Origin of the sequence: Nostoc sp. (genome assembly GCF_036917755.1) — a bacterium.
Taxonomy (GTDB): domain Bacteria; phylum Cyanobacteriota; class Cyanobacteriia; order Cyanobacteriales; family Nostocaceae; genus Nostoc.
This window is the reverse complement of sequence record NZ_JBALFC010000012.1, coordinates 1-57,671: the sequence shown is the minus strand read 5'-3', so window position 1 is coordinate 57,671 and position 57,671 is coordinate 1. Positions and strand designations below refer to the sequence as shown.

The window sequence follows — 57,671 nt, the reverse complement described above, 5'->3', positions numbered from 1 at the left end:
AAGTATCCATAAACTCACTTAATTTCATTCTCCGCATCAATTTGTCGATAATGTTCCTCCATTTTTGCGTCAAGTTCACGGCGGTCAGCTTCTATATATTCCAGCATTTCATCAAATTGCGGATCATCCTTGAACATACCCGCAAATTTCAACCAAGGATTTTCTACTTTGGGCGCTTCAATTTCTAAAGTCACAATTTTGGCTGTTTTTAACCGAGTTTGCAAACTTTGACTGAGTTTCTCTATTGCTTCCGTTTCCGTATTTCCTAAACCTTCACAGTCTGGTAAACCTAATAATATTGCTTTGACTGTCCCATCTTGTTGATTTTCAATCAGCACATCATAAGTTAACTTTGGTGCGGTTATTGGAAAGGTAGTTTTTACAGCTAAATTCATAATATTTTTATCTTTCAAGTTTTATATGGATTATAACATTAGTCAATAACTAAGTGCTGACTGAAAGGATAAGTTATCTTTATCTAATATCCACACAATACTCACCTTGTCTCATTCTCCAAGTCAATTTGACGGCGATCAGCTTTAGAAAGCTACTACGAAGACACCACGCACGTAGGTGTTGGCGTAGCCTCTCCAAGAGTTGCCCGTCGTAGACATCGCACTCTGAATTCCCCAAGCTTGTAAATGGGAAGTCGCTGTATGTCTAAATCTGTGGTTTCATTTGAAGGATATCAAATTTTGCAAGATATCTACTTATGATCATGAACGTTGCACCCGCCATTATAGTATTAGGTCAAAATAGCGTCGTAGTAGCACGCAAAATAATCAGTGTCCTACCAGGGGCAACGCTATACGGTCTAGCAGGTCGCACATCTGAAGTTGATGTCAGCTTTACTAATTTTGGCGAGACGTTGCGCGAGTTATTTGTCCAGGGAACGCCGTTGATTGGCATTTGTGCCGCCGGAATTTTAATTAGGACGTTAGCTCCCATGCTCGCAGATAAACGACAGGAACCACCAGTGCTAGCTGTGGCTGAAGATGGTAGCGCTGTTGTCCCACTCTTGGGTGGACTTGCTGGGGTAAACGATTTGGCACGTCGGATTGCTGAAGCCCTTGATGTCAAACCGGCAATTACCACCACAGGCGATTTACGTTTGGGCACAACACTGTTGTCTCCTCCCCCTGGATACCATTTAGCAAACCCAGACGATGCGAAGAAATTTATCTCAGATTTGCTAGCTGGGGCGCAAGTTAAGCTAGAAGGCACAGCACCTTGGTTGAGCGATCGCAAACTACCCATAAATCCAAAGGGAGATTTGACTATCCAAGTTACCGAACATTTGGTGACTCCTACAGCAAACTGCCTTGTCTACCACCCAGCAACGATCGCGATCGCAATTAGTGGCATGATTGATGATGCAGCAGCTTTAGTACAGCAGCTATTAGCTGATGCCAAACTAGAAAAAGCATCAGTCGCCGGGATATTTGCACCCATCACCGCCGCAGCCGATCCCGCAATCCATGCCGTAGCTAGCGCCTTGGGAGTGCCTGCCCGCTTTTTCACCCCAAATCAGCTAGAAAGTCTACTTTCACAAGGTTATAGCCCTGCCCAAGCCGCAGCGATCGCCGCCACAGGCACATCTCCCATTACTCCTTCATCTTCCCAGATTGCGATCGCCATTGCCCCTCAACCAATCGACCCCAACATCACAGGTCAGCCACGCGGACGGTTAGCGATTATTGGTACAGGGCCTGGTGGATCACAGTGGATGTCTCCCGAAGTGAAGGAAATACTCAAGTCGGCAACTGATTTAGTGGGTTACAAAACTTATTTAGATTTAGTCGGTTCTCTGGCTGATGGCAAGCAACGGCATGAGTCCGACAACCGCGAAGAAGAAGCACGGGCAAAAATGGCTCTTGATTTGGCTGCATCTGGGCGATATGTCGCTGTAGTTTCATCTGGTGATCCCGGTATATATGCAATGGCAACAGCAGTTTTTGAAGTGTGCGATCGCTATGCCAAACCCGAATGGGACAGTATCGACATTCATGTAGCCCCAGGCATCTCCGCTATGCAGGCAGCAGCAGCAGCGATTGGTGCCCCCCTTGGACATGACTTCTGTGCTATTTCCCTATCTGACATCTTGAAACCTTGGTCTGCGATCGCACAACGAATTACTGCTGCTGCTGAAGCTGATTTCGTCATTGCTTTCTACAATCCTGTTTCCAAAGAGCGTACCTGGCAACTAGCAGAAGCAAGAAATATTTTGCTGCGACATAGAACACCAGATACACCAGTAGTGTTAGCCCGGAATCTCGGCAGACCAGGACAGACGGTGAAAGCGATCGCACTTGATGAGTTAGCACCAGCAAACGCTGATATGCGAACAATTATTCTCGTTGGTTCCACAAAAACCCGAACCATCAAGCGCCGCGATGGTAATATATGGGTTTATACGCCGCGTCGGTATACTGAATCCCCAGAGAGAATCATCAAAAACGGGAGATGAATGTATAACTAAATGCCAGCTAGTGGGTAATATAAGCTTGCATCTATTGGTTTGACCGAAATGAAAAAACTGGCAACACTAGTAATTGCAAGCGCACTATTGACGGGGTGTACTCCTTCAATAGACTCAAGTTCTTTCACAGGATCAGACAACTATGAAGTTCAGTGGACTGGAGTTAATGGAAGCAAGCTATTTGGTAGCTACGTTATTGCTTCCAAAAGTCCCAGCACTCCATCGAGAGTAGAAAAAGTTGTAACAACACTTCCTTATAAAGTAAGTTTCTCTGCTCCAAAAAATACCTTGATTTCGGCGGCAGGAGGAACGCTAAATCAAGGTACGGTAGAAATAAAAATTTTCAGGAATGGTTCAGAATGTGGAAAGGTGACGATGGTTGGAAGTGGAGCTATGGCTAATCAAGTTTGCCAGTAAGTCAATTTCCATAACCCTAGAATTTATTCCCCTACTCCCCACTCCCCACTCCCCATTCCCCACTATTTCTAATTCCCTTGCAACGGGGCGTTTAAGACTTTCTCGATGCGATCGCGCGTTTCTAATAAGTGCGCTTTGGTATATTCATCCTCGGAATTAACCTGCTTGAGTTGATCATCCAATTGTTTGAGTTTATACCATGCCATCGTGCGAGCATCTTCTGGAACATATTGTTTCCGTAACACCATAGCCGTCAAAATCTTCAGGTATTCACGCTGCAAGCCTCGCCGTAAACTGGAAATTTTCGTTAATTTACCTTTTGGTTTAATTACTTCCGTCCAGATATCTGACTGCAAAGTGTCAAATAATTCTGGAAGAGTCAGTGCTTTTCCGGCTGGAGTTTTGAGTTCGATATCCTTGAGGCGAGAGAGGCGATCGCCTGAGAGTAAATCCCGCAACACAGAACCCTGCATGAGTAGCACCAAATCATGAATTGGATAATCCAAACGGCCAACTTGCGGATCACTACCCCAATGTCGCCAACGGGAAGGTGCTAATTTATTCAGTAGTTCTGGTGAAAAACTCAGGGCATCTTCGGCAAACACATACTTTTGCAGCGTCTGTAAAGCTTGCCGTTGTTGTTCAACTGGTACTGGTTCAAATGGTAATCGGTGTTGGCGGACTCCAGAGACTTTATCGGCAGGTATCTCACTAGGGTGAATGCGATAGAAAGACTGTCCCCCAATGTATTTTGTGGTATAGTATATTTGCTGAAAATAATTACCCAATACTGTGCTAAAACGTTCGCTCACATCAGTGTAACTATCACCAGCCAGTGGGTAACGCTTATCCAGACGTGTCCACATCACCCGTGAATTATTCAACTGCCACTGAGAATAAAGCAGCACATTGCTGCTGTTATCCCAAGCATCGGCTGTGGGGTCAAGGTCATACACATCTTCATCTGTGGAATAACTCAACTCTGGCTTGTAGGATTGTGCAGCAATTTCTGACAAAATTGGCTTTTCCGCTATGGGAGTTGATGTCTGAATTGGCATGTAGCCGTACTTAATCGCCCATTCATCATAAGGCCCCACCATGCTGGGAAAATAATCTCCCTGCTTTGTACCTTGAGGAGCGATATTTGGGGGAATGTAATCCATCACGGAAGTTGTTAGACCTTTAGTTTTGGTAATTTCCGTATTATTCATCTCGTCTGGTGGTAGCAGTGTACTACCACGGAAGTTATGGCGTAAACCAAGAGTATGTCCAACTTCGTGAGCGATGATTAAACGTATATATTGATTGATATATTTTTTCATCTGATCGGGAGTGGCCATAGTATCAGGCAGCAGTGACATCGCCAATGAACCAAAGGCAAACTGGTTAGCAGCTTCCATCCCATAGCATAAATCGTACTCGCCTGCCATTTTCGATAAACGACTCAACAACCCCTGTTGTTCCTGCATCTGCTGAGGGATGCCATTGTTTTTTGCATCTAAACCATTGGCGCAAAGTAGACGATTTTGCATCAAAGCTGATAAAGTAGTGCGATTTTCTATTTGACTGGGTTGAACGATTTTGCGATAATCATTCTTGAGTGCCCGCACAAAGCTAGCATCCACGAGAATGTCTGCATCCAAAATTTCCCCAGTCAATGGGTTAACGCGGGATGGTCCCATTGCAAAATAACCATCGACTGTGTTAATCCAGCGAATCGTGTTGTAACGAATATCTGCTGGGTCCCAGGTGGCGTCATCGGGCATTTGGCGGACTTCAATTGCATCTTTGAATCCCGCTTTCAGAAAGGCTTTATTCCACATTAGGACACCTTCTTTGATCGGATCGCGGTACTCTAAGGGCACAGCGTTATCAATCCAGAAGACAATCGGTTTTTTGGGACGAGAAATTACTGCTTTCGGGTCTTGTTTTTCCAAATGCCAGCGATTGATGTAGCGGACAAAAGAATCGCCACTATCGTCTTTAGATAAATCTTGGTAGGCGGTGATAAAATAGCCGATGCGATCGTCAGCAAGGCGCGGTCGATAATCTTGATTGGGTAGTTGGGAGAGACTATAGTGGACGCGCAGCGTAAAACCACGGTTGTCAGCTAGCGACGCCAAGTTTGGTATTTGATTCTCCTGGCCAGCGCCGCCAGAGAAGTTTAAAACTGACTCAATTTCTAAGTTTTGGGGAAAAGCTTTCGCAGTACCAAAATAGGACTGGTCTGTGCTTCCTGGTACTCCTAAACTTACAGATAATCCGGCTAAGTCTGTCAGCAACAAATCACCTAAGTCGATCAGAAGAGTTTTGCGTTGTGGATGAATGCTTTTAATCGAAATGGTGTAGAGAACAGAGTCACTAAAAGATCGGGCTACCGATCGCACCTGGGGATCTCCCTCACGAGTGCGAAAATTCACATTGCGAATCACAAAGTTTAGTTTATCATCCACCCGTTGGAAATAAAATAAAAAATCTTGCAAAGGCATACCACTATAAATACCCCGTTCGCCAATGCCCGATTCCAAGGTTGTTGTAGCTAAATAATTTTTATTAAGTTGCTCTGGCTTAATTTCTAGATAAATTTTATTCTTTTCTTTATTGCGATAAAGGGTGAATAATCCCCCTGACTTTTGGGTGTCTTTGGTTACTTCGTCAAAGGACGCTAAAACATCCTTTGCTGGTGGTTTTGCACTAGGATTAGGCTTTGCATTCGGTTTTACTGGTGGTTTTATAGCTTGCAAAAATGGTTGCAGTCCTGCTTTTTTCAGGTCTTTTACTACCCAAATAAACGGTTGAGGCTGTACCTGTTTATTTTGATTAACTACCCAAACTTGCCCTGACGCTAGCCTCTGTTTCGGGGGAATATTCATACCCTTTGCCGATAACGCTAAGATTTTAATTGCAGAAGTTTCTGTAGTTAACTGACTAGAGGATTTTTCTCTACTTCTTTTCGTAACCACAGCTTCTACAACCCGTACAGCCTGATGCTTGGCTGACAAATCTGTATCAATGTTAACAGATGGTGACTTGGCACTAGCCGTTGCTATTCCTAAAAACAAACTATGTAACAAAATCATATAAAAGGTTAATCTGTTCTTCATCCCATCTATACCCGATAATTATCCTGTAGTTAATTTTTAACTTTTGCAAACCTATATAGCCTGCTTTTGCCGATTCTCTTAGCTGCTTTAGATTAAACAGCAAACTTTAGACTTCAATTTTAGTTGCCATTTTTCAGCTTTATCAGAAATTAAAGGGTTTAAGACCGAACACACCTAGCTCTGAGAGGATGTTTGAAAAGTCCTCTTCAGTAAATCGCAAACTTTCGGAAACCTACGCAAAAACGAGGGTTTCAGCCCTGCCAAAAAAGAAATTTAATGCTGATGTGGTAAGGCTTCTAAAAAACTTTGCGATTTACTGAATGTATTTTCATAGTTACCACTTTTGTTTTCTAAGTATTGTAATTGTCATAATTATTACATAAGATAATGGAGAATAATGTATGTTTGTTAAAGATTTTAAAGAATTAATTTCAATCGATTGTCAAACAGACGAAAGCGGGAATAGTCCCGTAGTTCTTGAACTAAAGAATAAAAAATTATGGCTCACCTATATGTGGGTGGGTGGGGTTCTCACTAAGAAACAAATACAGTGGGACGAAGAGGGAGAATGGCATTTCGCTACAACCCTCGGCAGGCTCAAAGAAGCCATTGGGAAAAATAGCAGAAATGCTGCCCAAATAACCATTGCCGTCGCCGATGATCAGACTTTGGCAATAAAGACTCTGATTAAGACAGAAAAAGGCGATCGCAAATCCGATCATCAAGTGATGTCTTGGGGTGTAAAACCCCAATTAGATTTGGACACCTTTGAGGCAGACAGCCAAAGCCTAGTTTTGGACATGGAAGCCTGGGCGGAAATTCGCCAAGCTGGAAATGTCATCGTCCGCGATTTGGTCAAAAATGAGAAAGAATCGCGGGAGATTCTTTCCAGTTATGTCCGCTTGGACATTTGGGCAAAAACGGGTTTTGCCACGGGCTATTCTCCAGGGATGATTTCATACAGGCAATTTGCCTGTACGGAAAATTTCACGAAAGCAAGGGTGTATTTAGTGCCGGTCACATTGATCGCATTAATTGGCACTCTAAAACTGGAGATTCCAGTAGTTACGTTGCGCCTAAGCGCTGATAAAAAGCAACTGTTAACTACAGTTGACGATCAATTCTTCCTCACAAACATTCCATCGGAGGACAAATATCCGATTCTGGATGGAGTGTTACAGGAATCTGCTCAAAACTCCCTCGTAGCGATTGACGACAAAACCAGCCTCCAAGCAGCATTACAAGCTGCAAAGGATGCGGGGGTGAAAAACATCACCCTCAGTTTCAGCGATCAAGAGGTGACGGTAGACGCAGGGAAAAAGCTTCCCAAGATCAGCATTCCCGTTGACTCAAGAAATAAGTTTACCTCAACCGTCAAGTTGAGCGTAAATTTGATATTGGATGCCCTCAATTCAATCAATGTCACCAAAATATTGTTGCTATTTCCAGCATTAGCAGGGAAAGCATTAATAATCGAAACCCTAACAGGGGTCGTATATCTTATCTTGGCTATTACCAAGGTTACGGCTCACATCATTGAGTCAATCAAAGATACACCACCTGCTGAAAACAACTCGAAACCCAAACCCAGAACAAAGCAGTTGGAGATTGGGAAAACTCATGATGGAAAAGCCTTTGCCCTTGTTGCGGTGGAAGACAACCCACTGGCTCCGCTCAAAGGAGAAACCCCTGAACAGAGGCTACTTGAAGCTCAGTCTCAGGGTGATGAGATTCTAGCTAAATTGAAGAAAAACCAGGAAGAAATAATCCTGGAGGACGCATTAATAGACGCAACACTGGCAAATCTGGAGGCTAATCTTAGAGAAGCTCTCCAAGAGAGTCAGAAACCAGTCCTTTCTGACTCTGAAGAATACCGTTTTCAGGAGTTGGAGGCAATGTCTCTTAAGCTCTACTGGACGGGAGGAAGAATTTTAAACATCCTCCTGCATAAAGACCCTGAGTGGAAGTTGGAAATCAGAATGATTAATCCCACTTCTAAATAAGCAAAAAACTGAGATTAATAATTTTATTAATCTCAGTTTTTTATTCCGCCCACCACCTCATGCAATTGTTGTTCGGAGAGTTTTTTAAGGAGGCGTTTAAATCCCCGAATTAAAAACTTCGTTGTCAACTGTCAACTGTCAACTGTCAACTGTTAACTGTTTACAAGGCTTTTTACACTCATTGAGATGCTCTCTAGCCCATCGTAGACATCACCAACGGATGATATTTTTCGTGTAGTATTTATTGATACTATTAATTTTTGACAGTGAGAAGCAAACTAACATAGAAAAATTTTAATTCAGGATTATCAAAAAAACAATTAAAATGTAACAACGGACACAGAAATGTCAACATATTTATCTCAAGTCTGGCTGCTGCTGAGAAATTATGTGAAAGGTACAAGGTTGCAAGAGATGCCAAAGACCACATCGCCAGAAACCGAAGCAGTTTTAGCTCTAGGAAAAAGTATTAAAGCAAACAAAAGTGTTAAATTTGCTCAAGATAATTTGCAGGAAGATTTATGCTCTCTAAGACTGCAAGAAAGCTTAGAAAAATGGACAATATCAAAGAGCGGTTTGACTTCTAAGATAGACGATCGCACATTGAACATTCTCCCTGAAGGGTTTTGTTTTAGAGTGTGCGATCGCCAGATGCATGAAGAGATTTATGATTTACTGGGCAATGGCGCTCTGAAACCAGAAATAGTCAACCAACTAATGGAATTGGTTGTAACTGGTAAAAAAAATCACCTAGAACTGCTTTTCTGGCGGCTAGAAGATTTTTATCGTCGGTGGTGTCAGGGAGAATTTATCGATGGGACACCAGATGATAACCTACCTCAGCAAACAAAGTTAAAGCTAGCGGCAGAAAATATTACTCTTGGGCTAAGACAGGTAGACATATATACAGGGCTGAACGTACTGATTTTACTCTTAGAGTTACACCGCTACGCCCAAGAGCGAGATGAACTAAAACAAAAAATCATCTTCTATCCATCTTCTCAACCGGACACAGATAATTTTTTCACATCCCAACTGCTGCGGATCATCAACTATAGCGATGCCCTGGAAATTGGCAACTTTAGCAGTATAGTCGGGCAATTCCTCAAAGGCGGCAACTTTCGGAGTGCTTACCTGGGCGATGCCAACCTCACCGGGGCAAACTTTAGCGGTGCCGACCTCAGCCGTGCTTACCTCGGCGATGCCAACTTAACTGGCGTAAACTTTAGCGGTGCCAACCTTAGCGGTGCCAACCTCGGCGATGCCAACCTCAGTGGTGCCAACCTCAGTGGTGCCAACCTCAGTGGTGCCGACCTCAGCAGCACCAACCTCATCGGTGCTAACCTCATTGGTGCCAACCTTAGCCGCGCCGACCTCAACCGCGCCGACCTTAGTAGTGCCGACCTCAACCGCGCCGACCTTAGTAGTGCCGACCTCAACCGCGCCGACCTCAGCAACACCAACCTTAGCCATGCTGACCTTAGCAATGCCATCCTTTTCGGTGCGAATCTAAGTGAAGCCAACCTCCGCAGCGTCAGCCTTAGCCATGCCGACCTCTGCCGCGCCGACCTCAGTGGTGCTGATTTGAGTCACTCTATCCTCAATGGTACTAATCTCAGTGACACAATTCTTTTCAGTACCAACCTCAGTGATGCTATCCTGATTGCCGCAGACCTCAGCTACGCCAAACTTAACGGTGCTAAACTTAACAATGCCAGACTTAACGGCGCAATGTTCTTAGGTGCCGACCTCAGCGGCGTAGACCTGAGTCGGGTGATTCTCAACGAAGCCGACCTCAGTGGGGTGATTCTTAGCGAAGCCGACCTCAGTGGTGCCGACATCACCGACGCTATCCTGTTCGGTACAGACCTCAGCTATGCCAACCTTAATAGTGCTAACCTCAGTGGCAGTAACCTCAGTGGTGCTATCTTCAATGGCGCGGATCTCAGTCACAGTAATCTCAGCTATGCCATTCTGGGTGGTGCTGACCTCAGCGACGCCAATATGGAAAAAATGACTTGGGGTAAAAAGCAGCAGTGGGAAGATGTGCGGGGATTAGAGACAGCAGTTAATGTGCCGGAGGGGTTGAAGGAAGAACTGGGATTGAATTAGGGACTGACAAATAAAAAAATACTCAACCACTTCTTGTGGGGTGGGTGACACGAGAACCCGTATACAAAGGCGGGCAAGATGCCCACCCCATAAGATTGGGTAATTTATTTATTAGACATAGGAGTGAAAATGAATGTAGAGACGTAGCAGTGCTACGTCTCTACAAGGGTTCTGGGTAACGCATATTTAATTTCACCAGATGTCTATTGGAAGTCCCTTAAGAAGACAGGGAGGTGACATTTTTACCTTTGCGTCCTTTGCGCCCTTTGCGGTTCGTTATTCTTATACACCATCTTCCGAGTTTCAATCTCAAAAGTTCGACCTCGATTAAACACCCAAATTAACTTTGATAGGGGCGTGGCAGTTGGCGCAATTGATGAGCAGTATCCAATTCACTATTGTTTTTTCTGCCATACCCCCAACCTAAGATGCGACGATATTCACCCATGATGCCACTTTCTATTAAATCATCCTCATTGACTGCAACATTGGTATGAGATTCAGGCGCAACATACAGCGCATCCGCAGGACAATATGCCTCACACATGAAACAAGTTTGACAGTCTTCCTTTCGGGCGATCGCGGGTGGTTGGTTGGGTACGGACTCAAAGACATTGGTAGGACAAACTTGGACGCACACATTGCAATTGATACAGAGTTTATGGCTGACAAGCTCGATCATAATACTGCTCCTGCTACAACTTTGATAATTAGGGTGTGGTTTGAGTGGTTAGTAGTGGTGGTGTAGCGATGGCGTTCCGCTCACCAGAGGCAATCTCTACGAGAGGCTGCGCCAACGCATTTGTTATCCAATCACGCCTCACCCAAAGCTTTTCTAAGCCGCCTGTGGCTTGATAATAATGCTGATTTGGATCGGTTTCGGGATAGTCCACGCGAATATGTTCGCTACGCGTTTCCGTGCGATGTAAAGCGCTAAAATATGCCCATCGCGCTACAGCCGTCAGAGAAGCCGCTCGACGAGAAAATTCCAGATCGCGCACTGTATCTTGTTTCGTCTGTGCTTGTACCTGCTGCCACAGCGTTTCTAATTTGGCAAGGGAATCCAGAAGTCCCTGCTCAGAGCGCAAGTAATTCTTCTCTAAGGGGAACATCTCTGCTTGTACACCGCGCACGATCGCTTCGCTATCGAATGTTTCCGAAGCGGGAGACTGCGATGAGCTACGCCCCGCCCCAGGCGATCGCAATCCGGCTTGACCCGCAGGACGCGCAACCCGTTTATTTGCATGATCGCCGAGACTACGTGCAAAAGCTGCTGCCCCAACTCCAGCCCATTGACCTGTGGAAATCGCCCAGGCTGCATTGGGACCACCACCACCTGAAGCTAAACCTGCTAGGAATTCACGCGAGGCTGCATCCCCTGCGGCATAGAGTCCGGGTACTTTCGTACCGCAACTATCATCGGTCAAACGGATTCCACCTGTACCACGGACTGTACCTTCTAAAACCAGCGTGATCGGTACTCGTTCTGTATAGGGATCGATATCAGCTTTTTTATAAGGTAGATAAGCGATGAAATGGGACTTCTCAATCACTGCTTTCACTTCAGGTGTAGCTCGATCCAAACGGGCATAAACAGGCCCTTTCAAGAGTGCATTGGGAAGGAAGGATGGATCGCGACGACCATTGACATAACCACCAAGATCATTACCCGCTTCATCGGTAAAGCTAGCCCAGCCAAAGGGAACACCCCGTGTCACTGTGGCATTGAAAGCGGTCGAGATCGCATAGTGATTAGAAGCTTCCATACTAGAGAGTTCGCCGCCAGCTTCCACTGCCATCAGCAGTCCATCACCTGTATTGGTATTGCAACCTAATGCTTTACTCAAGAATGCACAACCGCCATTCGCCAGGACTACTGCACCAGCACGAACGGTATAGGTACAATGATTTTGCCGTTGCACACCTCTTGCTCCGGCCACTGAGCCGTCGTCAGCCAATAAAAGCTCTAGAGCCGGACTTTGGTCGAGAATCTTCACACCAACACGCAAGAGGTTTTTGCGAAGTACCCGCATATATTCAGGGCCATAATAACTCTGGCGCACGGATTCCCCATTTTCTTTGGGGAAACGATAGCCCCAATCTTCTACTAGGGGCAAACTCAGCCAAGTTTTTTCGATCACACGCTCTATCCAACGTAAGTTAGCGAGGTTTTTTCCTAAGCGATAACGCTCCGATAAAACTTTGTCCCAATTCTCTGGAGAAGGAGCCATGATGCCATTGCCACTGGCAGCAGCTGCACCGCTCGTACCCAGAAAACCTTTATCAACAATGATTACTTTGACGCCTTGGGATGCGGCTGCCCATGCTGCCCATGCGGCGGCAGGACCACCACCAATTACCAGAACGTCAGCCGTTAATTGTAGTTCATTTTCGCTATCGGCTCTTAGCAATTCCTTGTCCTCCTTTTTGGCAGTCAATTTCATACTTTGCGACTGTGAGCGGCTTCTACAGACAAAAATCCATCCACCTGCATTAGACACAACCTATAGTAAGCACCACGTTTTGCTAGTAATTCGTCATCAATGCCGTCTTCGACAATGTGACCTTTCTCAAACACTTACAAAGAATGTGTACGGCAAATGACAGTTAACATGGTAATCTAATTATTAGTGTTTCAAACATTTATTGCAAATTAATTTCTGATCCGTTTGGAGGGAGCATTAGCTAGAGTGGCGGCGAAAGTAATTTAATGGGCAGTCAAGCGATCGCTTGTCATTTGTGCTAATCAACACATTTCACCATCCGATCACAAACCAACTCCACATATCACGATCACCGAAGTAGATAAGCTGGCGGCACGCACTGCATTCCTAAGCAAAAGACGGATATGGCGATCGCACTTTCACAGATAGAAGCGCTATAAACTTCCCGTTATTCCAGCAGTCTAAAAATATAGTCACTTTATACTACTGTAAATCGATAGACTTAGTGTATGATACTAGCAACTATGATCGCTTCCTTTGAAATATTGCTTCCACTTGATAGCAAAATTCCAAAAGAAACGGACAAGTGCGAACACCACCCTATGAATCAAACTCTGGAGAATCTACATGGGCTACAAACATATCGAAGTCAAACAAGTAGCTGGTTTCATCGGTGCCGAAATCGGTAACGTAGACCTTTCCCGTCCTCTGAATGATGATCAAGTCAAAGAAATTCGGAAAGCACTATTGAAGTGGAAAGTCGTGTTCTTTCGTGGACAGAACATCGATCATGCTGCCCAGGTTGAATTCACATCTCGTTTCGGCGAAGTGACTTTCGCGCATCCACTCGGAGAGCCTGAACCAGTTCCGGGATTTCCGCAGATCAAACCCGTAGACCGTAGTCTCTATGAAAAGCAATACGGCTTTCGCACTGGAGGTCCCTGGCACACAGATGTAACAGCAGCTATTAACCCGCCAGCAGCGTCTATTTTACGTGCGGTTAATGTCCCTAGCTTCGGCGGTGACACCCAGTGGAGTAATTTAGTTGCAGCTTATGAGGGTCTATCAGCACCTCTGCGATCGCTTGCAGATACATTGAAAGCTGAACATCGCTTCAATGGTGGTGGGTATCAGCCCCGCAGCAGCAAGTTCGCCGAGCGCATCGCTGTCAATCCACTAGTCTCAATCCACCCAGTAGTCAGGGTTCATCCTGAGACTGGTGAGCGTGCGTTGTTCGTTAATCCTGGCTTCACCTCGCACATTGTTGATGTGTCACGAGAAGAAAGCAAGCTGCTGCTTGAGTTGTTCTTCAACCAAATCACCAAGCCTGCTTACACCACCCGTTTCCGTTGGAACAATGGTGATATCGCGTTCTGGGATAACCGCGCCACTGTGCATTTAGCTCCTCAAGATTTAGATCATTTGGATGTCGAGCGTCTCTTATATCGCACCACGATCACTGGCGATGTTCCAGTTGGGGTTGATGGTTTCCGCTCAGAAGTAGTTCAAGGTGAGGCGTTTAGCGCAGAAGTACCAACCGTCTTCAAGCAGAAAGCTGAGTCTAAAGAAGCACAACCAGTGCTTTCGTAAGCTACAAAGTGCAAGGAGAAATTTTTATGACATTTACTGCAACACGAATTGAGATTACGCCTACTGAAGCAGCTTTAGGAGCAGTTGTTACTGGTGTTGATGCCAGTCTTGCAGCACAACCAGAAGTAATTCTACAACTCAAGCAGGCATGGCGTGATCGCCACATCCTCATCTTCAAAAATCAACAATTGACTGACGATCAATTATTAGCGTTTGCGAATTACTTTGGCGACATTCTCCAACAGCCTGCCTATATCCGTAAAGGAGAAACCGAGCCGTACCTGCCGCCCCTTGTCCTGACTCTTGCAAATGCTGCCTCCGAAGAAAGTTCCGTCAATGTTGCACCCAACTATCGTGAACTTTTACCCCATATTGATCATGACTGGTTGCCTACACCATCTAGCGGTTCATTTTTATATGGGGTAGAACTGCCTGAGAATGGCCCTGATACCTATTGGGTGAATTTGATTCAGGCTTACGAAGAGCTAGATGATGCTACCAAGCGGCAGATTGCTGGCTTGCAGGTGCGCCATTTTAATTTCTATGGCAAGTATCGGGATGATTATCCTGAGCCTGCCTACGCAGCCGGTCGTTCCGTTGAACCCGGTGAACGAGTTGCTACCCATCCTTTGGTTCGCACTCACCCGGATACTGGCAAGAAAGTTCTCTTCCTAAATGCCGCTAGCGAGGTAGATATTGTTGATTACGACCCAGTGGAAGGAGCAAAGCTAATTGAGCGGTTGCGGCAACACATTAAGCAACCCCACTTTGTTTATCAACACCACTGGAGCAAGGGCGACCTGCTTTATTGGGACAACCAGGCAACGGCTCACTATCGCCCCGAATTTAATTCCAACGCAACCCGGATTTTGAAGCGAGTTAGCATTCGAGGAAGCCGTCCTTTCTAAAGTTCAGCTAGCGGGACTTAAACATTTTTTCGGGATAAACAAGCCTCAAACCCATGCAGGGTAAGGGAAATACACCAAATGCTCAAAAACGGCTCAAACCCAGATATATCAATCAACCAAGCAAAACGATGTCAAAGTCTCTCTGTATATAGATTTGAGGCTTTTTTATGGGTGTTTTTTGTCTAAGTTCCACTAGCTAAAGGTTGTGAATTCTTTCAGATAGAAAACTTTACTCCCCCTTTCCTTCTCGAGTTTAGAGAGCAGAGGGGGTTAAGTGAACTACTCCGCCGTAAGACGGACGTAGCTCTCCCAATTCATCGGGAATAGCCTCCAGAACTCGGTAGTACTAGAAAGTCTGACATTCCCTCCAGGGGCAGGAGTCCTGGTTCCCAAGACCCAAATCTTTCTCTTGCAACATATACCTATTAGCTTGGTTTTCGCTTGTGGCATTGATGGTCAAGACTTTAACTATCTTACCAGAAAATACTGGCGATTCGTCATACATCTGCAATCCTCACCCCCCGCTCCCTATCCCCACCTTCAATCTACTCATAAGGTGGGGACTTCCGCGACACGTTAACAGAAAAGCTAGTTTTGACACCAAACCGAATGCGATTTGATCTAGCCTTCTTGTCAAGGATAGAACCCTCTAATCGATTCGGTGAGCTTGCAGAGATTTTGCTCCCACGGTATCAGCGTCAACATGAGGTAGAAAGCTATGGTCAGACCGCAAATTGGAAAGTACTCAATATCCAGGCGTGATTTACTTTACACTTTTTATGGGTTAATGTCTTTTTCTGCCTTAGTCAGTTGTGGAACAAACAACGGCAGCACAGGCAATAACAGCAGCACAACTTTGAGTGCTAATGCCACTAGTAACAATAAAGGCAGTACCAAGCTCGTTCGACTTGGCTACCAAGTTTCCGGGGATCTAACCCACGAAAAAGGCGCGATTGAAAAACGGTTGGCTCCTCAAGGAATAAGTGTTACTTGGTCTCAATTTGTGTCTGGGCCTCCGCTCTTGGAAGCCTTAAATGTGGGTAGCATTGACCTTGGGCCGGCTGGCGAAACGCCACCCATTTTTGCTCAGGCAGCTGGTACCAATCTGATTTATGTAGTTAATACCCCGCCAGGTACTGGAGAAGGTTCAGCAATTGTTGTGCTAAAGGATTCTCCAATCCAAACATTGGCAGGTCTTAAAGGTAAAAAAGTTGCTTATTCTAGAGGGACGGCTCAGACCTTTTTTGTGGTGAAAGCGTTGGAAGAGGCAGGGCTGAAAATCAGTGATGTTGAATCAGTGAATCTGACCATTGCAGATGGAAGAGCAGCGTTTTTGAGCAAGACGGTTGATGCCTTTGTAGAAGGTGATCCTAGTCTGATCAAGCTGCAACGGGAAGGCAGTATTCGGGTCTTACGAGACGCCCAAGGAATTAAGACGCCAGGAGGTTATTACCTAGCTTCACGAGATTTTGCAATTAATAATCCTGAACTCTTGAAAGCAATTTTGTCAGAGTACTACCAAGTTGGGGAGTGGGCAAACAAAAACAGGCGGGCTGCTGCCGAAATCCTCGCACCGAAGGTCAAGACTGATGTCGATACTATGGAGTTGACGCTGACGAGAAGAAAATATGACATGAGACCAATTACTGAGGAAGTAATTAGCGCTCAACAAAAGGTTGCGGATCTTCTGTATGAACTGAAGGTTGTACCAAAACAAGTCGATGTTAAAGGAGCAACCTTAACTGCTCAGCAGTATGCAATGATTACACCGGATGCCGTTAGGAATAAGGCTTAACCTTTGAATCAGCAAACTGGCGACAAAACCAGATGCGATGCCTGCGGCGGTAAACTACGCGATTATCCGATAATTGTTAGTTAACCTAATTGTTAGTAGAGCATACTAGAACTCCCTTGATGAAAATTTGGAACGGACAACTAGGCGATCGCGTAAGTAATATCATTTACCAGTATTTACCGGCCTTTCGCTGGCGTAATTTTCGCCTATTTTTTGGGGGACAGTTACTATCAATGTCTGGGACATTTATGACCCAGCAGTTAACGATTCCTTGGCTGGTATACGATTTGACTAAATCGGCTTGGTTATTGGGAGTTGCAGGCTTTGTGCAATTTTTACCTACGTTATTAGTAATTCCCTTTTCGGGCGTCTTGTCCGATCGCTGGAGTCGTCGTGACTTGTTAATGGTGGTGCAGATATTGGGAATTAGCGTTTCCCTGGCTTTAACGATTCTTACCTTTAGAAATTCGATTACGTTTCCCATCTTATTAGTACTGAGTGTTCTCAATGGTTTTCTCAAGGGATTAGATATGCCCGTGCGTCATACAATCGTCACCGAAACCGTAGACGATCGCGCCGATTGGGGCAATGCGATCGCTTTGAATTCAGTAATGTTAAGTTCCTCTCTGGTATTGGGACCGGCTATGGGCGGGATTTTGATTGCGACGCTAGGGGTGAAATATTGTTTTCTCTACGATACCCTCAGCTATATCCCTGCCATCTTTACCCTGCTAGCGATGCGGCTGAAAGTCAGATCCACACAGATTCTTACGAGCCTTAGCGATACTTTGCAGAAATTGCGGGAGGGCTTTGAATATGTCTCCAAATTCCAGCCGATTAGAGCAATTTTATTAATACTGGCGTTACAAGGTTTAGTCGGGATGTCTCATATCGCGCTCATGCCCGTCTTCGCGGCTAAGATTTTAAATGGGGATGCAACTACGATGGCTCACCTCAGCATCTCAGCACCGATTGGATCGTTGCTTGCTTGTTTGTATCTGAGTGTCAGGCGAGGGATTGCGGGCTTAGAGCGTTTGATTGTAGTCGCTCAAGTCTTGATCGGGATAAGTCTGATCTGCTTCTCACTATCGCGTCAAGTTGGATTATCCATAATCATACTAGTGTTTACAGGCTGCTTTTCCATCCTCCAGATTACCAGTAGTAATATGATTATCCAAACCCTAGTTGCCGAGGATAAGCGCGGACGGGTGATGAGTTTTTATGCCCTAGCAATGGTGGGTATGATGCCCTTTGGAAATCTGTTAGCTGGAACTTTGGCACATAATTTTGGTGCGACTAATGCCTTGATTGTCTGTGGCAATCTGAGTATCTTAGGTGCGCTATGGTTCTCTGCACAATTGCCAGCAGTGAGCCGTTGGATTGACCGCTAAACAAGTTGTTTCTCTTTAGAGAAGTGGGATCTTTGCACCTACCTACTGGTAAGTGCAAAGGCACAAAACAAAAAGATATTTATGCAACAAACGCCATGAATTAAGTTGATAACGAAGTATAAAAATACCTCTTACCTATTCTCTACTCCTCTTTGGCATCAGGCGCGGGTAAACCAGGTATGTATTTGACTTGCTCGATCGCACCAGTGTATTTAAAGACCCCATATTTTTTGTAGAGATTCCATGACACAGGGCTACGGGCATCTTTACCAATGTCCAATCCTTCATAGGGAAAGCCACTAAACGTTAGCCCCAGCTTACCTGCCGCGACTTGCTGTCCGTTGACGGAGAGTGTTCCAGACCCCTGGCGCTTGCCCAGTGCATCGTAATTCAAATCGATGTTAAGTTGACCTGGCTGTAGCGGGACTGCGGGAAACTTAATTGGCTGACCATAGTTATTGTGTTCGTAGAACAGCTTGCCATCCTCAATATAGAAGATATAACCAACTTCCTGTCCACCGTGGGCAAGAATCACCCCGCGATCGCCTGCTTTATACTGAGCCTTCACCTGGATGGTATAATCGCGATCGCTCACCAATGGCAAAATGTCCGGTTCCAGTACCAAGTCACCTACATGGAATGTCTTCGGTTTCACTTTATCCTTGATATAAGGCGGCACTCCTCCATCTTGCGTGGATTCTAACAGGGGATAAACTTGATACTTGAATGCCGCAGCATCAAAGGCTGCTGCCAGTTCTTTGACTTTCTCTGGATACTGGTTCGCCACATTGTTGGTTTCGGAGTAATCTTTGTTCAGGTTGTACAACTGCCACTCGGAGTCACTAAATGGTTTCCCGATCTGATGTTCGGTGACAGCATACCAACCATTTTTGTAATACCCTCTATTGCCTGAATTCTCATAGTATTGTTCAGTTCTTTGAGAGGGCGTATTGGCATTATTCAAGAGATAGGCAAAGCTGATACCTTCTAGAGGTTTCGTGGGTTTACCATTAAAACTGTCGGGATGCTTGATACCCGTCAATTCCAGGAGGGTAGGTGTAATGTCTGTGATGTGCGTAAATTGTGTCCGGGTAGCACCCAAATCTTTGATTTTTGCTGGATAGGAAACAATCAATGGATTCCGTCTACCGCCCCCAAGGGTAAGGGACTTGTAACGCTTTAGGGGTGTATTGGAAACGGTTGCCCAGCCAATGGGATAGTGAGGCGCAGTTTGAGGACTACCTATCAACTCGAACCGACTGATATCCAGGGCTTTATCGTCTGGTAAACCGGAGTAATGTCGAGCTACATTCGTCGTGCCATTTGGCCCACCTTCTCCAGAACCCCCATTATCAGAAGCTACAATGATAATTGTGTTGTTGAGTTCCCCGGTGGACTCTAAATACTCATAGAGTTTGCCAAAGTTTTGATCCAGATTATCAACGAAGGCTGCATAGGCTTCTTGGTAACGAGCAAATAGCTTTTTATCCTCAGCCGATAGTGTATCCCAACCTTTAACGCCTGGATTTTGGGGTGGTAGTTGAGTGTTGGCAGGAATTAGCTTTGATGCAAGTTGCTTCTGGTATCGTTCCTGGCGTAGCACATCCCAGCCGACATCATACTTGCCTTTGTATTTAGCAAGGTCTGCGGGATGAATATTAAAGGGTGAATGAACAGCATTGTTGGCAAAATACAAGAAAAATGGCTTGTCTTTTGACTTAGTTTTTGCTTGTTTGAGCAATGCGATCGCTTTTTCTGTCCAGTAATCGGTGGTGAGGAAATTCTCAGGATAGCGATCAACTGAAATCGGCGTATTGTCTTCGTAGAGAATATGGGGTGTCTGGGGATGTTCCAATCCATCTAAGAAGCCAAAAAAATGTTCAAACCCCCGTTGTAACGGCCAGGAATTTAATGACGCGGTAGCGGTGCGATCGTAAGTCTGAGTCAAATGCCACTTACCCGTCAGCAGGGTAGAATAGCCATTGCTACGTAAAATTTCTGCCAGAGTGACGACATTGCTCTGAATTTCACCCGCATAACCAGGAAAACCAGGGTTTCCCTCAGCAACCCAACCGACTCCCGCAGAGTGGGCATTTAATCCCGTCAATAAAGATGCTCGTGTGGGAGAACAAAGCTGGTGCGTTGTGAAGTTGCTAAACCGCAGTCCGTTAGCTGCCAATTTATCAATATTCGGTGTACTGATTTCTGAACCGTAGGGGCCTAAATCCGAAAATCCCAGATCGTCAATTAGGAAAACAACAATGTTGGGGGCTCCTTTTGGTGCTGTGCCGGATGAAGCCAGAGATTTGTTGGCTAAAGACGATGGGGGCTGTGGAGTCCACCAAGGCGTTGATTCTGCTAAGGTTCTGCCGATTTTGCCTTTAAATCCAGCGTAAGCTTGCTCGCTTACATTACCTACTCCCTTAGCAGAGTTCTGAGCTAAACTGCTGGCGATCGTTGTGCCAGTAACCAGCAAGATGCTAAACACAACTAGTGCTAACCAAGCGGTGGGTGAAACAAGTTTTTGCTTGACTTTTTGAATGAATGATAGATTCCGTTTTCTATTCAACAGACCTGCCTCCTGACAAGCGATACCTTCCCCTTAACAGAAGATTCATAGTACAAATAAACGAAAATATTATACTATATGTCTATCGAATTATCGTAGTATTAATTTCAGCTAAAGCACATACCTGCGGGGAGTGTCAAATTAAACCTTACCGCTTCCGATCAAATACAACAGCGCCATACGAACGGCGACACCGCTGGTAACTTGCGATTGAATAAGACTAAACTCCGGGTCATCCATCAAATCAGAACTAATTTCAACACCACGGTTGACTGGGCCTGGATGCAAAACTTTGACGTTAGGTTTACAAAGTTGCAGCTTTGTGCGTGTAATGCCAAATAGCTGATGATATTCTCGTAAACTTGGCAGTAAATGAGCCGTCATGCGTTCCTTTTGCAGGCGCAAAGTCATGACAAAATCAGCATTCTGCAAAGCTGGTTCTAGTTGCCAGTGGAGAAATAGTTGGGATGAGGGAGATGAGGGAGATGAGGGAGATGAGGGGGATGAGAGAATTAATTTGTCTCCTCCTGCTTCCTGCTCTTTCCCCTCTACTTGCTCAGAGATATACTCGGCAAATAACTTGGGTAAGAGGGTGGGTGGTGCTGCGAGATGCACTTCGGCACCACTGGCAATTAAACTCCAAATATTCGATCGCACCACACGAGAATGGAGAATATCCCCAACAATGGCAATCTTTTTTCCCTTTAAAAGATCCAGTCGGGGGTGATCTGGGTCAATTAGAGTACAAATCGTAAATAAATCTAGCAGTGCTTGGGAAGGATGCTCATGTTGACCATCACCAGCATTGAGAACACTAACTCGTACACCTAGACGATCCATTTCAGCCGCGATCGCATTCGGTACTCCTGCCTCTCGATGGCGGACTACCATAATATCAGTTCCCATCGCCAAATAGGTTTTCGCTGTGTCGAGAATTGTCTCTCCCTTAGTCATAGAGGAAGATGCTGCGGCGAAGTTCAGCGTATCTGCACTCAAACGTTTCGCTGCGATTTCAAAACTGCTACGAGTCCGAGTAGAGGGTTCAAAAAATAAATTCGCCACTACCTGTCCCTGCAAGGTTGGCACTTTTTTTGTCCGCCGTGATAGCACCTCTTGAAAAGAAGCCGCAGTTTGTAAAACTGTATCGTATTCAGTGGTAGTGAAGTCAGCGAGGGAAAGAATGTGATGACGATTCCAGGTGGTAGTAGGCATAAATAGCAATCAGTTTCCTGCATAGAGAAGGCGCCTTCAACAGGATACATTGTGAATTTCTCGTTGTCCAAAAGCTTCCTGTCCGTTGCTATAATACTGACTAGTAAGCTAGCCAGCAAAAAATACGGAGGATAAAAAGGATGGAAATCAAGAAGTAAGCCCTAACCCCTCCAGTTCCTTTATTTGACAACTATTAATAGTTTCTGGCAATTGGTTGGAAATAAATACTGAGAGAGCGTAAATTATGCAAGTGTGTCTGGTTACAGGTGGTAACTCTGGTGTAGGTTTAATGACGGCTGTAGGTTTAGCCAAATTAGGCAATCATGTATTTATTGCCTGTCGTTCGGCAAATAAAGCCGCAAAAGCTATAGACTACATCCGCCAAACTACCGGAAATCAAAATGTGAAATTTTTACCTCTTGATCTAGCTTCTTTAGATTCAGTTCGGAAGTGTGTAAAACTATTTAATGACAACAATTTACCATTACATATATTAGTCAACAATGCAGGTATATTCAATAGCAGAGGCACAACCAAAGAAGGTTTTGAACTGATTTGGGGAACTAACTATTTAGGTCATTTTTTGCTCACTTATTTATTACTAGAAAAATTGCAAAAATCTGCCCCTAGTCGCATTATTATGTTAGCGTCAGATTTCGCCTTATCTCCAACTGGTATAGACTGGAATTTATTAGTTAAAAGAACACCATTAAATTTTATAAAATTATATGCCGTTTCTAAACTCTCTTTATTGCTTTTAACAAGAGAACTTTCTCAGCGATTAAATAATTCTCAAGTCACAGCTAACGCAATACATCCAGGCTTTGTGCAATCAAATATTACTATATGGCATCGTCTGAGTAAATATTTAGGTTTAGGTATTTCCTCGGAAGCCGGAGCATATAGTACCCTTGTTTGTGCTACTTCCCCAGATTATCAAAATGTTAGTGGAAAATTTTTAGATAGTCACACTCAAGAAATTACATTACCAGAAATAGCACAAAATCAAGAATTATCAGAGCAATTATGGGAACGTAGTTTATTATGGGCTGGTTGCAACCAACAGCAGAATACAAAGAAAATTAATTATGATGGTACTGATGAAATTTGGGGGCCAAACTCTCTCCTTTTAACCAGTAATGAAATAGCTGATATTACCCAATATATTTTTGATAAAGTTTTAAGGAAATTACCAATAAAGATATTACTAAAAGAGGTAGTTAAATCACTGATTAGATTTGATATTGGGTCATTGTTCATTATATTGCTTCAAGTTTTTACTAAATCTTTTTACATGGAAAGACATTTAGATTCACCTGTAATTTTGCAATTATGTCAAGATAAAAATTTATTAGAAAGGCTTAATGCTTATTTAGGGGAAAATTTAGTATTATGGCGATCAGAACTGTGGGTAAATTATCCCGCCCAGCAATTAATTCCTTTTTGGCATCAAGATTCTTATCCTAAACTGCTGAAAGGAGATTGTAAAACTATCCATGCTTATATAGCTTTGACAGAAGTTAATGAATATAATGGATTTGAGTATATACCTAATATTTACTTAAAAGATTGCCAGATAAAAGGAACCGATCCTTTTAGTGGTAATCACTTTTTTGAACTCACTGATGAAGTTGCAAAAAAAGCTATTCCTGTAGTGTTACGTCCTGGTGAATTTGTACTATTTAGTAATACACTATTACATCGTTCAGTACGTAATAATAGTGGGAAAGTCCGACTTTCTTTAACGCTACGATTGACTCAGCCAGAGGTAAAAGTTTTACCGGGTTATACTTCTAATTGTCAGAAGCCTGTAATTTTGTAATCACAAAAATCTGACAAACTTCTGACAAACTATATTCGCCATCGGGGCTGATTAACTTGGTAAATGAAAAACATTCAATGCTAGAGAAATCAGACTGAGAAAAGTTAAAAAACCAATTGTATCTAACATTGTTGTTACTAACGGCCCGCTAACTAGTGCCGGGTCAAGCTTCAGTCGTTTCAAACCCATTGGTAGTAAAGTGCCGAGTGTAACAGCCACAATTGTATTAGTTGCCATTACCATTCCGGCAATTAAAGCCACCCATCGCTCTTGGGGTCGCGCCCAAATTAAGGAAAGCAGGATCATCGTTGTGGCTAAAGCTAGGGCTGTACCTAAACCAGCTAAAAGTTCTTTGCGGAGAATTTTCAGAGTGTCTTTGGGTGTTACCTCTCCTACTCCCAAGCCGCGGATTGTCACCGTTAATGATTGAATACCAACAGTGCCACCGGTGTTAGAAAAAATCGGCATGATTACTGCTAGAACTGGCACTGCGGCAATTACAGATTGAAAAGGCGCGATCGCACTGGCTGCACCAATATACAAGGCCATGATGCCCAACAGCCAAGGCAAGCGGTTGCGGATGGTGAGTAGGGGAGAGGATAAAGCGGCTTCATCACCACTCACACCCGCCAGTTTTTGAATATCTTCTGTGGCTTCTTCTTCCAAAATATCCATGACATCATCAATGGTGACAATGCCCACCAATCGGTCTTCTCGGTCAACTACGGGAATAGCGATTAAGTCGTAGCGCTGCATGATTCGCGCCACTTCTTCTTGGGGGGTTTCAGTTGTCACCTTTATGACGCGATCGCTAGCAATATCCCTGATGGAAACATCGGGAAAGGTAAACAATAACTGACGCAGTGAAACTACTCTCACCAGCGTCCGGTTGTCGTCTGTGACGTAGGCGTAGTAAATTGTTTCCTTGTCTTCGTCCTGACGGCGGATTTTGCTGAGGGCTTCGCCTACAGTCAATCCTTCTCGCAACCGCACATATTCGGTTGTCATCACCCGCCCAGCAGTGCCTTCTGGATAGCCGAGAATCGTTGCTGTTGCTTGCCTTTGTTCTGGACTCAGTTCTTGCAATAGCCGTTTGATTACCCCAGCAGGTAGTTCATCAAACAATTCTGCCCGTTCGTCGGGACTCATCTCTTCTACAAGTTGCACTACCTGGACATCATGCAGAGAATTAATTAGTTCTTCCTGCACCTCTGTAGGCAGATATTCAAATACATCAATTGCTTGAGCTTTGTTGAGTAAACGGAATGCGATCGCCCGTTGTTTTTCAGGCAATTGTGTAATGTACTCTCCGACATCCACAGGTTGTAAGCGATTTAAATCCCATTTCAACTGGTTTAAATCGGTAGTATCAGTCAGCAAATCCCGAATATCTTGTGTGAGCATGATATATATCTCCTAAGTCTCCCCCGCGCTGGGAGACTTCCTCGCCAGTTCAGAGGAGGTTGATACTGCCATCTGGTGGACTATGGTCCATAAAATTTCAACAATTCAATATCGATATCTAAATCAAGGCATCGCTAGTCATCATCCTAACCTGGAATAGCCCTCTTCAAGAAATACTGAATATTAGCATTCAGTATCTGTGATATTTCTCACTAACTTAATTGCCCTGAGTTTCAGGTAATTTCCGTGTAACTTTAAGTAAATATAACTATTGCTACAAGCTATGTGTCAAGCCAATCAACGAATTTACTCGCAAACTTTATCGAGTTAAAATATTTACAATCTCACAAAAAACTCCACCCACAAGGGGATGGAGTTTTTGGGCATGGGGAATGGGGCATAGGGTATGGGGAAGAAGTTACCTGTTTGGCCCATGCCCTATGCCCCAAGGGTTGGGGGGAGCAACCTCGACCACCCACGAGGGGATGGAGTTTCCCGCCGCTTTCAATAAATAGTCTGTTTATATCAAGCAGCTTGATGCATAGTCACCTGGACGACGAAGAATCAGAAATGGGTTAGCAGGTTTCACTTCATAGTTGTGGTAAGGTCGTTTGAGCTTTGGCGTTAGCGAAGCTCGCCGTTCGCGTAGCGTCTCGTAGAGAAGGCATCGCTTCTGATGCAATCCACTCAGGATGATTATCTTGCCACAAAGCATGGCATAAAATCAGGATTGTCTGACGGTTCTGATTTTGGTGTGTGTAACCAGTGAGAGTTCCGAACTGAGTTGGTAAGCCGCAACCAAGGCGTTGAAGGGTAGCGGGAATTGGTGCATTTATACCTTGATATAGTTCACTCCCAGGATTTGGAATACTGCCCCAAGGAGAGTTGAGATCAATTGCAGATGAGGCTGATAACACTAATTGTGCCATATCTAAAGCCAGTCGCCAGTCTAATAACCCGTGATAAGCAAGGTTTTGATAATCTCGCAAACATAAGTTGCATGATGTATCACAGGCGTTTCCATGTGGCTGATTTATCCACTTGCTGGCAATGCTACTAAGAATATTGGGATTCGCCAAATCCATCAATTTTTTTAATTATTTTGGCATTAGGACTTACGCATTGACAGGGAATACCAAATGTGTGGTATGGATTTCAGGCATTAAACCTTCGTTTATTTTACTTTTATAGTTGTAAGCTGTTGCCCCTTTAATTTGCACTAATATTTTTTCAATATGATTGTGGGGTGGGCAACATGAGCGCCCTGATAATGCAAGTTGTATACGTAACAGCTTAGTTAACTGCAAACATCCAGATATTTATCAACATTCCCGCCCATTTACTTACAGCAAATAAATTGATTGATTGATATTTCTTTGTAAAATTAATTGCTTTTTATGGGTTTGTAGGCTTATTGTAATATGATGATTTACAGCTAAATCCCTTTAGTTCTACCCTTAGCAGAAATAAAATTATTTATGAGACAACCCGCTATAGCTTTTACTACTCTGCTAGCTACAACACTTGCAATGACTAATGTTGTTTATGCTAATGAGCAAGCCGATAAGCAAGCAATCATTGAATCCTATCGCACTCTAGATGCTGGTATTCAGCGTAAGAATCTCAATCAAGCAGTTTCTGTCTATGCGCCTGAATTCACACAAGTTGAGATGGACGGAAAGGTAAGAAATCTGGAGCAAATACGCAAAGATTGGCAGCAGAATGTCCCAAACATACGTCAAATTCAGGTGATGCGTGAGCAGCGAATAAAAATCAACGGACAGACTGCTACTGTAGTTGGCACTGGATATCAAAGTGCAATTTTTTCAAACCCAAACAATCCTCAAGTTCCTATACCCGTGTCTACAGTATTCCAATATCAAGATACCTGGAAACGGACAAATAGTGGATGGAAGGCAACGAATGCACGCATTTTACAGTCAAATACCGCTAGCGGACAACAGTCATCTAAAGTCAACAGACGCAAGTTAACTCCTGCACAAGAGCAAATCGAAATAATGCGCTATCAACAGATGATGAGATTTAACAATAACGCAACTTGCATGGCTAGTGGTTTCTCTTGTGGATTCTAGAATTAGGTTTCGCAGTCGCACATAAAGTAAATACAGCGTATTACAGGTTTATGAGGTACAGTAACAACAGTTTGTAAACCAGTTTTTTAACGCTTCGCAGAAGTCCCCACCCTCAACTCTTAGTAGGGTGGGGATAGGGAGCGGCGGATGAGGATTGCATACCTGAGTAATATTAATTGTAAGGTTGATAAGGGAATGGTATGTATGACGAATCCCCAATTATTAGGCACTTATTGAGATTTGATGTACTGCTTTACTTTTTCAATTGGAGCGCCAGCAGTTGACACTACATAGTAAGAACTAGACCATAAAACAGGTTTTTTATAAAAAGTTGCTAAATGTTCAGAGAACTCTTTTTGAATAATTCTGCTAGAAGCTTATTTGAAACTTCCTACTAATACGGATAGCGGCTAAAATGGTGGTGCATAAAAAAGCAACTCCTTTGGGTAATCCTTGCGAATCATGCCCTTTTAAATGCTGCAAATTAACCTGTCCCTCAAAGATGACTTTTCTTCTCACTGCTGTGCATAAGTCATATTGCAAAGGTATAATAGTTACCACTATACACGTAATTTAACTGAAATTTTACTCGTTTATCTAACGTAAATTATCAACAAAAAGAATTCGTTATGCCTTAAAATAGCTGGAATCTAAAGTATAAAATATTACATAAATCAATGAAGATTTGAACAAATATCATATTTTAGTTTGCGATCGCTAAAATTAAGTACCCATAAACCTATTAACACGAGATAATAATAAACTCACACCACCCTCAGCTGTTGTCCCATCAACCATTACAGAACTTGTTCTGACTTGGTTTAGGTAATTCACTTCACAGTCACAGGGTCGAATTTTGCAAGTAGTTCTGAACCAAATCATGAAAACATCTACCGAATTGCTAGCTCGCCTGGAGTATTATTACCAGCAAATCAAAACGATCATCCTGACTCGGCAGAATCCGATTACTGGTTTATTACCTGCGAGTACAGCGATTACAGCCCACGGCGATTATACTGATGCCTGGGTACGAGACAACGTTTACAGCATTTTGGCAGTTTGGGGTTTAGGACTTGCATACCGCAAGATTGACGACGACGAGGGGCGCACTTATGAGCTAGAACACAGTGTTATCAAACTGATGCGCGGGTTGTTGTTTGCAATGATGCGACAGGCTCATAAAGTAGAGACATTTAAACATACTCAGTCGCTATTGGATGGATTGCACGCCAAATATAATACCGCGACCGGTGACATTGTTGTTGGTGATGACGAGTGGGGACATTTACAACTGGATGCCACATCTATATTTTTACTAATGTTGGCGGAGATGACCGCAGCAGGATTGCAAATAATTTATACCATTGATGAAGTGAATTTCGTCCAAAATTTAGTTTATTACATTGGACGAGCTTACCGCACCCCAGATTATGGCATTTGGGAACGTGGTAATAAAATTAATCGTGGTAGTGCTGAGTTAAACGCCAGTTCTGTAGGCATGGCAAAAGCTGCCTTAGAAGCTATCAACGGACTGGATTTGTTTGGTGTGCGTGGTAGTCAAGCATCGGTGATTCATGTGCTACCAGATGAAATTGCCCGCGCCCGGATTACTTTAGAATCCTTATTACCGAGAGAATCTGGTTCCAAAGAAATTGATGCGTCGCTGTTAAGTATTATTAGTTATCCTGCCTTTGCAGTGGAAGATTTGGAGTTACGCGATCGCACATTGAATGATATTATCAATAAACTCGCAGGTAAATACGGATGCAAACGCTTTCTGCGTGATGGACACCAAACCGTTTTAGAAGATCATCAACGCTTACATTACGAACCGTGGGAACTCAAGCAATTTGAGCATATTGAATGTGAATGGCCGTTATTTTTTACTTATTTAGTTCTAGATGGCTTATTTCGCGGCGAGCAAGAGCAAGTTAAAAAATACCAAGAGCTTTTAGAATCATTACTTATAGAACAAAATGGTTTGCGTTTATTGCCAGAACTTTATTATGTTCCAGCAGAAAACATAGAAGCAGAAAAGTTAGCACCGCAAACGCAACCACGTTTGCCCAATGAAAACATTCCCTTGGTGTGGGCGCAGAGTTTATATTTTCTCAGTCAAATGTTGAGTGAAGGGTTACTGGCGGTTGGTGATATCGACCCTTTGGGAAGACATTTGTGTGTGGGAAAACAGCGCGAGGCATTGGTACAAATTGCTTTATTAGCAGAAGATGAAGATTTACAGACAAAACTAGAAGTTCACGGAATTGAAGCACAAACGCCTACCCAAGTAGAACCGATTCAGGTGAGAAAAGCTGGAGAATTTTCCGCTATTTATACCCAAATTGGACGTAACGATAAACTTGGTTTAACTGGGCGTCCAGTACGACGGCTGCGGAGTTTAACAACATCTAGAATCTTTCGGATTCGCGGCGAAACAATTGTATTTTTACCTTCATTTTCCGACTCTCAACAGTTTTACTTAACCCTTGATTACCATTTTCTGCTGGATCAAATTAGAAGCGAACTAGCTTACATTCAAAAATATTGGAACGATTTAGGGCGTCCTACTTTGACTTTAATGTTGACGCATACCATGTTAGAAATCGGTTCTGAGGCATTACTAGAATTAATGCAAGAACTGAAAAATGGTGTTTGTAACGGTGTGCGGGTGAAATTAGGACGGCTAAATCAGCTAATGCTGACAGCTGGAATCCAAAGAATTGATTTTCTTCCAAATGCAGAATTCTCGCGATCGCCAGTGAAAAATGCTAGACTACGTTGCTATTACCTAGCTGATCATCCTGAGAAAAACTGGCGCTTAGGAAATACCCAAGAATTTCAAATGGAGTGTGAAACCAACTTTGGGTTATTACTTTCTTATTTGCGCTCATCAGAGAATATCTACGAGCAAATTGAGTTATTGCAAACTTTAACTCGCTTGCAGGGAATGGAATTTGATACGGGGTACGGTGGACCAGGATATCCTGTCACCGTAGCCGATTTACTCGATGAAGTTTACACCAAAGCTGGAGATTTAGCCATTTGGGCGGTGGTGCGCCGGGCTGCTGGGTTAAGGCGAATGGTTGATATCAGCCTATCAGATGCAGTGACGAGTATTTTGGTACGGGGTAAGCAAATTGCTGTGGGTAAAGCTTACAGTGAGGCGTCCTTGATTACCGTACCGATGTCACACGATGAAATTGCTGATAAAATTAATCATTTTTGTCGTGAGGATATACGCGATCGCGTCCTAACTCAAGAGATTTTAATCTATCTTGGTATCTTAATTCGCTCAGAATCCGAACTATTTCAGGGATTACTGACGCTGAGAGTCGGCTATCTCATCCTATTGATAACCAGCGAACTAGCGCGGGAATTGTATGTCACTCAAGATGAAGCATACGATCACTTAATGCAACTTTCACCCTTTGAAGTGAAAATGCGCTTGCGTCAGGTATTAACTGGATATACTGGCATGAGTAACCTGTTGCGCCAGCAAGAATCACTGCACGTCAAGCAAAAAGAAAGTGATATTGCTTGGGTAGTGTTACCAACAATAGGAGAAGGAATAGAAGTCCCGCCGGGTGGTTGGCGGCGGTTTCGCCAAGCTGAGGGTGCCACGGGGCGCGTACCAAAAGAATTTTTTAAGCAAGTTTGGCTATTAATGCAACATTGCAAGGGTCTAGTAATTGGCGATAAACTAGAGCGCCGCAATCGTTTAGATAGTGAGTTGATGTTGTCAGAAATGACGGCGGGGGAAAGAAATTTTGCTCTCTTGGTTGAGCATTTGCTGAATAAAATCGAAGCTCCAGAATACCGCCAAGTTAATATTGAAGCATTAATAGAATTAGCAGCGATCGCAGCTAATAATCCCAACTTGCAAATCGAAGGATATATAGTATTAGATGTGTTAATTGGTCATGCAGTGCGATTGGCGTGGCTAGAAAACCATAGTCAACGCAGCGATCGCTATGATGAGGATAAGGCTAGTGCGTGGCGATCGTTTTACAACACTTCTCCTAGAGATTGCGCTAGTTATATTTTGAAGGCTTTCCGCTTTTTAACAGAGTTTGTGAAGGATTTATGAACGTAGAGGAACGCAAAGGAAAGTTTGATTTAATCCTGACTTTTCCCGTTACAGCACTTCCGGCAGCTATGAGGTACATCCTCAAAGCTGAAAGGTATGCGCTAGGAGAGGGGCAAGGAGAAAAACTATATTCCATAATAGCCGGAAGCGCTGTAACGGGAAACATCGATATAGTAGGGGTTTCAAACTGGATTTAGTTGAGTGGGTTGATTATTGGTTGTGCGATGAAGGTGCATACTGCTTTGGGCCTGGTTTGTTAGAGTCGGCTTATGAGGTGTGCTTGGATTACGAGTTGAACGAAGCCGGATTGAATGTTGGTAAGCAAATTCCATTGCCTTTGGTTTACCAAAATGTGCAATTGGAATGCGTTTATCGATTAGATTTGATAGTCGAAAACAAAGTAATTGTAGAGATTAAGTAGAGATTAAATCTGTAGAATCCTTCCACCCGATTCACCCCGTTCAACTCCTAACCTATCTCAAACTAGCAAACTGCAAACTAGGTCTTCTCATCAACTTCAACGTCCTCCACCTCAAACAAGGTCTTAAACGCGTAGTCAACAACCTCTAACTCTGACTCCGCGTTCCTTTGCGCTTCCCTCCGCGTTCCTTTGCCTTAAAAATCTACTTAACAGAAACAGCATCAACATCAATGGTGCTTCCAGTGGAGGTAGAACCCTCAGTACTATTAGGTACTTCAGTTCCCACATCACCCTTACGAGCTTTCCAGCCTTCAATTACTAGCCCGGATACCTCACTAACTAGCAGGGTCAAAAGAAAAACATCATCAATCTGTCCCACAACAGGTATAAAATCTGGGGCAATATCAATTGGGCTGATCAAATAGACTAACGTTCCTAAAATTACCCACCAACGGTACTTGGGGTTACGAAGCAAATTGCGATACCAGGTGTAAAGTGATTGGATTGAAAATTTCATATTTTGAACCTCCAGTTATCTTTAATTTTGACAAATTATCCTAAAAACTCCCGGTGGGAATAACCGCCCTAGTTAGTCTGGAAGACGCTACTCGTAATCTGTCACCAAATACCTACTCTGTGATTCTGCACAAGAATAAATTGTATCGATGTTGATTGTCTATTTTAAAAGGGAATCCTAAACGCAGGATGAACCTACCCATGAAGAAGCATCACTTTGGCATATCTAAAATCCCCCTACAGATGGTTCTGATTATTCCCTTTGTCTTACAAATATTTGGAGCGGTGGGTTTAGTAGGTTATTTGTCATTTAAGAATGGACAGAAAGCTGACAACCACTTGGCAGACCACTTGATGGATCGAACTAGCAATATAGTAGATCAACATTTAAATTCTTATCTATCTATTCCCCAAAAAGTGAGCCAGATTAATGCTGATGCCATTCAGATGGGGTTATTGGATGTGCGCGTAGGCGCAGCCCGCCGTAGGCATCGCAAAACTGTGGGAAAGTATTTCTGGAAACAAATGCAGGCTTATGATTTGACCTACATCGGCATTGGACTGACCACAGGTGAAGGCATAGGAGCCGCCCGTTACGATGGCAAAACTGTGACGATTGATGATTGGAGTGCCAAACCTCCAAAAAACTCCTATAACTACGCCACAGATGACCAAGGCGATGGCAAAGCCCGCCGTTCGCCTAGCGTCTCGTAGAGAAGGCATCGCAGATAATGCCGGGGGAATGCCAGAACAGGTTTAAAATCGGATCTTCAATCCTTTCTTCACCACCAAACCTGTAGGCAAAGGAACCGGCATGAGCATGGCAATCAGCTATCAAATTATCACCGAAAAACATGGTGGCAAATTGGAATGTTTTTCTACTCTTGGTGAAAGAAGTGAGTTTATCATTCAATTGCCTACCCAGCAGCAAGTTTCTACAGCAGTCTAAGTTAAATACACCATGCTTACACTGTCTTTTTAGATTTTCGAGAAATTTATATTTTGGAAGTCCCTCATTTTGGATTAATCTCTAGAATTAAAATGCTTTAGCATATTTGCTCTAGTCATGGAGGGAGGAAACTTAAACAGTGGATATTTTAGATTTATTTTATAAGGGCGGGCCCGCGATGTGGCCTTTGCTAGTTCTCTCGATTCTGTCTTTGAGTGTGATTTTTGAACGTTTGTGGTTCTGGTTGCGAATTTTGACTCAGGAAAAGCAAATAGTCGATCGCATCCTGGATGCTGCCCAGGATAATTGGGAAGTAGCTGCGGACATTGCTAGACTTGCAAGCCATCAGCCTGTCGGTCGTTTTCTCTATGCCCCTCTACGCTTAACAAAAAATGATGCGGAAACCTTTCGACTAGCACTGGAGGCTACGGCAGAAGATGAATTAGCTGGAATGCGGCGGGGTGAAAAACTTTTAGAAGCCGTAATTGCCCTAGCGCCACTGCTGGGATTGTTGGGTACGGTTTTGGGTTTAATCCGCGCTTTGCGATCAATTCGGATTGGCGATTTGGGAACTGAATCTACAGCTGGGGTGACTACTGGTATTGGTGAATCACTCATTGCTACGGCAACTGGGCTAATAGTTGCCATTATTAGTTTGGCATTTTACCGCCTATTTCAAAGTTTTGTAGTCAACCAAGTCAAAGTTTTTCGGAAGGCAGGGAATGAGATGGAATTGCTCTACCGTCAATCTCCGCCTGATTTTAGTAATAGAACATCAGCAATTGTGCGGGATAATTTTACTCCACCGCGCAAACCAGGAAAGACTAGACTTTCTGAACCCCCTGAACCTCCAAATTCTCCTGAGCAATAGTCAAGAATTCAACCCCCGAACCAGACGTTAGAGTGAGACAATGAAAGTTAATCTACATACTCCAATTGAAGAAGTCCAAGTTCAAATCATTCCTTTAATTGATGTAATTTTTTGTATCCTGACGTTTTTTTTGTTAGCAGCTTTGCAATTTACGCGGCAACAAGCAATAAATGTTGATTTGCCTAAAGCCAGCCCCAGTTCAGTATCTGGGATAACCTCACAAAGTGGAAGTTTGATTGTAACCATCGATGCCGTTGGCAATACTTACATAGAAAAACAGCCTGTAAAACGGGAGGATTTGCGACAGAGCTTAAAACAGTATCTCCAACAAAATCCTAGCGCCATTGTGGTGCTGAATGCTTCGCGGACAGCAACTTACAATGATGTGATTGAGACATTGGACTTGCTGCGGCAAGTAGGGGGCGATCGCGTGTCTTTGGGAATTATTCCTGGCCCATCTGAACCATCCACAAACTCACTCAAGGAGCCTGCTGTTCCGTCATTCCCAATCAATCCTGGTGCAGCAACAGTTCCAGGAATCAATCCCGAAGGGAATCTTACCCCTAATTTTCCCTTAGCACCTAATTCCATACCCTTTCCTAGCGTCAGTCAGCCTCCAACTGGACAAAGCATCAGTCCGATCAATCCTGGTATTTCCAAACCACCAGCATCTCAAGCGCCTGTAGCACCCAAACAAACCCAACCTACTCTTAAAAGATGAGATAGGGCATGGGGCATGGGGCATCGGGCATCGGGCATCGGGCATGGGGAAGGTTGCAGAGGAGAGGAATTTTCCCCCTGCTCCCTGCTCCCTGCTCCCTCATCTCCCTCATCTCCCAACTCCCCTTCAAGCTCTTTCTCAATCCTAAAGATATCTAAAATAAAATTCGGTTAGAGAAAATTTTCCTGCTAATTTATAGATAATTGGTTGAGCTTTAAAGATTTTTCCACCGATAAACTAAAGTAATTTATCACCAATTGCCATTCACGTTTCAGGGGTTGTGGCATGAATATCGTGACGCTTTTAATTGTTTGGATAGTAACAGCAATCACCCTGTTGATAATTAGCAAATTGCCTCTGGGAGTTGAAATTGACACTCCAGGTAAAGCTTTCCTTTCGGCCGCAGTGCTTGGTATCGTGACGGCAATAGTCAGACCGATTTTAAGCCTTGTTTTTGCAGTACCAAATTTACTCACATTGGACTTATTATCCAGTATTTTCACATTTATGATTGCCGTGGTTTGTTTTAGTATTGCTGCTTGGTTAGTAGACGGCTTTCGCTTGCGTTACGGAATTTGGAGTGCTGTTATCGGGGCATTTGCGCTGACTATAATTAACAGCTTAATCTACAAATTATTGGGCGTATAAAGTTAGGAGTTAGGAGTTACTAATAATTCCTAACTCTGCCAATTTGAGATTTTGAATTTTGGATGGAAGTAAAAATCTCAAATCTCAAATCTCAAATTACATAACTCCTAACTATTCGTTGGAACTTGGGGGAGCAACTGGGGTAGTTGATTGTTGTTTACGTTGCTCGCGTTTTTTGCGATCGGCTGAGAGCATATCTGCCATCACCACCAGCGCTTGCGCCATCTTGTCTAGGTTAGAACGGTATAGCTCCAAATCCTTGTTGAGTTTGTCATCAGAGAGGTGCAAGCCAGCAGCGATCGCTTTCAGCGCCTCAGTGAGTTGTTTTTCATCTTTGACTAATTCCGGATCTGACAGTTCCAATAACGAAAATACACCAATTGCAAACAAACGGTTGTATTTAAAGTTAGGATTGTTGGCGATCGCTTGCAAATACCCTTGCAGATCAGCATCTCGATCTAAGTGAGTAGTTTGACCTAGCCACGCAATTAAATCTTTAACTGGTAGACCTTTAGCTACAGTTTGCAATCTTTGGGCATCCTGTCGATATTGTTGCGGATCTCGTTCTATAGCCCGACATAGGGCGTTAAAAATTGATTCTTGATCACGTTCTGGTTGATAGCCTTCCATGAAGCGGTCAAAGGTAGTGACGACACCCAAGGCATAAATTGGATTGTAGCTAAAATCGATATTTACTGACAGTAGATGCATTTCCACCATCAATTCTTCTACTACCCGACGATAAATAGTGTTGATCGGACGGGTGTGAAGATTGTAGAAAGTTCGTTTTGTATCAGAGACAGTACGGACGTTATTCACAAAGAAAAACAAAATGTTAAGGGCGACGTATCTTTATTTTCTCGCGTGAAGTACCCCAACCTGCTTCGCCGAGGTTGGAAGCTCTCTAATATCTTAGAAATTCCAATCTTTTAGAATCAGGAACGGTCTTATTCGTTTTTGGAGTTTCCCGTCTCAACCGCCGAAGCCTCGACTAGCCATCTAGCTTTTGGTCTTACACAGCGTCCACAGGCAGCCGCCCACCTACCGCAGGCAGTTTGATTTTTTTCGTACAACACCGCTTGGATTTATTGCAATAGCACACCAGCTAACAGTGTTCTTTCCCCCTTTCTCACGCTAGTTACTTATGGTTTGCGTACTACCGCTACTGTTACCTTTGTTTACAGCCGTGTGGGTGGGTCATCGACCATCTATATATTATCATAGGCGACTTCGACGCTCGAACGCGAACAGCTTGCTGTAGCCAAGACTCGCTAACGCTGACGCTCGAAAGCGTTAGCGTTAGCAATGTAGCAGCGTCTGACTAGCTACCGCAACGCTTTCGCTAGCCGTTAAAGGCTACTTTGCCAAGTTGAGCTTTTAGCTGGTGACATTTCATTTACAATATAGACAAATCAGAAGTACTTTATAAGCTGTTAGGCACAGGGGATAAGACCCTTTACCCTAAAAAACTAGCCAAAAATTATTATCCTTAATGATTCGTTTATCGCATTTATGAACTTCTCGTCACAGTTAATTGCTTTAGGTGAGTACCTAGCTGGTGAATTTGAGAATCGGGAAGATAAACTTATGAGTCATGAGTTATGAGTTTTGAATTAACTCCTCACTCCTGACTCTTAACTCCTAACTTGTTTCTTAGCTGGCAATGCTACGAGGTATACCTTCTAAAGCTTCCTCTTCTGTTTCAAAGATTTCAAAGACAGTATCCATCATCGTCACTTCAAACACGAGTTTGGCTTCTGGATGTACATTCGAGATGCGGAAACTGCCCTTGACTTTATCAGCATCACGCATCCCAGCTACCAAAGAGGTAAGACCGGAACTATCAATAAAATTTACCAGAGCCAGATTTACAACTACATGGCGGCTGAGTTTGGAAATACACTCTTGTAACTTCAGGCGAAATTGCCAAGCAGTGGTGATATCTAGGCGACCTGCTGGTGTCAGGACAATAACGGTGTTTCCGTCTTGGGTGGTGTAACTTTTTTGGTCTATATGAATCACTAAAGCCCTCCCCGTGGCATTCCTTTTCAGATTAACTAGTTACAGAATTTTCTAATGCTGTCACTTGAGATTAACAAGCTATAGCTAAAATTGTCACCTTTTTATTTTAAGTGCTTACCTATAGTAGTTTAACTCACCAAAATAGTGCTGAGTAGCAATTTTTAATGGGGAGTGGGGAGTGGGGAGTGGGGAGTGGGGAGTGGGGAGTGGGGAGTGGGGAGTGGGGGGATGAGGGAGATGAGGGAGATGAGGGAGAAATAAATCCTAACTCCTAACTCCTAACTCCTAACTCCTAACTCCTAACTCCTAACTCCTAACTCCTAACTCAGCACTATTGAGGTGGTGTCCAGTTGATCCAATCTTGGGGTTTGAGGAAGGTTTCATATAACTCAGCTTCAGGGGAATTGGGTTCTGGCTGATAGCCGTATTCCCAACGCACTAAGGGAGGTAGGGACATGAGAATTGATTCGGTGCGTCCGTTGGTTTGCAGACCAAAAATGGTGCCTCGGTCATAAACCAAGTTAAATTCTACATACCGTCCCCGGCGGTAGAGTTGAAAATTCCGTTGGCGATCGCCATACTCTATCCCATGTCGCCGTTCTACAATTGGTACGTAGGCTGGTAAAAATGCTCTGCCACAGCCTTGCACAAAGGCAAACAAATCTTCCCAATTGCGGGTTGCTGGTGTTCCCACCTGGTTGCTATAAATAGCCGCTTCCCCATTGGGATTTGGCCCGCGATATAAAGCACCATCACCATCTTGGTAATCAAAAAACAGACCACCTACACCCCGTGTCTCATCACGATGTTTGAGGTAAAAATATTCATCACACCACCGCTTAAACACCGGGTAATACTCTGGGTGGTGTTGGTCACAAGCCTGTTTTAATGTTTTGTGTAAATGTGCCGCATCTTCAGCAAAGGGGTAATAAGGTGTCAAGTCAAGACCGCCACCAAACCACCAGACTGGCCCCGCTTCAAAGTAGCGATAATTTAGATGAACTGTGGGTACGTAAGGATTGTGAGGATGTAATACCATTGAAGTGCCTGTGGCATAAAAGCCATGCCCCTCTGCTTCCGGGCGTTGGGCTAAAATTGACGCTGGCAAATGATCACCCCAAACTTCAGAAAAATTTACACCTGCTTGTTCAAATATTGCACCATCACGTAGCACGCGCGATCGCCCTCCGCCTCCTTCTGGGCGTTCCCAACTATCTTCGAGAAACTTAGCCACACCATCTAGTTTTGCCAATGATTCGGTAATTTCGTCTTGCAGCTGTTTCATAAACTGACTGACCCTAGTCTGAGCGTCAGTTGCTGGCAAAGACTTGGATGATTCTGCTGCTACAGTTGGTGTTTGCGAGTTGGTCAACATAGATTCCCGAACCTAAATTACAAATTCCAGAAAGCCACAAATTTCTTATCTTAAAATTTGGGGGAAACACGCGCCAACAATCAAGCTCTATTTGCCCAACCCGCTTTTTTCTTACTGGTTAAGCATTTATACGATTGATGGGCATCACTAGAGTTATTTTCCCTCAAATGCGTATACGCTTGTATATTGACTGAGTTTTTTTTGAAATTTTATTTTTAATTGGAATATTTTGGTATAAATACTAGACTTTAGTCGTAACCTTGAAGTATCAAGGGTTTGACTCCCTTGCTCAAAACTTCTTTGCCATATTGCTATGTTGGCTCTTGGCATCTGCGCCGAATCGAGGCTTGCTATATTTAGGGCATTTCGGAGAAAGTTTTAATTTAGGAACTGAGCGTAGTTGCCCACAATACCAGAGTTACCAGAAAGTGTCTAGGGAGGAGGATTAGGAAAATGCAAGGTTGGTTATCCAAATTCATCCACCGCAAACGTCGTCGGTTTTGCGCTTCTCTGGTGCGGACGTATCGAGAAATTAGTTCTGCTTCTGTAGATGAACTGTGGCAACAAGTCGCTGATTTAACAGATGTTTCCTGGCATCCACTACTTAAAAGTACTAATGTACCATACGGATTAGTACCCAAACCAGGATTGATTTTTCAAGCTGTAACACGCTTTTCGCCGATTCCCATTCGGATTTTTGTGGAACGCGTCAATCCTAGAGAGATGCTGAGTATCCGAGTGCTGGCGATTCCTGGGATAGAGGAACGGGTCACTTATCAAGTAGAGTCAACGGTTTGTGGTACTTGTCTTTTTTATTCTGTAACGCTACGGGGTTGGTTATCGCCCCTGATTTGGTCTTTATCCCGTCCTTATGCAGACCGCGTAGCACGGTCTTTAGTAGAGGCAGTAGAAAAAACGGCATTGTCAACGGTATCTGGTAAGAAAAAATCCCTTAATGATAGTTGTTTTGATTTTTAGATCAGGGGAGTAGGGAATAGGGAGTGGGGAGTGGGGCATGAGGGAGGCAGGGGGTAGAAATAACCAATGCCCAATGCCTAAAGAAAGTTAAGATTCTATTAGGTGATAATGCAATTTGCTAAGTTTTATTACGGCAGTCACAGTGAAAACACTAACCTGACCTTGCTTAAGAAAGCATCCAGTTAATAGCTAAGATGTTCGCCACGAGTGTATTTCTTCATTTTCAATTTTGAATTTTAAATTTTTATGTACGATGTCCTCGATTCTCGCTCTGTCTTGGAAGTGTTGCGACCAGTGGAAGACCCAGAACTTCGCAAAAGTCTGGTAGAACTGAATATGATTCGCAACGTGAAAATTGACGATGGTAAGGTTAGTTTCACTTTGGTGTTGACCACTCCTGCCTGTCCTTTACGTGAATTTATCGTTGAAGACTGTCAGAAAGCTGTCAAAAAACTCCCAGGCGTTACAAATGTCAGCATAGAAGTGACGGCAGAAACACCGCAACAAAAAAGTTTACCTGACCGCACTGGTATTTCTGGTGTGAAAAATATCATTGCTGTTTCCAGTGGCAAAGGTGGCGTTGGTAAAAGTACGGTGGCGGTGAATGTAGCAGTGGCTTTAGCTCAAACTGGGGCGAAAGTCGGCTTGCTAGATGCTGATATTTATGGCCCCAATGACCCGACCATGCTGGGTCTAGCTGATGCCCAAATTACTGTGCGCTCAACCAAAACAGGTGACATCCTAGAACCTGCTTTTAATCATGGCGTCAAATTAGTTTCAATGGGCTTTTTGATTGACCGAGATCAACCAGTAATTTGGCGGGGGCCTATGCTCAATGGTGTAATTCGCCAGTTTCTCTATCAAGTTGAATGGGGAGAACTGGACTATCTGATTGTAGATATGCCACCAGGAACCGGAGATGCTCAGTTAACTTTAACCCAAGCAGTGTCGATGGCAGGAGCAGTAATTGTCACCACGCCGCAAACTGTAGCCCTATTAGATTCTCGCAAGGGATTGCGGATGTTCCAGCAGATGAATGTCCCGGTATTGGGGATCGTGGAAAATATGAGCTATTTTATACCCCCTGATCAGCCGGATAAGCAGTATGACATCTTTGGTTCCGGTGGTGGCTCCAAAACAGCCGCAGAATTGGGAGTGCCACTATTGGGGTGCGTACCCCTAGAGATTTCCACGCGAGTTGGTGGTGACAGTGGTGTGCCGATAGTGGTTGGTGAACCAGATTCAGCTTCGGCAAAAGCATTAACAGCGATCGCTCTTACCATTGCTGGTAAAGTATCAGTTGCTGCGCTGACATAAATTAATTTTAATTTCTATCTGCTTTTTGGGCTACAGCCTGGGAATATTAGGGAGTGGGGAGTGGGGAGTAGGGAGTGGGGGAGATGAGGGAGATGGGGGGGACAAGGGAGAATTCTTGAACAAGTTTCTTCCTTGTCTCTTCCCAATGCCCAATGCCCCATGCCCAATAATTAAATGTAAAAGCTAAAGTCTAAACTGACACAATGTTGTTAAAACGATCGCTCCCCAAAATTCGCTGGAAGTCTTGGGTTAAGCCCTGGCAGGATGTAGATTGGCTACTTTTTTGTTTGCCGATTGCTATCAGCATCTTTGGCGGCATCATGATCCTCAGTACGGAACTGAAGCAGCCAGTAACTGACTGGTGGTGGCACTGGATGGTAGCAGCTATCGGCGTGCTTATAGCCCTGTTTTTATCTCGCATTCGTTACGAACTCTTGATGCAGTGGCACTGGGTAACTTATGCACTGACGAACTTCAGTTTAATCGCTGTGATGATTGCTGGTACTAGCGCCAAAGGGGCGCAGCGATGGATTAGTATCGCCGGCTTTAACGTTCAACCCTCAGAATTTGCCAAAGTCGGCATGATCATCACCTTAGCAGCTTTGTTACACAGGCGCACAGCTTCTAGCATCGAAGGTGTTTTCCGCGTTCTGGCAATTACTGCTATACCTTGGGGATTAGTATTTTTGCAGCCAGATTTAGCAACATCACTGGTATTTGGTGCGATCGTTTTAGGAATGCTTTACTGGGCAAATGCTAACCCAGGCTGGTTAATTCTGATGATTTCTCCGGTGGTTGCCGCCATTTTGTTTAGTATATCTTGGCCTTTAGCAGAGCCGATAGTTTTATTTAAAGGATTAGCTTTTGGCCCATTAGCTTTTAGCCCATTAGGGCTAATTTGGTCAGTGGCGATGGCGATTGTGGGCTGGCGAACTCTCCCCTGGCATCGATTTGGTTTTGGCGCTATTAGTGCGTGGAGTCTGAATATCTTGGGTGGCGAATTAGGAGTCTTCGCCTGGAACCATATTTTGAAAGACTATCAAAAAAATCGGCTAACTGTATTCATAAACCCCGATCACGATCCCCTCGGTGCTGGGTATCACCTAATTCAATCTCGCATTGCGATTGGTGCTGGTGAAATTTGGGGATGGGGTCTGTTCAAGGGGCCAATGACGCAACTGAATTTCGTACCGGAACAGCATACAGACTTTATTTTCTCCGCAGTGGGGGAAGAGTTCGGTTTTGTTGGTTGTTTGGTAGTGCTGTTTGTCTTCTCCTTAATTTGCTTGCGTCTACTACATATTGCCCAAACCGCCAAAGATAACTTTGGCTCCTTGTTGGCTATTGGCGTTTTTTGTATGATCGTATTTCAGGTGATTGTGAACGTTGGCATGACTGTAGGTTTAGCACCTGTGGCGGGAATTCCCCTACCTTGGATGAGTTATGGGCGTTCTGCCATGCTGACTAACTTCATTTCCTTGGGAATAGTAGAATCAGTAGCAAATTTTCGACAAAGACAAAAGTATTATTGATCAAGTAGTCATTAGTCAAAGATACAAGAAAGAGTTTTTGGTACATACCTCGTCCCGCAACGCTAACGTGGGCGAAAAAAACTTTGCCTTTCATCGGACTAATTCAAACCACGTCAAAGAGTGGGTGTGGTATCTCAAGGACTTTCTTGCTAACTAGCTAATGACTAATGACTCTCGCGTTGCGGTTTGATTCGTCATTTGTCCTTTGCAAATGACCAATGACCAATGACCAATGACTAATAAGAAGTATTAAGCTAGTGAAAGGAAACAAGCGAGGCTAAAAACATGATCCTGCCTGGAGCAACTGTTCGCGTCAACAATCCCGCAGATACCTATTATCGCTATGAAGGACTTGTGCAACGGGTGAGTGATGGCAAAGTAGCCGTATTATTTGAAGGTGGTAACTGGGATAAATTAGTTACCTTCCGCCTGAGCGAATTGTCACTCGTAGAAACTACCGCCGGACGTAAAAAAGCCAAATAAGATTAGTCATTAGTCATTTGTACTTTGTCATTTGGCAAAAACTAATGACTAATGATGACCCTTACGGGTGATGCCTCCGGCACGCCAAGGGCGAACGCCAGTCACTCATGGGGGAAACCCGCAAGACCGCGCTGGCTCACCAATGACTAATGACTAAATTACCATGCGCCTCCCCCTACCACAGTTTGCTACTGGCGATCGCCATCCCAATCACATTGCAGAGGTGATTGAGACTAGTAGTACTGAATTTTTAGCTCAGTGTTTGGAACCAAAAGATTTGAGCTTTCCCTCGATGCCACCCTTTGGTAGTTGGGTTTGTTCTGTAGATGAAGAATCTGGCAATCAAATCTATGCTGTAGTGTATTATGCCACAACTATGCCGATAGATTCCGTACACCGGGCGAGAGCTTTGGGGTTATCTTTGCAAGACTTACGCGAGGAACAACCCCAAATATTTGCCATGCTTAGAACAGAATTCCGGGCTGCGATCGTGGGATTTGAGCAGTCTTCCCAGAATCGAGGTTATAACCAAAGAATATATCAATATCTACCACCCCGTCCGCCACAAATTCATCAAGCCGTTTATCGATGCGAACCAGAAGCGATCGTTAAATTTACTGAAGAACTAGATTTTTTGCGGACACTACTTTGTATTAATGGTGCGCCAATAGAGTCTTTGACCGCAGCTGCGATTCGAGATGTCTACCAGTTACGCAAAGCTGACCGAGAATGGCTAATTAAAGCTGGACGTAACTTGAGTGTGCTACTTAAAGACGACTACGATCGCTTGCGGTTCATTCTGAGTCAAATCCACCCGTAGGTAGTTAGTTCTCAGAGAATTGCCTAGTTAGTGTAAAGTAAGATTTCTGATTGTTCGTCAGGTGGCTTCTTTATTTATCAATCAGCGATCGCCCCAAGGTAATCGCAGTTTTCCCATAGCCCCTTCAATTCCTACCTATGGAACTCATATCACAAGTTCTTGTTGTGGAACCAACTTCCCAAGTTCTTGGCAAGGAACCAATTGTTCCCTTTGCTATTTTGCTGGTGGTTATCTTAGTTATACCGATCATATTTGAGCGGCTAAGATTACCAGGATTAGTGGGTTTGGTTTTCTCAGGGCTAGTACTTGGTTCTTCAGGCTGGAATCTACTTCAGTCTGACTCGCCGATGATTAACCTGCTATCAGACATTGGGTTAATTTATTTGCTGTTTGTCGCCGGGCTAGAAGTTGATCTAGAACAGTTCCGCCGCCAAAAAAGTCGTGCTTTTGGTTTTGCTAGCTTGACTTTCAGTATACCCCTAGTGATGGGAACCTTAGTAGGGCTGATTTTAGGCTATGGCTGGAATATATCAATATTAATTGGCTCTTTATTCGCTTCCTATACCCTTTTGGCATATCCGATAATCAGCCGTTTGGGAGTAGTAAACAACGAAGCTGTTAGTGTCACCATTGGAGCGACAATTTTTACAGATATTGGCGCAGTGCTGATCTTAGCCCTTTGTGTAGCCGTCGCTGATGCTGGAACATTCAGCTTTGCTAAACTACTCACCTTGTCGGGTTGGTTAATTATTTACTCAGTTGCCGTTGTCACAGGCTTTGATTGGGCAGGCAAAGAATTTTTCAAGCGGTCTGGAGACGACGAAGGAAACAAGTTTTTGTTTGTGTTGCTTTCTGTGTTTCTGGCCGCTGTGGGCGCTCAATTGATGGGGATAGAAAAAATTGTTGGTGCTTTTTTAGCGGGTTTGGCGGTGAATGAAGCTGTAGGTGAAGGCCCAGTCAAAGAAAAGGTGGTATTTATTGGCAGTGTGCTATTCATTCCCATTTTCTTTGTTCACCTGGGCTTACTGGTCAATCTACCCGCTTTTGTGAACAACCTGGACACGCTGAAGTTAACACTGTTGATGATAGTCGGTTTGATTGTCAGTAAATTGATCGCAGCGTTGTTCACAAAACTGGTTTACCGCTATAAGTGGCAAGAAATGCTCACGATGTGGTCGCTGTCACTTCCCCAGGTTGGTACAACGTTAGCAGCAACCTTAGTGGGATATCGGGCTGGGTTGCTGCCACTAGAAGTATTACACAGTGTAATTATCTTAATGCTTGTCACATCAACTTTGGGGCCCTTAATGACCAGTCGAATAGCTGTTGGTTTGAATTTCTCGCCAGCCGAAGATTCAGCGCCACCCCTACTTGAACAGAAGGCATCAGAGACAAACAGTGCTTTTACTATAGTCGTACCTGTGTATAATCCTCAGACCCAGCAGTATTTGATTGAAATGGCGGCATTATTAGCGCGTCAGTGTCATGGTAAGATTATACCCCTGGCGATCGCTACTGCTACTGCTCACATGGATGCACCCCAGTTAGAAACGTCTCTACAACGAAGTGAGCGGTTATTAACCAAAGCCACGGCACACAGTCGAATATTGGGCGTAGCCGCAGAACCAATGCTGCGAATTGATGATGCCTTTGCTCAAGGAATTAGCAGAGCAGCTCGTGAACAAAAGGCTAATTTAATTGTTATGGGTTGGGGTAAACGGACTGGATTACGAGCGCGTTTATTTGGCAATGTGATTGATGGTGTGCTTTGGGCATCCCATTGTCCAGTAGCGGTGACACGTCTAGTAGAATCACCGAAAAAAATTCAGCGCATCTTAGTACCAGTAGAAAATTTAACAACACCGACATTACAGCCTGTGCTATTTGCCCAGATGTTGGCAGAGGCAAATCAGAGCCACATTACTGTGCTGAATGTGTGCGATCGCCGCACTAGTTCCAGTAAAATTGCTTGGAGGCGATCGCATCTCTCCCTATTGGTATCTAAATTAGCTTTAGCCAATACCCCAGAAATTCAAATTATCGCTCATGAAAATGTTGCTCAAGCAATTTTGCAGGCAGCAAGATTATATGATTTAGTAGTTTTACCTTTTATACGTAATCGTACCAGTCCTGGAGGGTTCGCCATTAGCGATGTCACAACCCAGTTAGCCAGACAAATCAACTGCTCTATTGTCATGCTTGGAGAACCGCAACGCACTCAAACCACAAATGTAGTTATGTCGAACACGATTACCAGCATTACATCTGCTGTATGATTGAGTGGATTTGGACTGCGTTGGCGTAGCCCGCACTTCGGCAAGTAGCTCAGGGCATCAAAACCTCACCCTCGCTTTACCCAAGGGTAAATCTTTCCCTCTCCTTACTAAGGAGAGGGACAGGTTTTGCGTAGCAGAACCAGGGTGAGGTTTTTCAAGATTTTTGGGTAATTCGATGACTTGTGTGTACACCGTAGCCTTTTAGGGGAGAGGAATGGATCGGGGTTTTAAGAATAAGTTGCACATCGCGTGTAGTAACCATAAAAAGACTCTATTTTATTGAAGATTTGATGAACTTCAGGTGGAAGACTGACAACTTTGAGACTAAATTTGGTATTTTGCTAATTAAATTGTTAAGCAAAAAGGTAAAAATATTACAAAACTACATCCGTAGAAAAATAGGTAAGTTCAACAACACTTTTTGATTGAGCCTTGTTCTTTTTTTTCGTTTTGTATTTTTGTCTTCAAGCTGGGTAATCTAAAAGTAAGTGCGATCGCTACTGAAAATATTTGTAAGTAACTGGGAAACTATGAGAATTTTGGTGACGGGCGGTGCTGGGTTTATTGGTTCCCATCTCATCGACCGATTAATGAGCGATGGGCATGAATTAATATGCTTGGATAATTTTTACACTGGTCATAAACGGAACATCCTTAAATGGTTAGGTCATCCGTACTTTGAACTGATCCGCCACGATATTACCGAACCAATTCGGTTAGAAGTGGATCAAATTTATCATTTAGCTTGTCCTGCTTCACCGATACATTACCAGTACAACCCAGTTAAAACCGTTAAAACTAACGTGATTGGAACGCTGAATATGTTGGGGCTGGCTAAACGTGTGAAAGCGAGGTTTTTCTTGGCTTCAACTAGCGAAGTATACGGAGATCCAGAAGTTCATCCGCAACCTGAAGAGTATAGGGGTAGCGTCAATCCCATTGGCATACGTTCATGCTACGACGAAGGTAAAAGAATTGCTGAGACTCTAGCATTTGATTACTACAGGCAGAATAAAGTTGATATTCGAGTTGCTCGGATTTTCAACACTTACGGGCCGAGAATGTTAGAAAATGATGGTCGGGTGGTGAGCAACTTTATAGTTCAAGCCTTGCGGGGTACTCCTTTAACCGTTTACGGTGATGGTTCGCAAACTCGTAGTTTCTGCTACGTTTCCGATTTGGTGGAAGGATTCATCCGCCTAATGAATGGGGAGTACATTGGCCCAGTAAACCTGGGTAATCCTGGTGAATACACGATTTTACAATTGGCGCAAGCTGTGCAAAACATGATCAACCCGGACGCGCAAATTAAGTTCGAGTCACTACCTTCGGACGATCCCCGACGTCGCCAGCCTGATATTACCAAGGCAAAAACTTGGTTAAATTGGGAACCTACCATTGCTCTGCAAGAGGGACTAAAACTAACAATAGAAGATTTTAGCGATCGCATTCAAAGCGATGCCAAGAATTCAATCACCTAAGTGGCGTCTAGCGTCCCTCGGAATTTTCATCCAGGCTGACCCTATCGGTAGCTAGTATGCTTAGTGGCTGAGTTGACTAGCGATTTTAGATTTTAGATTTTAGATTTTGGATTAAAAGAATTTTTGGTTCATGCCCCGCCCGAAGTCAAGCGAAATAAATCTAAAATCCCAAATCTGTCTTGAAAAGTTTGCTCAACGGGGGGAACCCCCGCACGCAACTTTTGTCTTCGACACGCTCTTCGCGAACGCAAAATCTTCAAGCCTTGTCCCCTTGTGGGCGAGGTTAATCCAAAATCGCTTTCTCCAAAATCCAAAATTGTTTGACTGTCAGTGTATAAAAGACTAACCCAAAAAAAGTGAGGAGTTAAAAAATGCGTGTTTGCGTGATTGGTACTGGTTACGTTGGTTTAGTTACAGGTGCTTGCTTGGCTCATGTTGGGCATGATGTAATTTGCGTAGACAACAACGAAGAAAAAGTTAAGTTAATGAAGTCTGGGCAGTCGCCAATTTTTGAGCCGGGACTCTCAGAAATTATGCAGTCTGCCATTCAAACAGAGAAGATTCATTTTACTAGTGATATCGCTGCCGGAGTTACCCACGGGGAAATTCTGTTTATTGCTGTGGGAACACCACCTTTACCCACTGGTGAAAGTGATACTCGTTACGTCGAAGCTGTAGCCCGTGGGATTGGGGAAAATCTCAACGGTGGTTATAAAGTCATCGTGAATAAATCGACAGTGCCCATTGGCTCAGGTGACTGGGTGCGGATGCTTGTTCTAGATGGTATCGCTGAACGGCAGAAAACATTGGTACCCGCAGGTGGGGTATCGAATGATGAGAAATTACTTCAGGTTGCAGCCGAGTTTGATGTCGTCAGCAATCCAGAGTTTTTGCGCGAAGGTTCAGCAGTTCACGACACCTTCAACCCCGATCGCATTGTACTAGGAGGCAATAGTCAAAGGGCAGTAGCCTTAATGCAACAACTGTATGCCCCAATTGTGGAACGTAAGTACGCTGAGGATCAATCTTTACCCCCTGTGCCAATTTTGGCAACAGACCTGAGTTCGGCGGAGATGATCAAATACGCCGCTAATGCCTTTTTAGCCACTAAGATTAGTTTTATTAACGAAGTTGCTAATATTTGCGATCGCGTCGGTGCTGATGTCACCCAAGTAGCCAAAGGTATCGGTTTAGATTCCCGCATTGGTAACAAGTTTTTACAAGCTGGAATTGGTTGGGGTGGTTCTTGCTTCCCCAAAGATGTCTCCGCTCTGATTCACACTGCTGATGACTATGGTTATGAAGCCCAGCTATTGAAAGCTGCTGTCAGTGTCAACGAGCGCCAGAGGTTGATTGCTTTGGAGAAACTTCAACAAGTTCTGAAAATTCTCAAAGGCAAAACAGTCGGACTACTCGGACTAACATTCAAGCCAGACACGGACGACTTGCGCGACGCCCCAGCACTCATCTTAATTGAGCAGCTAAACCGATTGGGAGCCAAAGTCAAAGCTTACGACCCGATTATTTCCCAAACAGGTATGCGTCATGGTCTTTCTGGCGTGCTAGTAGAAACCGATGCCGAAAGACTTGCTGACGGCTGCGATGCTTTAGTACTCGTCACCGAATGGCAGCAGTTCAGCACTCTTGACTATGTGAAGATGGCAAAATTGATGGCGCACCCCGTTATCATTGATGGTCGTAACTTCCTCGACCCCGAAACACTTATCCGCGCTGGATTCCAATATGTAGGGGTCGGAAGATAGAGAGTTAGGAGTTAGGAGTTAGGAGTTAGGAGTGATAAATAAAAATTAAACCACACTATTTTGAGAACCATAGTTTTTAAAAGTGGGAGCATCTTGCTCCCTGGTGGTAGTAGCGGGCAAGATGCCCTAATACAAGCATTTCTTCCTTCTCTCTGTGTTCTCTGCGCCTCTGCGGTTCGTTAAAAAAAATTAACTTTCACAAAGAGTTTTAGCCTTAACCCAAGCGTATTGACCCATAATCAATAACTCCTAACTCCCTTCAAAACCTCAAGATTTAAATACCGCCTAGAATCTTCTAGGCGGTATTTAATTTGTTTAAAGCTTCACTTTACTTTGCATTTTTGCGTAATTTCATGTCAAGCGCTATGTGGAATACGTTCAATTTCAGCATATCCACTGAAAATAAGTTTTTGACCTTCAGTTTCTAATCGGTTGAGCCGCATTTTCACTCCATCCAGGTCAAAACGATCCAAATCGACCATATTATCTAAAATTTCTACCAGCGCCACGCTCAAGGTTTGCGAGATTTCCCGTTGGGTTTCTGGCAGTTGGTCAAGTTGAATTTTCGGATCTTTGAAAGAAACCCGTCGCCGCCTTTCAATGCCTATAGTTAGGATCATGCTCAGGGGCACGAGTTCGCCATTGTTTAAATCAGCTTTTGCTACAAGCTGTAAGCGATTTTCAGGTAATAGCTGTACCTGAACTTCGGTAAATGAGACTGGTTCACCGCCAGATAATGCTGTCAGGGATGGTAGGGTGAGGTTCAGCAGGCGCTTTTTCACCAGTTCCGCATTAAAGGCTTGGTTGATGCCTGCTTCTGATAGAATTACCTGTGCGATCGCTTGAGTGGGTTGCTTGAGATTGAGTTTGCCACTTAAAACCGAGCCGAAGTCAATAGCCACCGCATCGGTTTCAAATGACATCTCCTCTACTGCGAAATCTTTCCGAATCACCAAGCCACGACCGCTCATTTTAAAGCTATCAATGCTGCCTTGCAAGAGCTTGCTGGAGGGGTAGCAGCGCACAAAGACTTCTACTGACTCGCTTTGGGTAAACATATGGCGAATCGTTTGGCTGGCGACTGTGTTGAGCATCCGCTCTCCCCAATCTGTGCCTTTAGGATCTTGTAAACCAGTAAGTCCGCCGAACATGTGGTTTTGGGTCTCTAGAAGTTCTTTGTACTTTTGTAACAAATTGTCAAGAATACAGCAAGCGATCCCCAGATTAATTGTGCTGATGCGTAGGTGTAGGATCGCTGATGGTTAAAAGTTCAATGTATTAGATGTTACTTTTGAGCTTAGGAGTGGGAATAATTGAATTAAGTTATCGATAAGATTCTCCCTAGTACTAAGTATGATACACCTAAATATTCTAGAACTTGCCAAGCAGGGCGATACAAACGCGATTAACACTCTGGTAAGTCAGTGGTTAAATTTACCCATAATTACGCCAAAAACTAGTTTCAAGCAAAATTGTCTACAGATAATGCTGGAATCAATTGAAGTTCCAGTACAACAGTTAGTAGTCCCGGTTATTTGTGATGGATTAATTAGTTTAGGCATCCAATCTTTTAAGAGTGTCAAAATATACGGTAGAGTAACAGGTGAAGATTTTCCCGATTGGCAACAAGAAATTGAGTTAGAAGCATTAGTAAATTCATCTGTATTAACACCTCAAACAAATATTGAAGTGAAATCTTTAATTGCCATTACTAAAACAAAAACAGATAATAAATTAACTGTGCAAAAACCATCTTTTTTGGGATCATTATTTGGAGCAGTAGCAGGAACAGCCGGAGTAGTTGGAGGTGCTGCCGTTCAAGCTGGGCAAGCTGTTGCAGGAGCGGCTGTAGGTATTGGCGGTGCGATTGGTGGTACAGCTTTTCAGGGAACACAAATAGCAGGGCAGGCACTAGCAATTGTTGGCAATAATCCCCAATTGCAAGTAGCAATAAAATCTCTAAATAAAGATTGGTTAAATCCTTTAATTGAACAGGTTGATTTAGTTAAAGCCGAGGCTTCTGTCAGAAAGTTACAGCAAGAACACCCAAATGAACATCCAGCAGAAATTGCCCATCATCTTATGCTGGAAAAAGCTGTTTTAGCAGGAACAACAGGGTTTGCTAGTAGTGTTGTACCAGGACAAGCAGCTGCAATGTTTGTAGTGGATTGGGCTGCTACATCTGCATTATCAGTGGAGTTAGTCTATCAAATTGCTGCTGCCTATGGAATGGATTTAAAAGATTCCGATCGCAGAGCAGAAGCAGTAGCAATTTTTGGTTTAGGGGTAGGTGGAAAAACAGCAATCAAAGCAGGTTTGGGTTTACTCCGAAATCTGCCAGTAGCGGGAGCCGTCATTGGTGCTAGTTCAAATGCAGTAATGATATACGCACTAGGTTATGCGGCTTGTCAGTTTTATCAAGCAAAGCAGAATCCATTAACTTTAGAAGCAACATTAGTAGATGCTCAACTAGAGAGTGTAAAATTTATCGAAGCTGCTATCTCCCAAGAAAAGATTATGGATCAGATTTTAGTTTACATTGTCTTAGCGGGTAATCCAAATAAATCTTGGAAAGATATTTTGCTAGAATTAGAAATTGCTAACCTTAGTCCTGAGTCAATCGAGGCGATCGCAGCTAATATAAAATCGCTACCATCTTTAAAAACTTTACTTGAGCAAATTAATAGTGATTTCGCCGTACCTCTACTAGCGCAATGTCAAAAAATTGCTCATTTAGACGGAGTAATTACGCCACAAGAAGCTAAGGTGTTAGAAACGATTAACACAAAGTTAAACCGTGATTTAGCTGCAATCAAATAATCTGAAGATTGCTGTTAACATTTCTTAATCAAAGGCGATCGCAACCTCTACTAGATTTTAAATTAGATAGTAGTGCGATCGCGAAGCGCTGACTGGCGATCGCAACCTCTACTAGATTTTAAATTAGATAGTAGTGCGATCGCGAAGCGCTGACTTGTCAGTTCGCGCTTATGGGATTAGCAGTTTCCATGTATGGTACTCATTTTAATTGGGTAGTAGTGCGATCGCGAAGCGCTGACTTGTTAGTTTGCGCTTGTGGGATTAGCAGTTTGTATATGCCTATCTGACTAAGTTGATTTACTATCTAATGTTCTGTTTAATTCTCCAGGTGACATAACTGGAATTTCTGCATCCACAAAACCAGAAGCATCACGAGTTACAATTATGTCCACCCCATACGCCACTCCAGAAGCATACTGTACGGCATCCTCAAAATCTCGAAAATTTAGCGACAGTGCCTGTTCCAATACACTTTTGTCAACTGCACAAATGTGTAAATCAGTCAATATTTGAGCGATCGCATCTTGAGCAGCTTGCACACCTGCGGCTCTGCGAACGATATAGTAAATATTGGTGATTGTTGTTGCTGCGATAAACCCTTCAACCTCACCAGTGTCAACCTTCTCAAAAAGTCTCACCGCATCTACTACGAAAGGTTGCCTGTCTTGTAGGAAATCAAGAATTATGTTTGTATCAATTAGTACTTTTATCACTTATATTTTTCAGTGAGACAAGTAACATAATCTGTTGCAATATCTTCATTAATTGATACTGCTGTACTTTTAGCAATACCTCGCAATCGAGATAAATTCCCTTTCTTCTGTACTGAATAAGTTTCTTGCTTTAAAGATTCGAGTAAGGTTTGCACCAACTGCCAGCGTTTATCAATTGGTAATTGCAATGCTTGTTTTTGCAATTCTTGCAATGTCATTAGCTTTTTCCTACTTATATCTACTTTAGGGACTTCCAAGAAATAAATTATCCAAAAAAACGAACCACAGAGACGCAGAGAACACAGAGAGAAGAGAAATAGAGAGGATTTTTGCGTCAGTTTTGGGATATTTTTTTATTTGGAAGTCCCTTAGCTTAATTATAAATCTATCTGTGGAGAGCGGGGAGCATCCCAATGCAGGGCAAGAAGCCCACAGGAGCATTAAGTTTTTTAAAATAGCATCAGATTTTCAAATGGATGCTGATTTTTCCAACGGTAAGTATTAAAATCTCTAAAATCTATCGACAGAATTCTTCCATGTCCCAGATTTTCTGCCAAAACCACTAACGAAGCATCGGCAAGATCCATTGGTAAGTCCGCATATTTTGCCATAAGTTCAGAAATGCGCTTACCATGATGCGATGACAAATCAAAAACCGTAAATACCTCTAAAAATAAGTTATTGATAAAACTTACTTGCGCGTGGTTGCCCATCTTTGTTAGCAATAGATAGCAAGTTTCTGTAACAACAGCCCAAGTCGTAATCAGAGGTTCGTTGATATTGGCAAGTACTGTTATTGCTTGAGTGTGGTACAAGTCATTTCGATTTGCTAAGGCTAACCAAAAGCCAGTATCAACGATAATCATATTTAGCTTCTAAGCCATCTCTCAAAATTGATTTGTAATTTACAGACAGATCCGGATCTGCCTGACCACAACCAATAAAGCCTGTTTGAATCAGCACCGACAACGCATTCTTTTGCTCCTGCTGAAGCTGCTGATAATACAATTCAATAGCAGACTTAATCACATCCGTTACTGCCTGATTAGTCTGCTGTTGGATGTAAGCTAGTTTGTCAGCATACTCTTCATCTAACCGTGCATTAATTCGCATCGTTAGGTTCGTTTGTCATACAAATTGTATGACAAACATAACATACCTTCTACCTCGTCAACAACTTCCGCCGCAAATTATCCAACGCTGCATTCGCACTCACATGACGAATTAAAGCTCGACCTCGCGCTGCACCAAACTGATACTCAAAACTTGCCACTTCATCCTTTGGCCCAGCTAAACCAACGTAAACTAAACCCACTGGCTTAGTATCTGTCCCTCCAGTTGGACCAGCAATACCAGTGATACTCAATCCCCAAGTTGTTGCAAGGCGAGTTTTTACCCCAATTGCCATTTGCTCTGCAACAGTAGCACTTACCGCCCCAAATTTATCTAAATCTTCTGCGTTAACCCCCAGCAGCCCAACCTTCACCGAATTGTCATAAGAAATTACGCCACCCCAAAAGTAATCAGAACTGCCAGAAATGTCAGTCAACACTTGCCCTAAACCGCCACCAGTGCAAGATTCTGCTACCGAAAGCGTTTCTTTTGATGCCCGCAACAACTGACCAACCACGGTAGCAAGAGTATCATTATTGACACCGTAAAAATCCAGTCCGGCGATTTCTTTAAGTTGTTTCTCAATAGGCGCAATTAGGGCTTCTGCTGCTGCTTCTGAAGTTGCTTTAGCAGAAACTCGCAATCTGACTTCCCCCTTACCTGCATAAGGGGCTACTGTGGGATTTGGTAACTTCAAATAGGAAGCAACTTTTTCCGCCAAAGCCGATTCACCAATACCCCAAAATTTTAAACTCCGGCTGTAAATAATTTCTTTACCCCAACCTTGACTTTTGAGAAATGGCACGGCTGTTTCTTCCCACATCGGGTGCATTTCACTGGGAACACCGGGAAAGGTAAAAATCGTGATTTCAGGACGGGGTTGCCAAATAATACCGGGTGCTGTTCCAGTGGGGTTGGGTAGAATTTCTGCACCTTGAGGAATCAAAGCCTGCTTGCGGTTACTTGGTGACATAACCCGACCACGTTGGGCGAATTTCTGAGTTATGTCTTCGATGATGTCAGAGCGTTCTACCAACGGGACTTTAAAAAAATCAGCGATCGTTTCGCAGGTAAGGTCATCTGGTGTCGGGCCGAGTCCACCAGTGAAAATGAGAATTTGCGCTCTGGAAATAGCAATTTCTATAACTTGCTTCAACCGTTCTGGATTATCCCCAACCACTGTTTGATAGTAATGGGGGATACCTAGCTGCGCTAATTGTTGGGCGAGATATTGAGCATTGCCGTTGAGGATATCTCCTAGCAGCAGTTCAGTACCAACACAAATAATTTCTGCACTCATTAGATTGGGGAAGGGGAGTAGGGAGTGGGGAGTGGGGAGTGAGAATTTTAGATTTTAGATTTTGGATTAAAGAATTGAAATTTAATCCAAAATCGTCAATCCAAAATCTAAAATTGAATTGCCCTTATGCTAGGGCTGGTACTGGAATTTCCAGGTGAGGATATAAGGGGAAGCGATCGCACAATGCTGCTACCCGTTGCCGACAATCTTTGGTTACTATGTCGGAATCTGGAGAAAGCAGGCGATCGCTAATAATATTTGCAATCTCAGTAAATTCTGCTACTCCTAAGCCCCGTGTGGTCATTGCAGGCGAACCTAACCTCAGTCCACTGGTAACAAATGGCGATTGCGGATCAAAGGGGACTGTATTTTTGTTAGCAGTAATATTCACAGTACTGACTAGCTGATCCGCCTGCTTACCAGTTAGACCGATAGCGCGTAAATCCACGAGCATTAAATGATTATCAGTGCCATTTGACACTAGTTTTAAACCCCGATTTTGCAGTTGTTCTGCCAAAGTCCGAGCATTTTCAATCACTTGGGCTGAATAGGTTTTAAACTCAGGCTTCAGGGCTTCTCCAAAAGCTACTGCTTTAGCAGCAATGACGTGTTCCAATGGCCCGCCTTGGTTGCCAGGAAAAACGGCTTTATCTAGCTTTTTACCTAGTTCTACGTCGCTGGTTAAGATTAAACCACCTCTAGGGCCGCGTAGAGTCTTATGTGTAGTTGTTGTGACTACATGACAATGAGGAATGGGATCGGGATGAAGACCACTGGCAACTAAACCAGCAATGTGGGCAATATCCGCAAGTAAGTAAGCGCCGATTTCATCAGCAATGCTACGGAACTTTTCAAAGTCAATTATCCGGGAATAAGCCGAATAACCACAAATCAGCAGCTTAGGACGCTCCCTTAGCGCCAGCTCCCGAATTTGATCGTAGTCAAGTTGTTCTGTTTGTTGGCTGACACCGTAGTGGCTAACTTGAAACCACTTACCTGAAACATTTACAGGTGAACCGTGGGTGAGATGTCCCCCATGAGACAAATCCATCCCCATAATTTTATCCCCTGGTTGCAGGAGCGACAGGAACACTGCAAAATTGGCTTGTGCGCCAGAATGAGGTTGTACATTCGCATGAGCAGCACCAAATATCTGTTTAGCGCGATTGATCGCTAGTTGCTCGATTTTGTCGATAAACTCACAACCGCCATAGTAGCGTTTACCAGGTAATCCCTCGGCATATTTATTTGTTAGTACCGAACCTTGAGCCGCCAGTACAGCAGCAGAGGTAAAGTTTTCACTAGCAATCAACTCTAAGTGATCTCGCTGACGCTGTAGTTCGTCGTTGATTAACTCCGCGATCGCTGGATCACTGGAGGTCAGAAAATCTGAATTAGTCCTAGTCACTTCAATTATCCTTGTGGAAATTTGTACAACGGCTGATTTTAGTTGGATACAGCACCTAACAGTCGATTTTCAAGAGTCTATAGCCTAAAGTCTATAGTTCAATGATTTTGACTGCTCTACAGAGGCGATTAATCGTCTCCGTAGTATTGAGGTTTATTTGTACCAACTTATTTATTATAAGGACGTTGCTTTTTGAAGCTGCGCTAAATAGAGCCTAATTGCGATCGCTCTAGCGTTGTCAGGGACTTCCAAATAAAAATGAATTCGATAAGTTACGGTAGGAATTCACATATTTTTTGTAGTCGGGAGTGAGGGAGATAAGGGAGATGAGGGAGTTTGAGGTTTTAAGCTTGAAAGTTTTCCTCGTTCCCATGCGGAGCATGGGAATGCATTCGTTGAGTCAGAGACTCAATATCTGACTGGAGGCAGAGCCTCTAATCAGCCATTCCCATGCAGAGCATAGGAACGAGAGACGAGAGATGAGGCAGGTGGGGGATAAGAGAACCTTTAAGCTTGAACTTTAAGTCTTTAAGCTTGAACTTTAAGTCTTTAAGCTTGAACTTTAAGTCTTTAAGCTTGAACTTTAAGCCTTTAAGCTTGAACTTTAAGCCTTTAAGCTTGAACTTTAAGTCTTTAAGCTTGAACTTTAAGTCTTTAAGCTTGAACTTTAAGTCTTTAAGCTTGAACTTTAAGTCTTTAAGCTTGAACTTTAAG

Annotated in this window: 50 protein-coding genes and 1 pseudogene; 28 read left to right on the top strand and 23 right to left on the bottom strand. The window is 43.6% G+C overall.

Annotation, left to right across the window (positions count from 1 at the left end; translation table 11 throughout):
- Positions 1 to 14: 14 nt before the first annotated feature.
- Entirely contained in the window at positions 15 to 395 is a 381-nt protein-coding gene (locus V7L05_RS04010; protein ID WP_335162014.1) for a hypothetical protein, read from the bottom strand.
- Positions 396 to 712: 317 nt separating this feature from the next.
- Between V7L05_RS04010 and cobJ the strand changes: the two genes are divergently transcribed.
- Together cobJ and V7L05_RS04000 are read left to right on the top strand one after the other, a co-directional pair.
- Positions 713 to 2,467 (top strand): precorrin-3B C(17)-methyltransferase, encoded by a 1,755-nt coding sequence (gene cobJ / locus V7L05_RS04005; protein ID WP_335162012.1) that lies wholly within the window; start codon positions 713 to 715, stop codon positions 2,465 to 2,467.
- A gap of 60 nt (positions 2,468 to 2,527) precedes the next feature.
- A complete protein-coding gene (locus tag V7L05_RS04000; protein ID WP_335162010.1) occupies positions 2,528 to 2,896 on the top strand; it encodes a hypothetical protein in 369 nt (122 codons plus the stop codon).
- A 68-nt stretch (positions 2,897 to 2,964) separates the two neighbouring features.
- Here the strand turns inward: V7L05_RS04000 and V7L05_RS03995 are convergent, their stop codons facing one another.
- Positions 2,965 to 6,000, bottom strand: coding sequence for a zinc-dependent metalloprotease (locus V7L05_RS03995; protein WP_335162008.1), 3,036 nt, complete (start codon positions 5,998 to 6,000; stop codon positions 2,965 to 2,967).
- Between the two features lie 401 nt (positions 6,001 to 6,401).
- Between V7L05_RS03995 and V7L05_RS03990 the strand changes: the two genes are divergently transcribed.
- Both V7L05_RS03990 and V7L05_RS03985 read left to right on the top strand, forming a co-directional pair.
- Entirely contained in the window at positions 6,402 to 8,003 is a 1,602-nt protein-coding gene (locus V7L05_RS03990) for a hypothetical protein (RefSeq protein WP_335162006.1), read from the top strand.
- A gap of 345 nt (positions 8,004 to 8,348) precedes the next feature.
- Positions 8,349 to 10,115: a pentapeptide repeat-containing protein gene (locus V7L05_RS03985; RefSeq protein WP_335162004.1), complete on the top strand. Its 1,767-nt coding sequence runs from the start codon at positions 8,349 to 8,351 to the stop codon at positions 10,113 to 10,115.
- A gap of 340 nt (positions 10,116 to 10,455) precedes the next feature.
- Here the strand turns inward: V7L05_RS03985 and V7L05_RS03980 are convergent, their stop codons facing one another.
- Genes V7L05_RS03980 through V7L05_RS03970 form a run of 3 tightly spaced genes read right to left on the bottom strand, consistent with a single transcriptional unit; the run spans position 10,456 to position 12,693 of the window.
- Positions 10,456 to 10,797 carry a 4Fe-4S binding protein gene (locus V7L05_RS03980; protein WP_335162002.1) on the bottom strand — a complete coding sequence of 114 codons (342 nt, stop codon included), beginning with the start codon at positions 10,795 to 10,797 and terminating at the stop codon, positions 10,456 to 10,458.
- A gap of 28 nt (positions 10,798 to 10,825) precedes the next feature.
- Positions 10,826 to 12,553, bottom strand: a complete 1,728-nt coding sequence (locus V7L05_RS03975; protein WP_335162000.1) for an FAD-binding protein — start codon at positions 12,551 to 12,553, stop codon at positions 10,826 to 10,828.
- Positions 12,554 to 12,555: 2 nt separating this feature from the next.
- Positions 12,556 to 12,693, bottom strand: a complete 138-nt coding sequence (locus V7L05_RS03970) for a hypothetical protein (RefSeq protein WP_335161998.1) — start codon at positions 12,691 to 12,693, stop codon at positions 12,556 to 12,558.
- 493 nt (positions 12,694 to 13,186) lie between these two features.
- Here V7L05_RS03970 and V7L05_RS03965 point away from each other — a divergent pair, with 493 nt between their 5' ends.
- From V7L05_RS03965 to V7L05_RS03950, 4 genes are all read left to right on the top strand, one after another.
- Positions 13,187 to 14,149 carry a TauD/TfdA dioxygenase family protein gene (locus V7L05_RS03965; RefSeq protein ID WP_335161996.1) on the top strand — a complete coding sequence of 321 codons (963 nt, stop codon included), beginning with the start codon at positions 13,187 to 13,189 and terminating at the stop codon, positions 14,147 to 14,149.
- A 26-nt stretch (positions 14,150 to 14,175) separates the two neighbouring features.
- Positions 14,176 to 15,057 (top strand): TauD/TfdA dioxygenase family protein, encoded by an 882-nt coding sequence (locus V7L05_RS03960; RefSeq protein ID WP_335161994.1) that lies wholly within the window; start codon positions 14,176 to 14,178, stop codon positions 15,055 to 15,057.
- Between the two features lie 787 nt (positions 15,058 to 15,844).
- Positions 15,845 to 16,852: an aliphatic sulfonate ABC transporter substrate-binding protein gene (locus V7L05_RS03955; protein WP_335161992.1), complete on the top strand. Its 1,008-nt coding sequence runs from the start codon at positions 15,845 to 15,847 to the stop codon at positions 16,850 to 16,852.
- A gap of 119 nt (positions 16,853 to 16,971) precedes the next feature.
- On the top strand, positions 16,972 to 18,243 hold the full coding sequence (locus tag V7L05_RS03950) for an MFS transporter (protein ID WP_335161990.1): 1,272 nt from the start codon (positions 16,972 to 16,974) through the stop codon (positions 18,241 to 18,243).
- A gap of 142 nt (positions 18,244 to 18,385) precedes the next feature.
- Here the strand turns inward: V7L05_RS03950 and V7L05_RS03945 are convergent, their stop codons facing one another.
- Both V7L05_RS03945 and V7L05_RS03940 read right to left on the bottom strand, forming a co-directional pair.
- Positions 18,386 to 20,812 carry an arylsulfatase gene (locus V7L05_RS03945; protein ID WP_335161988.1) on the bottom strand — a complete coding sequence of 809 codons (2,427 nt, stop codon included), beginning with the start codon at positions 20,810 to 20,812 and terminating at the stop codon, positions 18,386 to 18,388.
- A gap of 141 nt (positions 20,813 to 20,953) precedes the next feature.
- On the bottom strand, positions 20,954 to 22,024 hold the full coding sequence (locus V7L05_RS03940; protein ID WP_335161986.1) for an aspartate carbamoyltransferase catalytic subunit: 1,071 nt from the start codon (positions 22,022 to 22,024) through the stop codon (positions 20,954 to 20,956).
- A 244-nt stretch (positions 22,025 to 22,268) separates the two neighbouring features.
- Between V7L05_RS03940 and V7L05_RS03935 the strand changes: the two genes are divergently transcribed.
- Entirely contained in the window at positions 22,269 to 23,846 is a 1,578-nt protein-coding gene (locus V7L05_RS03935) for an SDR family NAD(P)-dependent oxidoreductase (RefSeq protein WP_335161985.1), read from the top strand.
- Between the two features lie 51 nt (positions 23,847 to 23,897).
- Here V7L05_RS03935 and mgtE read toward each other — a convergent pair whose 3' ends face one another.
- On the bottom strand, positions 23,898 to 25,250 hold the full coding sequence (gene mgtE / locus V7L05_RS03930) for a magnesium transporter (protein WP_335161984.1): 1,353 nt from the start codon (positions 25,248 to 25,250) through the stop codon (positions 23,898 to 23,900).
- Positions 25,251 to 25,642: 392 nt separating this feature from the next.
- Here mgtE and V7L05_RS03925 point away from each other — a divergent pair, with 392 nt between their 5' ends.
- Entirely contained in the window at positions 25,643 to 25,765 is a 123-nt protein-coding gene (locus V7L05_RS03925) for a hypothetical protein (protein WP_335161982.1), read from the top strand.
- A 75-nt stretch (positions 25,766 to 25,840) separates the two neighbouring features.
- Here V7L05_RS03925 and V7L05_RS03920 read toward each other — a convergent pair whose 3' ends face one another.
- Positions 25,841 to 26,335, bottom strand: coding sequence for a hypothetical protein (locus tag V7L05_RS03920; RefSeq protein WP_335161980.1), 495 nt, complete (start codon positions 26,333 to 26,335; stop codon positions 25,841 to 25,843).
- Positions 26,336 to 26,728: 393 nt separating this feature from the next.
- On the opposite strand from V7L05_RS03920, the gene V7L05_RS03915 reads away from it, so the two are divergent.
- Positions 26,729 to 27,343, top strand: a complete 615-nt coding sequence (locus V7L05_RS03915) for a nuclear transport factor 2 family protein (RefSeq protein ID WP_335161978.1) — start codon at positions 26,729 to 26,731, stop codon at positions 27,341 to 27,343.
- A gap of 230 nt (positions 27,344 to 27,573) precedes the next feature.
- Here the strand turns inward: V7L05_RS03915 and V7L05_RS03910 are convergent, their stop codons facing one another.
- Positions 27,574 to 27,705: a transposase gene (locus V7L05_RS03910; RefSeq protein ID WP_335162048.1), complete on the bottom strand. Its 132-nt coding sequence runs from the start codon at positions 27,703 to 27,705 to the stop codon at positions 27,574 to 27,576.
- 518 nt (positions 27,706 to 28,223) lie between these two features.
- Here V7L05_RS03910 and V7L05_RS03905 point away from each other — a divergent pair.
- Entirely contained in the window at positions 28,224 to 31,430 is a 3,207-nt protein-coding gene (locus V7L05_RS03905; protein ID WP_335161976.1) for a glycoside hydrolase family 15 protein, read from the top strand.
- Positions 31,431 to 31,654: 224 nt separating this feature from the next.
- A pseudogene (locus V7L05_RS03900) lies at positions 31,655 to 32,000 on the top strand (GxxExxY protein).
- A gap of 53 nt (positions 32,001 to 32,053) precedes the next feature.
- Here V7L05_RS03900 and V7L05_RS03895 read toward each other — a convergent pair.
- Positions 32,054 to 32,368, bottom strand: a complete 315-nt coding sequence (locus V7L05_RS03895; protein WP_335161974.1) for a YkvA family protein — start codon at positions 32,366 to 32,368, stop codon at positions 32,054 to 32,056.
- 188 nt (positions 32,369 to 32,556) lie between these two features.
- Between V7L05_RS03895 and V7L05_RS03890 the strand changes: the two genes are divergently transcribed.
- The 4 genes from V7L05_RS03890 to V7L05_RS03875 all read left to right on the top strand — a co-directional run bounded on the left by V7L05_RS03890 (position 32,557) and on the right by V7L05_RS03875 (position 34,908).
- Complete coding sequence (locus tag V7L05_RS03890) at positions 32,557 to 33,081, top strand: hypothetical protein (RefSeq protein WP_335161972.1); 525 nt, start codon at positions 32,557 to 32,559, stop codon at positions 33,079 to 33,081.
- A 52-nt stretch (positions 33,082 to 33,133) separates the two neighbouring features.
- Entirely contained in the window at positions 33,134 to 33,316 is a 183-nt protein-coding gene (locus V7L05_RS03885; protein ID WP_335162046.1) for an ATP-binding protein, read from the top strand.
- 139 nt (positions 33,317 to 33,455) lie between these two features.
- Positions 33,456 to 34,187 carry a MotA/TolQ/ExbB proton channel family protein gene (locus V7L05_RS03880; protein ID WP_335161970.1) on the top strand — a complete coding sequence of 244 codons (732 nt, stop codon included), beginning with the start codon at positions 33,456 to 33,458 and terminating at the stop codon, positions 34,185 to 34,187.
- A gap of 40 nt (positions 34,188 to 34,227) precedes the next feature.
- Complete coding sequence (locus tag V7L05_RS03875) at positions 34,228 to 34,908, top strand: ExbD/TolR family protein (RefSeq protein WP_335161968.1); 681 nt, start codon at positions 34,228 to 34,230, stop codon at positions 34,906 to 34,908.
- On the opposite strand, the gene V7L05_RS03870 is transcribed toward V7L05_RS03875, so the two are convergent.
- Positions 34,898 to 35,038, bottom strand: a complete 141-nt coding sequence (locus V7L05_RS03870) for a hypothetical protein (RefSeq protein WP_335161966.1) — start codon at positions 35,036 to 35,038, stop codon at positions 34,898 to 34,900. The two genes, V7L05_RS03875 and V7L05_RS03870, sit on opposite strands and share 11 nt — an antisense overlap.
- Before the next feature lie 155 nt (positions 35,039 to 35,193).
- On the opposite strand from V7L05_RS03870, the gene V7L05_RS03865 reads away from it, so the two are divergent.
- On the top strand, positions 35,194 to 35,556 hold the full coding sequence (locus V7L05_RS03865) for a phage holin family protein (protein WP_335096959.1): 363 nt from the start codon (positions 35,194 to 35,196) through the stop codon (positions 35,554 to 35,556).
- Between the two features lie 111 nt (positions 35,557 to 35,667).
- Here V7L05_RS03865 and psb29 read toward each other — a convergent pair whose 3' ends face one another.
- The 3 genes from psb29 to hemF form a co-directional block, all read right to left on the bottom strand.
- On the bottom strand, positions 35,668 to 36,375 hold the full coding sequence (gene psb29 / locus V7L05_RS03860; protein WP_335161964.1) for a photosystem II biogenesis protein Psp29: 708 nt from the start codon (positions 36,373 to 36,375) through the stop codon (positions 35,668 to 35,670).
- Between the two features lie 834 nt (positions 36,376 to 37,209).
- Complete coding sequence (locus V7L05_RS03855) at positions 37,210 to 37,578, bottom strand: STAS domain-containing protein (RefSeq protein WP_335161962.1); 369 nt, start codon at positions 37,576 to 37,578, stop codon at positions 37,210 to 37,212.
- A 331-nt stretch (positions 37,579 to 37,909) separates the two neighbouring features.
- Complete coding sequence (gene hemF / locus V7L05_RS03850; protein WP_335161960.1) at positions 37,910 to 38,953, bottom strand: oxygen-dependent coproporphyrinogen oxidase; 1,044 nt, start codon at positions 38,951 to 38,953, stop codon at positions 37,910 to 37,912.
- A 453-nt stretch (positions 38,954 to 39,406) separates the two neighbouring features.
- Between hemF and V7L05_RS03845 the strand changes: the two genes are divergently transcribed.
- The 9 genes from V7L05_RS03845 to V7L05_RS03805 all read left to right on the top strand — a co-directional run bounded on the left by V7L05_RS03845 (position 39,407) and on the right by V7L05_RS03805 (position 49,603).
- The gene (locus tag V7L05_RS03845) at positions 39,407 to 39,931 is read left to right on the top strand and encodes an SRPBCC family protein (RefSeq protein WP_335161958.1); all 525 of its coding nucleotides are present in this window, start codon (positions 39,407 to 39,409) and stop codon (positions 39,929 to 39,931) included.
- 246 nt (positions 39,932 to 40,177) lie between these two features.
- Complete coding sequence (locus V7L05_RS03840) at positions 40,178 to 41,248, top strand: Mrp/NBP35 family ATP-binding protein (protein ID WP_335161956.1); 1,071 nt, start codon at positions 40,178 to 40,180, stop codon at positions 41,246 to 41,248.
- Positions 41,249 to 41,273: 25 nt separating this feature from the next.
- Positions 41,274 to 41,435 (top strand): hypothetical protein, encoded by a 162-nt coding sequence (locus tag V7L05_RS03835; protein WP_335161955.1) that lies wholly within the window; start codon positions 41,274 to 41,276, stop codon positions 41,433 to 41,435.
- A gap of 16 nt (positions 41,436 to 41,451) precedes the next feature.
- On the top strand, positions 41,452 to 42,780 hold the full coding sequence (rodA, locus tag V7L05_RS03830) for a rod shape-determining protein RodA (RefSeq protein ID WP_335161953.1): 1,329 nt from the start codon (positions 41,452 to 41,454) through the stop codon (positions 42,778 to 42,780).
- Between the two features lie 285 nt (positions 42,781 to 43,065).
- Positions 43,066 to 43,263 carry an NAD(P)H dehydrogenase subunit NdhS gene (locus tag V7L05_RS03825; protein WP_292792583.1) on the top strand — a complete coding sequence of 66 codons (198 nt, stop codon included), beginning with the start codon at positions 43,066 to 43,068 and terminating at the stop codon, positions 43,261 to 43,263.
- 163 nt (positions 43,264 to 43,426) lie between these two features.
- Positions 43,427 to 44,083, top strand: coding sequence for an HAS-barrel domain-containing protein (locus tag V7L05_RS03820; RefSeq protein ID WP_335161951.1), 657 nt, complete (start codon positions 43,427 to 43,429; stop codon positions 44,081 to 44,083).
- A 137-nt stretch (positions 44,084 to 44,220) separates the two neighbouring features.
- On the top strand, positions 44,221 to 46,359 hold the full coding sequence (locus tag V7L05_RS03815; RefSeq protein WP_335161950.1) for a cation:proton antiporter domain-containing protein: 2,139 nt from the start codon (positions 44,221 to 44,223) through the stop codon (positions 46,357 to 46,359).
- 530 nt (positions 46,360 to 46,889) lie between these two features.
- Positions 46,890 to 47,840, top strand: coding sequence for a UDP-glucuronic acid decarboxylase family protein (locus V7L05_RS03810; protein WP_335161948.1), 951 nt, complete (start codon positions 46,890 to 46,892; stop codon positions 47,838 to 47,840).
- A 371-nt stretch (positions 47,841 to 48,211) separates the two neighbouring features.
- Entirely contained in the window at positions 48,212 to 49,603 is a 1,392-nt protein-coding gene (locus tag V7L05_RS03805) for a UDP-glucose dehydrogenase family protein (RefSeq protein ID WP_335161946.1), read from the top strand.
- 356 nt (positions 49,604 to 49,959) lie between these two features.
- Here the strand turns inward: V7L05_RS03805 and V7L05_RS03800 are convergent, their stop codons facing one another.
- Positions 49,960 to 50,754: an LmeA family phospholipid-binding protein gene (locus V7L05_RS03800; protein ID WP_335161944.1), complete on the bottom strand. Its 795-nt coding sequence runs from the start codon at positions 50,752 to 50,754 to the stop codon at positions 49,960 to 49,962.
- A 202-nt stretch (positions 50,755 to 50,956) separates the two neighbouring features.
- On the opposite strand from V7L05_RS03800, the gene V7L05_RS03795 reads away from it, so the two are divergent.
- Positions 50,957 to 52,423, top strand: a complete 1,467-nt coding sequence (locus V7L05_RS03795; RefSeq protein ID WP_335161942.1) for a hypothetical protein — start codon at positions 50,957 to 50,959, stop codon at positions 52,421 to 52,423.
- A gap of 287 nt (positions 52,424 to 52,710) precedes the next feature.
- Here the strand turns inward: V7L05_RS03795 and V7L05_RS03790 are convergent, their stop codons facing one another.
- From V7L05_RS03790 to V7L05_RS03760, 7 genes are all read right to left on the bottom strand, one after another.
- On the bottom strand, positions 52,711 to 53,136 hold the full coding sequence (locus V7L05_RS03790) for a type II toxin-antitoxin system VapC family toxin (RefSeq protein WP_335161940.1): 426 nt from the start codon (positions 53,134 to 53,136) through the stop codon (positions 52,711 to 52,713).
- On the bottom strand, positions 53,133 to 53,354 hold the full coding sequence (locus V7L05_RS03785) for a hypothetical protein (protein WP_335161938.1): 222 nt from the start codon (positions 53,352 to 53,354) through the stop codon (positions 53,133 to 53,135). Before V7L05_RS03785 ends, V7L05_RS03790 begins: the two co-directional genes overlap by 4 nt.
- A 231-nt stretch (positions 53,355 to 53,585) precedes the next feature.
- Positions 53,586 to 54,002, bottom strand: coding sequence for a PIN domain-containing protein (locus V7L05_RS03780; RefSeq protein WP_335161936.1), 417 nt, complete (start codon positions 54,000 to 54,002; stop codon positions 53,586 to 53,588).
- Positions 53,989 to 54,249 carry a CopG family transcriptional regulator gene (locus V7L05_RS03775; protein ID WP_335161934.1) on the bottom strand — a complete coding sequence of 87 codons (261 nt, stop codon included), beginning with the start codon at positions 54,247 to 54,249 and terminating at the stop codon, positions 53,989 to 53,991. The genes V7L05_RS03780 and V7L05_RS03775 overlap by 14 nt, the downstream gene beginning before the upstream one ends.
- Positions 54,250 to 54,298: 49 nt before the next feature.
- Positions 54,299 to 55,549: a competence/damage-inducible protein A gene (locus V7L05_RS03770; RefSeq protein ID WP_335161932.1), complete on the bottom strand. Its 1,251-nt coding sequence runs from the start codon at positions 55,547 to 55,549 to the stop codon at positions 54,299 to 54,301.
- A gap of 124 nt (positions 55,550 to 55,673) precedes the next feature.
- The gene (gene glyA / locus V7L05_RS03765; protein ID WP_335161930.1) at positions 55,674 to 56,957 is read right to left on the bottom strand and encodes a serine hydroxymethyltransferase; all 1,284 of its coding nucleotides are present in this window, start codon (positions 56,955 to 56,957) and stop codon (positions 55,674 to 55,676) included.
- 434 nt (positions 56,958 to 57,391) lie between these two features.
- On the bottom strand, positions 57,392 to 57,671 hold a 280-nt coding region (locus V7L05_RS03760; protein ID WP_335161928.1), incomplete at its 5' end, for a hypothetical protein.

Coding starts and splice junctions, on each gene's coding strand:
- V7L05_RS04010 (WP_335162014.1), bottom strand. CDS start 395: ATGAATTTAGCTGTAAAAACTACCTTTCCAATAACCGCACCAAAGTTA.
- cobJ (WP_335162012.1), top strand. CDS start 713: ATGATCATGAACGTTGCACCCGCCATTATAGTATTAGGTCAAAATAGC.
- V7L05_RS04000 (WP_335162010.1), top strand. CDS start 2,528: ATGAAAAAACTGGCAACACTAGTAATTGCAAGCGCACTATTGACGGGG.
- V7L05_RS03995 (WP_335162008.1), bottom strand. CDS start 6,000: ATGAAGAACAGATTAACCTTTTATATGATTTTGTTACATAGTTTGTTT.
- V7L05_RS03990 (WP_335162006.1), top strand. CDS start 6,402: ATGTTTGTTAAAGATTTTAAAGAATTAATTTCAATCGATTGTCAAACA.
- V7L05_RS03985 (WP_335162004.1), top strand. CDS start 8,349: ATGTCAACATATTTATCTCAAGTCTGGCTGCTGCTGAGAAATTATGTG.
- V7L05_RS03980 (WP_335162002.1), bottom strand. CDS start 10,797: ATGATCGAGCTTGTCAGCCATAAACTCTGTATCAATTGCAATGTGTGC.
- V7L05_RS03965 (WP_335161996.1), top strand. CDS start 13,187: ATGGGCTACAAACATATCGAAGTCAAACAAGTAGCTGGTTTCATCGGT.
- V7L05_RS03960 (WP_335161994.1), top strand. CDS start 14,176: ATGACATTTACTGCAACACGAATTGAGATTACGCCTACTGAAGCAGCT.
- V7L05_RS03955 (WP_335161992.1), top strand. CDS start 15,845: ATGTCTTTTTCTGCCTTAGTCAGTTGTGGAACAAACAACGGCAGCACA.
- V7L05_RS03950 (WP_335161990.1), top strand. CDS start 16,972: ATGAAAATTTGGAACGGACAACTAGGCGATCGCGTAAGTAATATCATT.
- V7L05_RS03940 (WP_335161986.1), bottom strand. CDS start 22,024: ATGCCTACTACCACCTGGAATCGTCATCACATTCTTTCCCTCGCTGAC.
- V7L05_RS03935 (WP_335161985.1), top strand. CDS start 22,269: ATGCAAGTGTGTCTGGTTACAGGTGGTAACTCTGGTGTAGGTTTAATG.
- mgtE (WP_335161984.1), bottom strand. CDS start 25,250: ATGCTCACACAAGATATTCGGGATTTGCTGACTGATACTACCGATTTA.
- V7L05_RS03925 (WP_335161982.1), top strand. CDS start 25,643: ATGGGGCATAGGGTATGGGGAAGAAGTTACCTGTTTGGCCCATGCCCT.
- V7L05_RS03920 (WP_335161980.1), bottom strand. CDS start 26,335: ATGGATTTGGCGAATCCCAATATTCTTAGTAGCATTGCCAGCAAGTGG.
- V7L05_RS03915 (WP_335161978.1), top strand. CDS start 26,729: ATGAGACAACCCGCTATAGCTTTTACTACTCTGCTAGCTACAACACTT.
- V7L05_RS03905 (WP_335161976.1), top strand. CDS start 28,224: ATGAAAACATCTACCGAATTGCTAGCTCGCCTGGAGTATTATTACCAG.
- V7L05_RS03895 (WP_335161974.1), bottom strand. CDS start 32,368: ATGAAATTTTCAATCCAATCACTTTACACCTGGTATCGCAATTTGCTT.
- V7L05_RS03890 (WP_335161972.1), top strand. CDS start 32,557: ATGAACCTACCCATGAAGAAGCATCACTTTGGCATATCTAAAATCCCC.
- V7L05_RS03875 (WP_335161968.1), top strand. CDS start 34,228: ATGAAAGTTAATCTACATACTCCAATTGAAGAAGTCCAAGTTCAAATC.
- V7L05_RS03865 (WP_335096959.1), top strand. CDS start 35,194: ATGAATATCGTGACGCTTTTAATTGTTTGGATAGTAACAGCAATCACC.
- hemF (WP_335161960.1), bottom strand. CDS start 38,953: ATGTTGACCAACTCGCAAACACCAACTGTAGCAGCAGAATCATCCAAG.
- V7L05_RS03845 (WP_335161958.1), top strand. CDS start 39,407: ATGCAAGGTTGGTTATCCAAATTCATCCACCGCAAACGTCGTCGGTTT.
- V7L05_RS03840 (WP_335161956.1), top strand. CDS start 40,178: ATGTACGATGTCCTCGATTCTCGCTCTGTCTTGGAAGTGTTGCGACCA.
- rodA (WP_335161953.1), top strand. CDS start 41,452: ATGTTGTTAAAACGATCGCTCCCCAAAATTCGCTGGAAGTCTTGGGTT.
- V7L05_RS03825 (WP_292792583.1), top strand. CDS start 43,066: ATGATCCTGCCTGGAGCAACTGTTCGCGTCAACAATCCCGCAGATACC.
- V7L05_RS03820 (WP_335161951.1), top strand. CDS start 43,427: ATGCGCCTCCCCCTACCACAGTTTGCTACTGGCGATCGCCATCCCAAT.
- V7L05_RS03815 (WP_335161950.1), top strand. CDS start 44,221: ATGGAACTCATATCACAAGTTCTTGTTGTGGAACCAACTTCCCAAGTT.
- V7L05_RS03810 (WP_335161948.1), top strand. CDS start 46,890: ATGAGAATTTTGGTGACGGGCGGTGCTGGGTTTATTGGTTCCCATCTC.
- V7L05_RS03805 (WP_335161946.1), top strand. CDS start 48,212: ATGCGTGTTTGCGTGATTGGTACTGGTTACGTTGGTTTAGTTACAGGT.
- V7L05_RS03800 (WP_335161944.1), bottom strand. CDS start 50,754: ATGTTCGGCGGACTTACTGGTTTACAAGATCCTAAAGGCACAGATTGG.
- V7L05_RS03795 (WP_335161942.1), top strand. CDS start 50,957: ATGATACACCTAAATATTCTAGAACTTGCCAAGCAGGGCGATACAAAC.
- V7L05_RS03785 (WP_335161938.1), bottom strand. CDS start 53,354: ATGACATTGCAAGAATTGCAAAAACAAGCATTGCAATTACCAATTGAT.
- V7L05_RS03780 (WP_335161936.1), bottom strand. CDS start 54,002: ATGATTATCGTTGATACTGGCTTTTGGTTAGCCTTAGCAAATCGAAAT.
- V7L05_RS03775 (WP_335161934.1), bottom strand. CDS start 54,249: ATGCGAATTAATGCACGGTTAGATGAAGAGTATGCTGACAAACTAGCT.
- V7L05_RS03770 (WP_335161932.1), bottom strand. CDS start 55,549: ATGAGTGCAGAAATTATTTGTGTTGGTACTGAACTGCTGCTAGGAGAT.